General features: G+C 35.5%; 52 protein-coding genes, 8 tRNA genes, 1 other RNA gene, 1 pseudogene and 1 other annotated feature (2 of these 63 cut by a window edge). Of the genes and pseudogenes, 48 read left to right on the forward strand and 14 right to left on the reverse strand.

Features of this window, described 5'->3' with window-relative positions; translation table 11 throughout:
- From A5866_RS01480 to alsE, 14 genes are all read left to right on the forward strand, one after another.
- A tRNA-Phe gene (locus tag A5866_RS01480) sits at positions 1-51 on the forward strand (it extends 22 nt beyond the left edge of the window).
- Between the two features lie 3 nt (positions 52-54).
- A tRNA-Tyr gene (locus tag A5866_RS01485) sits at positions 55-135 on the forward strand.
- A gap of 9 nt (positions 136-144) precedes the next feature.
- Positions 145-215: transfer RNA gene (locus A5866_RS01490), tRNA-Trp, on the forward strand.
- A gap of 13 nt (positions 216-228) precedes the next feature.
- Positions 229-301 (forward strand) — tRNA-His (locus A5866_RS01495).
- A gap of 31 nt (positions 302-332) precedes the next feature.
- Positions 333-405: transfer RNA gene (locus A5866_RS01500), tRNA-His, on the forward strand.
- Positions 406-420: 15 nt separating this feature from the next.
- Positions 421-492: transfer RNA gene (locus tag A5866_RS01505), tRNA-Gln, on the forward strand.
- Positions 493-526: 34 nt separating this feature from the next.
- Positions 527-597: transfer RNA gene (locus A5866_RS01510), tRNA-Cys, on the forward strand.
- A gap of 16 nt (positions 598-613) precedes the next feature.
- Positions 614-697: transfer RNA gene (locus tag A5866_RS01515), tRNA-Leu, on the forward strand.
- A gap of 637 nt (positions 698-1,334) precedes the next feature.
- The gene (locus A5866_RS01520; RefSeq protein ID WP_086444586.1) at positions 1,335-2,816 is read left to right on the forward strand and encodes a BglG family transcription antiterminator; all 1,482 of its coding nucleotides are present in this window, start codon (positions 1,335-1,337) and stop codon (positions 2,814-2,816) included.
- Complete coding sequence (locus tag A5866_RS01525; RefSeq protein ID WP_086444585.1) at positions 2,806-3,258, forward strand: PTS sugar transporter subunit IIA; 453 nt, start codon at positions 2,806-2,808, stop codon at positions 3,256-3,258. The genes A5866_RS01520 and A5866_RS01525 overlap by 11 nt, the downstream gene beginning before the upstream one ends.
- Positions 3,258-3,572, forward strand: a complete 315-nt coding sequence (locus A5866_RS01530) for a PTS fructose transporter subunit IIB (protein ID WP_086444584.1) — start codon at positions 3,258-3,260, stop codon at positions 3,570-3,572. The genes A5866_RS01525 and A5866_RS01530 overlap by 1 nt, the downstream gene beginning before the upstream one ends.
- A gap of 23 nt (positions 3,573-3,595) precedes the next feature.
- The gene (locus A5866_RS01535) at positions 3,596-4,045 is read left to right on the forward strand and encodes a PTS sugar transporter subunit IIA (RefSeq protein ID WP_086444583.1); all 450 of its coding nucleotides are present in this window, start codon (positions 3,596-3,598) and stop codon (positions 4,043-4,045) included.
- A 105-nt stretch (positions 4,046-4,150) separates the two neighbouring features.
- Positions 4,151-5,251, forward strand: coding sequence for a PTS fructose transporter subunit IIC (locus A5866_RS01540; protein ID WP_086444582.1), 1,101 nt, complete (start codon positions 4,151-4,153; stop codon positions 5,249-5,251).
- Between the two features lie 85 nt (positions 5,252-5,336).
- On the forward strand, positions 5,337-6,026 hold the full coding sequence (gene alsE / locus A5866_RS01545) for a D-allulose 6-phosphate 3-epimerase (protein WP_086444581.1): 690 nt from the start codon (positions 5,337-5,339) through the stop codon (positions 6,024-6,026).
- Positions 6,027-6,484: 458 nt separating this feature from the next.
- Here alsE and A5866_RS01550 read toward each other — a convergent pair whose 3' ends face one another.
- Complete coding sequence (locus A5866_RS01550) at positions 6,485-8,902, reverse strand: BspA family leucine-rich repeat surface protein (RefSeq protein WP_086444580.1); 2,418 nt, start codon at positions 8,900-8,902, stop codon at positions 6,485-6,487.
- Between the two features lie 1,002 nt (positions 8,903-9,904).
- Between A5866_RS01550 and licT the strand changes: the two genes are divergently transcribed.
- The 9 genes from licT (at position 9,905) to A5866_RS01595 (ending at position 21,019) form a co-directional block, all read left to right on the forward strand.
- The gene (gene licT / locus A5866_RS01555) at positions 9,905-10,741 is read left to right on the forward strand and encodes a BglG family transcription antiterminator LicT (protein ID WP_086444579.1); all 837 of its coding nucleotides are present in this window, start codon (positions 9,905-9,907) and stop codon (positions 10,739-10,741) included.
- A 122-nt stretch (positions 10,742-10,863) separates the two neighbouring features.
- The gene (locus A5866_RS01560; protein WP_086444578.1) at positions 10,864-12,747 is read left to right on the forward strand and encodes a beta-glucoside-specific PTS transporter subunit IIABC; all 1,884 of its coding nucleotides are present in this window, start codon (positions 10,864-10,866) and stop codon (positions 12,745-12,747) included.
- Between the two features lie 40 nt (positions 12,748-12,787).
- Positions 12,788-14,221 carry a 6-phospho-beta-glucosidase gene (locus A5866_RS01565; RefSeq protein WP_086281928.1) on the forward strand — a complete coding sequence of 478 codons (1,434 nt, stop codon included), beginning with the start codon at positions 12,788-12,790 and terminating at the stop codon, positions 14,219-14,221.
- Between the two features lie 216 nt (positions 14,222-14,437).
- Entirely contained in the window at positions 14,438-15,463 is a 1,026-nt protein-coding gene (gene ptcA / locus A5866_RS01570; RefSeq protein WP_217871568.1) for a putrescine carbamoyltransferase, read from the forward strand.
- Between the two features lie 93 nt (positions 15,464-15,556).
- A complete protein-coding gene (locus A5866_RS01575) occupies positions 15,557-16,963 on the forward strand; it encodes an APC family permease (protein WP_086444576.1) in 1,407 nt (468 codons plus the stop codon).
- Positions 16,950-18,041, forward strand: coding sequence for an agmatine deiminase (gene aguA / locus A5866_RS01580; protein WP_086281926.1), 1,092 nt, complete (start codon positions 16,950-16,952; stop codon positions 18,039-18,041). The genes A5866_RS01575 and aguA (A5866_RS01580) overlap by 14 nt, the downstream gene beginning before the upstream one ends.
- Before the next feature lie 10 nt (positions 18,042-18,051).
- Positions 18,052-18,990 carry a carbamate kinase gene (gene arcC, locus A5866_RS01585; RefSeq protein WP_086444575.1) on the forward strand — a complete coding sequence of 313 codons (939 nt, stop codon included), beginning with the start codon at positions 18,052-18,054 and terminating at the stop codon, positions 18,988-18,990.
- A 122-nt stretch (positions 18,991-19,112) separates the two neighbouring features.
- Positions 19,113-20,210 (forward strand): agmatine deiminase, encoded by a 1,098-nt coding sequence (aguA, locus tag A5866_RS01590; protein ID WP_086444574.1) that lies wholly within the window; start codon positions 19,113-19,115, stop codon positions 20,208-20,210.
- A gap of 11 nt (positions 20,211-20,221) precedes the next feature.
- Entirely contained in the window at positions 20,222-21,019 is a 798-nt protein-coding gene (locus tag A5866_RS01595; RefSeq protein WP_086444573.1) for a MurR/RpiR family transcriptional regulator, read from the forward strand.
- A gap of 54 nt (positions 21,020-21,073) precedes the next feature.
- Here A5866_RS01595 and A5866_RS17035 read toward each other — a convergent pair.
- A pseudogene (locus A5866_RS17035) lies at positions 21,074-21,186 on the reverse strand (DUF3788 domain-containing protein); the annotation flags it as partial.
- 490 nt (positions 21,187-21,676) lie between these two features.
- Here A5866_RS17035 and A5866_RS01605 point away from each other — a divergent pair.
- The 4 genes from A5866_RS01605 (at position 21,677) to ssrA (ending at position 23,653) form a co-directional block, all read left to right on the forward strand.
- On the forward strand, positions 21,677-22,153 hold the full coding sequence (locus A5866_RS01605; protein ID WP_086444572.1) for a GAF domain-containing protein: 477 nt from the start codon (positions 21,677-21,679) through the stop codon (positions 22,151-22,153).
- Positions 22,154-22,222: 69 nt separating this feature from the next.
- Positions 22,223-22,654: a VOC family protein gene (locus A5866_RS01610; RefSeq protein WP_176332564.1), complete on the forward strand. Its 432-nt coding sequence runs from the start codon at positions 22,223-22,225 to the stop codon at positions 22,652-22,654.
- A gap of 168 nt (positions 22,655-22,822) precedes the next feature.
- A complete protein-coding gene (locus A5866_RS01615) occupies positions 22,823-23,146 on the forward strand; it encodes a DMT family transporter (RefSeq protein ID WP_086281939.1) in 324 nt (107 codons plus the stop codon).
- A 139-nt stretch (positions 23,147-23,285) separates the two neighbouring features.
- Positions 23,286-23,653: a transfer-messenger RNA gene (gene ssrA, locus A5866_RS01620) on the forward strand.
- Between the two features lie 349 nt (positions 23,654-24,002).
- Here ssrA and A5866_RS01625 read toward each other — a convergent pair.
- Positions 24,003-24,869, reverse strand: coding sequence for a LysR family transcriptional regulator (locus A5866_RS01625; protein ID WP_086444570.1), 867 nt, complete (start codon positions 24,867-24,869; stop codon positions 24,003-24,005).
- Between the two features lie 125 nt (positions 24,870-24,994).
- Here A5866_RS01625 and A5866_RS01630 point away from each other — a divergent pair, with 125 nt between their 5' ends.
- A complete protein-coding gene (locus tag A5866_RS01630; protein ID WP_086444569.1) occupies positions 24,995-25,585 on the forward strand; it encodes a DapH/DapD/GlmU-related protein in 591 nt (196 codons plus the stop codon).
- Positions 25,586-25,899: 314 nt separating this feature from the next.
- Here A5866_RS01630 and A5866_RS01635 read toward each other — a convergent pair whose 3' ends face one another.
- Positions 25,900-26,364 carry a hypothetical protein gene (locus tag A5866_RS01635; RefSeq protein ID WP_086444568.1) on the reverse strand — a complete coding sequence of 155 codons (465 nt, stop codon included), beginning with the start codon at positions 26,362-26,364 and terminating at the stop codon, positions 25,900-25,902.
- Between the two features lie 234 nt (positions 26,365-26,598).
- Here A5866_RS01635 and A5866_RS01640 point away from each other — a divergent pair, with 234 nt between their 5' ends.
- Positions 26,599-27,444 (forward strand): PhzF family phenazine biosynthesis protein, encoded by an 846-nt coding sequence (locus tag A5866_RS01640; protein ID WP_086444567.1) that lies wholly within the window; start codon positions 26,599-26,601, stop codon positions 27,442-27,444.
- Between the two features lie 172 nt (positions 27,445-27,616).
- On the opposite strand, the gene A5866_RS01645 is transcribed toward A5866_RS01640, so the two are convergent.
- The 4 genes from A5866_RS01645 to A5866_RS01660 all read right to left on the reverse strand — a co-directional run bounded on the left by A5866_RS01645 (position 27,617) and on the right by A5866_RS01660 (position 31,829).
- Positions 27,617-29,269, reverse strand: coding sequence for a YfhO family protein (locus tag A5866_RS01645; protein ID WP_339099740.1), 1,653 nt, complete (start codon positions 29,267-29,269; stop codon positions 27,617-27,619).
- A 174-nt stretch (positions 29,270-29,443) separates the two neighbouring features.
- Positions 29,444-29,785: a hypothetical protein gene (locus A5866_RS01650; protein WP_086444566.1), complete on the reverse strand. Its 342-nt coding sequence runs from the start codon at positions 29,783-29,785 to the stop codon at positions 29,444-29,446.
- A gap of 340 nt (positions 29,786-30,125) precedes the next feature.
- Positions 30,126-31,040: a helix-turn-helix transcriptional regulator gene (locus A5866_RS01655; protein WP_339099741.1), complete on the reverse strand. Its 915-nt coding sequence runs from the start codon at positions 31,038-31,040 to the stop codon at positions 30,126-30,128.
- Between the two features lie 447 nt (positions 31,041-31,487).
- Positions 31,488-31,829 (reverse strand): hypothetical protein, encoded by a 342-nt coding sequence (locus A5866_RS01660; protein ID WP_086444563.1) that lies wholly within the window; start codon positions 31,827-31,829, stop codon positions 31,488-31,490.
- 280 nt (positions 31,830-32,109) lie between these two features.
- Here A5866_RS01660 and A5866_RS01665 point away from each other — a divergent pair, with 280 nt between their 5' ends.
- From A5866_RS01665 to A5866_RS01710, 10 genes are all read left to right on the forward strand, one after another.
- A complete protein-coding gene (locus A5866_RS01665; RefSeq protein WP_086281913.1) occupies positions 32,110-32,427 on the forward strand; it encodes a hypothetical protein in 318 nt (105 codons plus the stop codon).
- A 224-nt stretch (positions 32,428-32,651) separates the two neighbouring features.
- Positions 32,652-32,699, forward strand: a sequence feature (sodium ion sensor (DUF1646 type); this cis-regulatory element may regulate processes involved in with the transportation of sodium ions).
- A 148-nt stretch (positions 32,700-32,847) separates the two neighbouring features.
- Entirely contained in the window at positions 32,848-33,183 is a 336-nt protein-coding gene (locus tag A5866_RS01670; protein ID WP_254907560.1) for a hypothetical protein, read from the forward strand.
- The gene (locus tag A5866_RS01675; RefSeq protein WP_086444562.1) at positions 33,170-35,152 is read left to right on the forward strand and encodes a V-type ATP synthase subunit I; all 1,983 of its coding nucleotides are present in this window, start codon (positions 33,170-33,172) and stop codon (positions 35,150-35,152) included. The genes A5866_RS01670 and A5866_RS01675 overlap by 14 nt, the downstream gene beginning before the upstream one ends.
- 23 nt (positions 35,153-35,175) lie before the next feature.
- Positions 35,176-35,649, forward strand: a complete 474-nt coding sequence (locus A5866_RS01680; protein ID WP_010760283.1) for a V-type ATP synthase subunit K — start codon at positions 35,176-35,178, stop codon at positions 35,647-35,649.
- A 135-nt stretch (positions 35,650-35,784) separates the two neighbouring features.
- Entirely contained in the window at positions 35,785-36,369 is a 585-nt protein-coding gene (locus A5866_RS01685; protein ID WP_086444561.1) for a hypothetical protein, read from the forward strand.
- Positions 36,370-36,659: 290 nt separating this feature from the next.
- A complete protein-coding gene (locus A5866_RS01690; RefSeq protein WP_086281908.1) occupies positions 36,660-37,661 on the forward strand; it encodes a V-type ATPase subunit in 1,002 nt (333 codons plus the stop codon).
- Positions 37,651-37,962 carry a V-type ATP synthase subunit F gene (locus A5866_RS01695; RefSeq protein WP_086444560.1) on the forward strand — a complete coding sequence of 104 codons (312 nt, stop codon included), beginning with the start codon at positions 37,651-37,653 and terminating at the stop codon, positions 37,960-37,962. Before A5866_RS01690 ends, A5866_RS01695 begins: the two co-directional genes overlap by 11 nt.
- Before the next feature lie 169 nt (positions 37,963-38,131).
- Complete coding sequence (locus A5866_RS01700) at positions 38,132-39,913, forward strand: V-type ATP synthase subunit A (RefSeq protein ID WP_176332563.1); 1,782 nt, start codon at positions 38,132-38,134, stop codon at positions 39,911-39,913.
- Positions 39,906-41,282 (forward strand): V-type ATP synthase subunit B, encoded by a 1,377-nt coding sequence (locus tag A5866_RS01705; protein ID WP_086444558.1) that lies wholly within the window; start codon positions 39,906-39,908, stop codon positions 41,280-41,282. The genes A5866_RS01700 and A5866_RS01705 overlap by 8 nt, the downstream gene beginning before the upstream one ends.
- 6 nt (positions 41,283-41,288) lie before the next feature.
- Complete coding sequence (locus A5866_RS01710) at positions 41,289-41,924, forward strand: V-type ATP synthase subunit D (protein ID WP_086444557.1); 636 nt, start codon at positions 41,289-41,291, stop codon at positions 41,922-41,924.
- A 45-nt stretch (positions 41,925-41,969) separates the two neighbouring features.
- On the opposite strand, the gene A5866_RS01715 is transcribed toward A5866_RS01710, so the two are convergent.
- Positions 41,970-42,926 (reverse strand): serine hydrolase, encoded by a 957-nt coding sequence (locus A5866_RS01715; RefSeq protein ID WP_254907559.1) that lies wholly within the window; start codon positions 42,924-42,926, stop codon positions 41,970-41,972.
- Between the two features lie 204 nt (positions 42,927-43,130).
- On the opposite strand from A5866_RS01715, the gene A5866_RS01720 reads away from it, so the two are divergent.
- Both A5866_RS01720 and A5866_RS01725 read left to right on the forward strand, forming a co-directional pair.
- The gene (locus A5866_RS01720; RefSeq protein ID WP_086444555.1) at positions 43,131-44,660 is read left to right on the forward strand and encodes an ABC transporter permease; all 1,530 of its coding nucleotides are present in this window, start codon (positions 43,131-43,133) and stop codon (positions 44,658-44,660) included.
- 15 nt (positions 44,661-44,675) lie between these two features.
- Positions 44,676-45,335, forward strand: a complete 660-nt coding sequence (locus tag A5866_RS01725) for an ABC transporter ATP-binding protein (protein ID WP_086444554.1) — start codon at positions 44,676-44,678, stop codon at positions 45,333-45,335.
- A gap of 34 nt (positions 45,336-45,369) precedes the next feature.
- Here the strand turns inward: A5866_RS01725 and A5866_RS01730 are convergent, their stop codons facing one another.
- From A5866_RS01730 to A5866_RS01740, 3 genes are read right to left on the reverse strand one after another with little or no spacing between them, the layout of a single operon-like run.
- Positions 45,370-47,280 (reverse strand): fructose-1,6-bisphosphatase, encoded by a 1,911-nt coding sequence (locus A5866_RS01730; protein ID WP_086444553.1) that lies wholly within the window; start codon positions 47,278-47,280, stop codon positions 45,370-45,372.
- A 15-nt stretch (positions 47,281-47,295) separates the two neighbouring features.
- Complete coding sequence (locus A5866_RS01735; protein WP_086281899.1) at positions 47,296-48,108, reverse strand: pyruvate, water dikinase regulatory protein; 813 nt, start codon at positions 48,106-48,108, stop codon at positions 47,296-47,298.
- Positions 48,109-48,149: 41 nt separating this feature from the next.
- Positions 48,150-48,785: a helix-turn-helix transcriptional regulator gene (locus A5866_RS01740; RefSeq protein WP_086281898.1), complete on the reverse strand. Its 636-nt coding sequence runs from the start codon at positions 48,783-48,785 to the stop codon at positions 48,150-48,152.
- Between the two features lie 175 nt (positions 48,786-48,960).
- Here A5866_RS01740 and ppdK point away from each other — a divergent pair, with 175 nt between their 5' ends.
- The 7 genes from ppdK (at position 48,961) to A5866_RS01775 (ending at position 57,014) form a co-directional block, all read left to right on the forward strand.
- A complete protein-coding gene (gene ppdK / locus A5866_RS01745; protein ID WP_086444552.1) occupies positions 48,961-51,570 on the forward strand; it encodes a pyruvate, phosphate dikinase in 2,610 nt (869 codons plus the stop codon).
- 182 nt (positions 51,571-51,752) lie between these two features.
- Positions 51,753-52,850, forward strand: coding sequence for a serine hydrolase domain-containing protein (locus A5866_RS01750; RefSeq protein ID WP_086444551.1), 1,098 nt, complete (start codon positions 51,753-51,755; stop codon positions 52,848-52,850).
- A gap of 111 nt (positions 52,851-52,961) precedes the next feature.
- Positions 52,962-54,263 (forward strand): diaminopimelate decarboxylase, encoded by a 1,302-nt coding sequence (gene lysA / locus A5866_RS01755; RefSeq protein ID WP_086444550.1) that lies wholly within the window; start codon positions 52,962-52,964, stop codon positions 54,261-54,263.
- 185 nt (positions 54,264-54,448) lie between these two features.
- The gene (locus A5866_RS01760) at positions 54,449-55,417 is read left to right on the forward strand and encodes an alpha/beta hydrolase (RefSeq protein WP_086281894.1); all 969 of its coding nucleotides are present in this window, start codon (positions 54,449-54,451) and stop codon (positions 55,415-55,417) included.
- A gap of 14 nt (positions 55,418-55,431) precedes the next feature.
- Positions 55,432-55,800, forward strand: a complete 369-nt coding sequence (locus tag A5866_RS01765) for an EamA family transporter (RefSeq protein WP_086281893.1) — start codon at positions 55,432-55,434, stop codon at positions 55,798-55,800.
- On the forward strand, positions 55,797-56,144 hold the full coding sequence (locus A5866_RS01770; protein ID WP_086444549.1) for an EamA family transporter: 348 nt from the start codon (positions 55,797-55,799) through the stop codon (positions 56,142-56,144). The genes A5866_RS01765 and A5866_RS01770 overlap by 4 nt, the downstream gene beginning before the upstream one ends.
- Positions 56,145-56,567: 423 nt before the next feature.
- Positions 56,568-57,014, forward strand: coding sequence for a hypothetical protein (locus tag A5866_RS01775; RefSeq protein WP_086444548.1), 447 nt, complete (start codon positions 56,568-56,570; stop codon positions 57,012-57,014).
- Positions 57,015-57,097: 83 nt separating this feature from the next.
- Here A5866_RS01775 and A5866_RS01780 read toward each other — a convergent pair whose 3' ends face one another.
- Entirely contained in the window at positions 57,098-57,439 is a 342-nt protein-coding gene (locus tag A5866_RS01780) for a metal-sulfur cluster assembly factor (protein ID WP_086281890.1), read from the reverse strand.
- A gap of 125 nt (positions 57,440-57,564) precedes the next feature.
- Positions 57,565-57,671: the 3' portion of a helix-turn-helix domain-containing protein gene (locus A5866_RS01785; protein ID WP_086444547.1), read on the reverse strand. Its footprint extends 460 nt past the window's final position; 107 of the gene's 567 nt are visible here — the last part of the coding sequence; its start codon lies off the right edge, out of view; its stop codon occupies positions 57,565-57,567.

Consider the following 57,671-nt stretch of genomic DNA (forward strand, 5'->3'; position numbering starts at 1 on the left):
AGCAACGGATTGAAGCTCCGTGTGTCGGCAGTTCGATTCTGTCTTGCGCCATTTGGAGGAATAGCGAAGTGGCTAAACGCGACGGACTGTAAATCCGTTCCTTAGGGTTCAGTGGTTCGAATCCACTTTCCTCCATTACATAGTAGGGATATAGTTAAACGGTATAACTACGGTCTCCAAAACCGTCATTGTGGGTTCGATTCCTACTATCCCTGTTAAAATTTTATGGCGATTGTGGTGAAGTGGTTAACACAGCGGATTGTGGTTCCGCCATGCGTGGGTTCGATCCCCATCAGTCGCCCTTAGTTTTAAATTTTATGATATGTTTTATGGCGATTGTGGTGAAGTGGTTAACACAGCGGATTGTGGTTCCGCCACGCGTGGGTTCGATTCCCATCAGTCGCCCTTAGCTTTAATTTTTGGGGTATAGCCAAGCGGTAAGGCAACAGGTTTTGATCCTGTCATGCGTTGGTTCGAATCCAGCTACCCCAGTTTCTCTATTAGAGAATGACTAAATTATTAATATGGCGGTATAGCCAAGTGGTAAGGCAGAGGTCTGCAAAACCTTCATCACCGGTTCAAATCCGGTTACCGCCTTGCAAAATTATTTCATGCCGGCGTGGCGGAATTGGCAGACGCGCTGGACTCAAAATCCAGTGCCCGCGAGGGCGTGCCGGTTCGACCCCGGCCGCCGGTATAAAAAAACTGTTAAATCGTTGATTTGACAGTTTTTTTGCGTTGTTGTGCGAATGTTAAATTTTAGAGGATACATAAGATAAAGGTATGATAATGATTATTTAAGAGTTGAAATTACTTATAATTTTGAGATAAGAAATGAACAAACTCAAATTTTTTATGCATTTTGTTTTGTCGCTACACATTTGTTTTTTTTTGATTTATCAAGGGTATGTTGCAAAAGAGGTTGTTCTCATCATTGGAAATATACTTGAGGAAATTAGAAAAACATATTATCATATATTTCGAGAATACGAAGTAAGAACTAGATAAAAACTTGGAATTTGATAAATTTATTATTTCAATATAATATTTAATCTAGAATTTAATAGCGTGAAGAGAGTACGAGTAAATTTATTATGTTTGAAATATTTAACAAAATTTTGTATCGAATTACTCATGTGGACTGTATACTTGTAACATTAACGTTTCTGACGAATCGTTGATGTTTTTTATATACATTTTACTTTGGCTATCATTTAGGGATGATTTATTTCAAAATTTTAATAACTCACAAAAATGACCAGTGTAATGGACAGAAATCAGGGGAGCGTTTTCTTATGGATGAGTTATGATGAATATATTAAGGAGGTGTTATTATGAGTTCAAAAAAAGAACGCAAACAAACGTTACTGTTGCTTCTCTCGAAAAAACAAGATTATATGACTGCAGGAGAATTAGCAAGTATGCTAAATGCTTCTCCTAAGACCATTTATCGTTTAATAAAAAAAATTAACGATGAAACCTTCGATGGTTCGCTCATACTATCTGAAAAAGGAAGGGGATACAAGCTAGACTACGAAATATATATGAAACATGATCGATATTCAGTCGGAAAAAAAAGTAATTTTTCACCAAAAGAAAGACGGAGTCGGATTTTGGAGGAGTTGTTGTTATCTTCTCCAAAAGCTAAAAATGTTTATGAACTATTTGAGGAATACTATGTCGGAGATTCAGTGATATTTAATGATGAGCAACTATTAGCCGAAGAATTAAAAAAATATGATTTAACGCTTCAACGTAAAAATCGTGCGTTAGCAATTGTCGGTGATGAAACGGCAATCAGGAAAGCTATATCCGATAGAATACAAATGTTAAATATAATTGATATTGAGGATCTTAGAAACAATAAAGAGCTTAATTTTAATAATTATGATGTGCTGTTTGTTTTAGATCAATTGAAAAGTATCGAAAAGAAGCTTGATATTGTTATTCCAAATCCTTATAACGTAAACATTTTTTCGCATCTTTACATCTTAATCAGTCGTTCGCGAAAAGTGGATCTTTCTAAAAAATATGAATTGTCCAATGAGGAAGAAATTGAGCTAGAGAGAGACTTTACACTCAAAGCGGTTGCACAGGCATCGATTCAAAAGATAGAAGCGTATTTGAATAAAAAACTTTCGAAAGTGGAAGTTTACTATTTGTATCAATACTTAGTTTCTTCAAGAATGCAAGGTTCATTGAGTAAAGCAACAACTTTTTCTCCCAAGGTTATGAAAATCACTCATTTTTATCTGGACGAGATGAGTGCACAATTGAAAATTTTGATCAATAACGACACGATTTTTCTGGAGTTGGCTAATCATATTAAACCTATGCTGAACCGTCTTGAAAATGGGATACGCGTGAAAAATAGTTTGTTGGATCAAATAAAAATGACTTATGAAGTAATTTTTAGGAAAATAACGCAAGTATCTGATGCGGTAAGTAAAAAATATCAATTACCTGCCATAAATGAAGATGAAAATGGGTTTATCACATTATATTTTGCCCGAATCATTGAAACCAATCAGGTTCCTATTCGGACGTTGATTATGTGTACGACTGGAGTTGGGACTTCAGAGCTGTTGAGAGTAAAAGTTGAGAAAAAATTCCCGGAATTAAAAATCGTTGAAGTAGTTGCTACTCGAAATGTAGCAGAATCTTTAAAAAACCATTCCGATATTGAATTGATTCTCACAACCATTCATTTACAAAATAGGATACCCATCCAGTCTTTATTAGTAAGCGCAATGTTTACAATGGATGATCAGCATAGACTTCAAAGAAAGATCGAGGAAATATATCATGAACGCTAGTCCTTTATATCAGATTTTTCTAGATCGAGAGTTAATTTCTAAGCAGCAAGTGTATCAATTTATTGCGGAAACGGCAGTACCTTTATTGACGACGAAAGAAAAAGGGCAGATCGTTGACTCTTTCATTGCTCGTGAAAAGATAGGAAATAACCAGATTGCAGATCAAGTTGTATTGCCACATTTAGAAAATTCATTATTGAAAAAAAGTGAGATATATCTTATTCGATTAAAAGAGGAAATGCAAGAGTGGACGAAAGATATTCAGAATATAAAATTAATTATTGTCATCTTACTAAAAGAAGATGAAATGTTTGAAGAAAAAAAGGAAATCAGCAATTTTACTAGAAAATTGGCAGATGAACAATTCTTAGAAAAGCTGTTGACCCTGAAAATGGAAGCGGATTTTTATAAAGAAATACAAAAAAATGAGGAGGAAAAATGATGAAGATAGTAGGCGTAGCAGCATGTACTGTAGGGATTGCCCACACATATATTGCACAAGAAAAATTGGAGAATGCTGCAAAAAATGCAGGATATGATATTCATGTGGAAACACAAGGAACCATTGGAATTGAAAATGAATTAACGGATGAACAAATTAAGGAAGCGGATATTGTCATTTTAGCGATTGATGTAAAAATTTCCGGAAGAGAGCGTTTTGATGGAAAAAGAATCATTCAAGTTCCGACAGAAGTCGCTGTAAAATCACCGAATAAACTAATTGAAAAAGCGCAAGAAGTTATTGCAAAAGGCTAAGTAAACTCTTAGGAGGGATTGTAATGGAAGTAAAAGATATGGTTGATTTAAAAACAGTAAAGACAAATATGAATGCAAAAACGAAAGATGAAGCATTGAAAGAATTAGCTAATCTTTTACATGAAAATGGATATATCTCAGAGGTAGATGGTTTTATAAAAAATATCTACGTTAGAGAAGCGCAAGGTCAAACTGGTATTGGAAACTATATAGCTATTCCACATGGAAAAAGTCCATATGTAAAAAATATCGGTGTGGCTATTGGTATCAACAATACTGAAATCCCTTGGGAATCTTTAGATGGAAATGGCGTAAAAGGAATCATTCTTTTTGCAGTTGGAAATGATAACGAAGGAGCAACTAAGCACCTTAAACTATTGTCATTATTTGCGAGAAAACTTGGAAATGATGAAGTAGTGGAGGAACTTATTCAATCCGAATCACCAGAAGATGTAGTGAGAGCATTCTCTTAATGAAGACACAAAAAAGATATGCTGTGGATAATTTCAATAGAGGAGATCATAACATGGGTTATTTAAAAAATAGAAAATAAAAGAGCATTGTTTAGGGGGATAAAAATGAAAAAGATAAAAGAGCTGAATCTTAAAGGTCATTTATTAACAGCAATCTCATATTTAATTCCAATTGTCTGTGGAGCTGGATTTTTAATAGCAATTGGCATGGGTTTTGGTGGAACAAGTCAAGGAGCATTGATACCAGGTGAATTTTCAATTTGGAATGCTTTAGCAACTATGGGTGGTGCTGGATTAGGATTACTTCCTGTTGTTATAGCTACTGGGATTTCTTTTTCAATCGCTGGAAAACCCGGAATTGCTCCAGGATTTATCATTGGATTGACTGCCAATGCAATCGGAGCAGGATTTGTCGGTGGTATCTTAGGTGGTTATTTAGCTGGATATCTTGTATTAGCCATTTTAAAACATGTGAAATTACCAAGCTGGGCTAAAGGGTTGATGCCTACATTGATCATACCATTTTTAACTTCAATCATTGGTGGATTGATCATGGTCTATATTATTGGTACACCAATAACGGCATTAACTTCGCTATTAACGAATTTCTTAGACAGTCTTGGCAATTCGTCGTTATTGATTTTTGGCGGTGTAATTGGACTATTAAGTGGTATTGATTATGGTGGACCGATCAATAAAACAGTGTTCGCATTTGTTTTAACGATGCAAACAGAAGGGTTAAATGGGCCGATTACAGCATTGCAATTAGTAAATACAGCAACACCAATTGGATTTGGACTAGCATTCTTCTTTGCTAAATTATTCAGAAAAAATATTTACACAAAACTAGAAGTCGAAACGTTAAAATCAGCCGTACCAATGGGTGTTATCAATATCGTTGAGGGTGTCATTCCTTTAGTGATGAATGATATTGTTCGAGGAGTCATTGCTACAGCAATTGGTGGCTTTGTTGGTGGAGCAACAACGATGATTTTAGGGGCAGATGCGACAGTGCCTTTTGGTGGGGTATTAATGATCCCGACAATGAGCAAACCAATGGCTGGTATTATCGCAATCGTGGTGAATGCAGTTGTTACCGGTTTAGTTTTAGCCATTATCAAGAAAGATGTATCTGAAAAAGATGCAGAAGCATTAGTAGAAAAAGAAGAAGATGACATTAGTTTAGACGATATCCAAGTTTTCTAAAATGAAAAGGATCAATCACAATTGATGAAAGATTGAGAATGCTTCAAAAATAACAAATAGTCAATAGAAAGAGTTGAGAGCTGAAATGAATAAAGTTGAATTTTCTCCATCATTGATGACGATGGACTTGGACAAATTTAAGCAACAAATCACTTTTTTAAATAATCATGTTGATTCGTATCATATAGATATAATGGACGGTCATTATGTGCCAAACATTACTTTATCTCCATGGTTTATTGAGGAGTTAAGGAAAATTTCAGAAATACCAATGTCTGCACATCTAATGGTCGCAGACCCAAGTTTTTGGGTACAACAACTTGTAGATATCAAATGTGAATGGATCTGTATGCATGCAGAAGTTTTAGACGGTTTAGCCTTTCGTTTAATTGATCAGATTCATGATGCAGGCCTTAAAGCAGGGATTGTCATTAACCCTGAAACGCCAATTGAATCAATCTTCCCTTATATTGAATTATTGGATAAAATCACAATTATGACAGTTGATCCGGGCTTTGCTGGTCAACGATTTATTGAAAGCACACTTGATAAAATTGTTGATTTACGTAAGTTGCGTGAAGAAAAAGGTTATCACTATGTGATTGAAATGGATGGCTCTTCAAATAGAAAATCATTTAAACAGATTGATGCTGCTGGACCAGATATTTATATTGTCGGAAGAAGTGGATTATTCGGATTGGATGAAGAGATTGAAAAAGCTTGGGAAATCATGAGTACTGATTACGAAGAAATGACTGGAAAAAAAATGCCATAAATATTTTGACGGAGATAAGTCCCGTTTAACCTATTGGAAACAGAGTATTTGATAAAATTGATGAATTAGGAGTCAATATACTTCGTATTTCAGTATCTAGACTATTCAATCAGGTAACTTAGGGGATCTTAAACTACTAATGCTTTCTGATGCAATGACATATCTATTACGGACAAAAGATTCAAAAAGTAAAACTGATGACGTTATTAAATTGGGTGAATCGGGACCGATTGAATTTAGATGTAATAACCTGTATAAAAAACTACAAAATAAATGAGACAGCATCAAATAAAGTTGTTACCTAAGAAAATAGTGAAAATGCTTGTCTCAAATTGAGCGTACTTTAAAGATTTTAAGTATAAGAAAAAACACTACCAAAAATAACGATGCCTTTTGGTAGTATTTTTTAGTTAGAGAACGAAGAGCTCTTCATTCTCTTGTTATTTGTGTTATGGTTACTAACGATGTTCTTTTCGTTGTCTTAAAATCCAAGAGAAAGTAGCAAGGATTACAAGTAAAAATCCAATAGATAGTAGTATAATACTTTGATTATCCCCTGTTTTAGGAAGAGTTGTCTTTTGATTAGAGCTTATGTTACCTGTAATTCTTTTTTCCATTTCGAATGAACCAGATGTCTCAGTCTTTGTAGGTTTCTTTGATGGGACAGATTGTTTAGCGTAAATAAAGATAATAGATTGCTCTTTATTTGTAAGGATACCTTCAGTAGGCGTAGCATCCTTGACTTCCTTGAAAGAGTACCCTTCAATGGCGATAGGCGTTACATTAAAAGGATCACCTATGTTACCAGAAATTGTTTTAGATTCTGCAATTTTATTACCATCAGAGTCTTGATAAAAAATGGTCAAGTCTTTCGCTTTGACAATCTTTTTAGTGTAGATAAAGACAATAGACTGTTCTTTATCTGTAAGGATACCTTCAGTAGTCGTAGCATCCTTGACTTCCTTGAAAGAGTACCCTTCAATGGTGATAGGCGCTTCATTAAAAGGATCACCTATGTTACCAGAAATTGTTTTAGGTTCTGCAATTTTATTACCATCAGAGTCTTGATAAAAGACAGTTAAATTTTTGGCTTTGACTGGTTTTTTAGTATAGATAAAAGAAATAATTTGCTCAGAAAAAGAAAATGTACCTGTCAGACTGCCATTGTTTTCTTTAAATTCATATCCTTCTATGAAAAGCTTATATTCATTGTTTGAAACATCATATGAATTTCCGATAGTACCAGAAATTTTCTTAGGTAAATTGATTTGATTCCCCTCAGTGTCTCGGTATTCAAGTATTAAGTCCCCGGCTATATCTCGCTTTTTTTGCCATATATATGTGTCTGCATCATTTTTTCCATTATATTTTTCCATGAAACCTAGAGATGTCCAAACATTTTTCCCTGTTGGGATATCGTGGCTCCCATTTCCGATGTTTTGCCAATTTCCAGTATATACATCTGTTTCTTCTAAATCTTCTAAACCTGCATTAGTATTCATAAAAAAATTGGGAGACATTTTAATTTCTTCAAGAAAAAAATTAGATGTAAACATGTCTCGGATTGAGGTATCATCATACTTAGTAGTAAAATTTGAAATATCTAATTTCCGAAGATATGCCATGAAGTAAAACATCGAATCCATATTCTTTACATTAGATGTATCAAAACTAGATACGTCTAATTCTGTAATATTCATGCAAGATTCGAACATATTTGCCATATTGGTAACCTTGGTAGTGTTAAAATTTGATAAATTTAGTTCTAATAAACTTTCATTATATGCGAACATTCCGGACATATTGGTGACATTGGACGTGTTGAAGTTAGAGACATCAATATGATTTATGTTACGACAGCCATAAAACATATCAGACATGTCAATGACTTTTGATGTGTCAAAAGTAGAAATACTTAAATTTTCAAGTGATAGGTTTCCACTAAACATTTCCGACATATTTATTACTTCACTAGTATTAAAATTAGATAGATTTAAATTTTTTAGTTCATGCATGTTATGAAACATTCGATTCATTGTTTGAGTATTAGCAGTATCGAAGCTTGATACATCAAGTGTTTCTAAAGAATGAGTTTCAGAAAACATTTCGGACATATTTGTAACCTGTGCTGTATTAAAATGTTTAATATCTAAATTCTTTAGATACCAAGCATTAAAAAACATATTAGACATATCCGTGACCCTAGAAGTATCAAATGTTGATAAATCTAAGGCTGATATTAAAGAAGTCCATGCAAACATACTTGACATATTTGTAGTTTTAGAAGTATCAATTTTAGAAGTTTCTAAGTCGGCTAAATTTGTCAAATTTGAAAATAATTTTGTACTATTTTCTGGAGTGAAGACTTTTTCCGAAAAAAAGATGTGCCAAATATTTAGTTGATCTAAAGTTCCATTCATCCAAGGAGAGGATTGGTAATCTCCAAGTGTGCCTTCGCTTGTGAAAGTTAATGATTTTGTATCCATGTCAAATTCCCATGTCACATCACCCCAAATACCAGTTGTATTAGATGAAGTTGTAGTTGGCTCGCTATAAACTATCCCGTCAGGCTGTTCCATATTTTCTATTGCCGGTTCTTCTGAAGAAGTATTTTGACTAAACTGTTCTTTACTCTCACTTGTGCTCTCTTTATTAGGTTCAGTAGACATCTGAGATTCTGATACATCTAATGAGTCAACATCAGATGTACTAAGTGTTTGTAAAGGTGTGTTTGAGTCTACTTTAGGGGTTGTTGTTTCCGCAAATACATTTATTTGAGGAAAAACAAGATTAAAAACAAGAATACTACATATAAACAGTCGTAAACCAACTCTCCACTTTCTTATTACTCGTTGTTTCTTCCTATTAAGATACATAATACTATTACCCTCCTAATTATCTAATTTAATTATAATTATTTTCTCATTATAAAAGTGTGTAGTCAAGGAGGAATTCAATAAATAAAATTAAATAGTTTATTTATTTTAATATTATTAACATTTTTTATATAATTACATGCTATGATACTTTCACAATGTGTGACTTCAAGTCGAATTGGTGCGGAAAAGGCGCAGATATTTGGATTTACGAAAACTTGCAATTCTAGTAAAATTTTTATTTCTGCTATTGATTGGTTTGCATCTGAATTTGTTCATGATCAATACTTTTGGACAGAAAAGGAGTTTTGGATCGAGAAAGTGTCCACTCTCACGCTTTATTAGCTTATTAAGAGCCTAAAAAATAACTCAAACATTTTTCAGTTTTTTCATGAGAGCGATCCATTTATAAAAAAATTGAATAGTGAGTAATTAGAAGCAACTAATCAAGATATACAAAAACTTTTAGAATAAGATGCGTTACCTATAATTTTTTACCGTCAAGGCTTTTAGAATCTTACAGATTGGACGGCGACTTTTTACTTAGACACTTTCTACATAGAGAGAAAGCCAATATATCAAGACTTTTTATTAACAGATAAAATGAATGAATCTAGAAATGCTAAACGAATGAACATCTGCCAAAATACATTGAAAAGAAAGTATTTTAGCTTTACTTGCGTCCCAACAGCAAACTAGGGCAGATTAACTTGATGGTGTCTATAAAACTGTGGAAGAACGTCATGACAGAAATAAGGATTTGTATAAATAGAACTAATTAAATATATTTAGTAAGAGTAATGAAAAAGTAATCAATATCTTAATGTAAAAAAAGTAGTTCTTCTCAAAGTTGATAGTATTTTTTACTATGTTGACAACGCTTTACTTTCATGTTTTAATAACAAGAGAAATCAAGATTGTTACTGAATTTTCAGGCTATACTTTATTTCTTTTTATCAACATTTAATTAGCTAGCTGATCTAATCTCATTGAGGAGATATTATGGAAGTCAAAAAAGTAATCAATAATAATATTGTAAAGTCTCTTAATGCTGACGGTCATGAAGTATTAGTGATGGGCAAAGGGATTGGGTTTAAAAAAAGTGTTGGGGATGCTATCGATGCTAAGCTTATTGAGAAAGTCTATACAAGCAATGCCGATTTAACAACAAATAAGCTAACGCAATTATTGTCAAATGTTCGTTTGGAGCATTTACAAGTTGCAAATGAAATCATTGGTTTTGCTAAAGTCTCTCTAGGTAAAAAGTTGAATGAAAATATCTACCTTACTCTAACCGATCATATTGATTATGCAATTGAACGGCATAACAATGGCTTACCTGTTAGAAATGCACTTTTGTGGGAAATTAAACGGTTTTACAATCATGAATATTTGATTGGAAAAGAAGCCTTGACCATTATTTCCAATCGTTTGGATATTGAACTGCCAGAGGATGAAGCTGGTTTTATCGCACTGCATATTGTGAATGCAGAACTAGATTTATCCCAAGTCAGTCAAGTGTCTGAAATGACAAAAGTCATTCAAAAAATCATCAATATTGTTAAATATCACTATAAAACAGATTTGGACGAATATACGTTAAATTATGAACGGTTCATTACTCATTTGAAATTTTTTGTGCAACGATTATTTAGTGGAATCGAGCTAGATAAAGACAAAGATGAAGGCTTCTTGTTTATGCTAAAAGAAAAATATCAAGAAGAATACCTTTGTGCATTGAAGATTCGTGATTATATTGGTAAAGAATTTGGTCGTGATTTAAAAGAAGACGAGATGATTTATCTCACTATCCATATCAGAAGAATAACCAACAATTAAAGGATTGTTACTGCGTAAAAGCAGGCTATACCTAAGAAAAATCTCTTTGAAATAAGAGGTTTCTTAGGTATTTTTTATGTTTAAAATTGAGCTAGGAAAAAAAGAAGTACGGAGGAAATTACATGAATTATCAAGATTTAGCACAAGAAATCATCGAGAATATCGGTGGGGATAAAAATGTGAGCGGATTAACACATTGTGCCACTAGATTGCGTTTTAATCTAAAAGATGAAGGGAAAGCTCAAACGGATGCTATCAAAAATACGGCTGGTGTAATGGGTGTTGTTTCAAAAGGTGGACAATATCAAGTAATTATCGGCAGTGATGTTGGTAGTGTATATAAGGAAATTTTAAAGAAGATACCAGCATTAGATGGCCAACAAATGGAATCAAATGAAGTAGATGACCGAGGTATGGCATCGAAAATTATCGATACGATCACAGGAATTTTTACACCGATTCTGCCAGCAATCACAGCAGCTGGGATGCTTAAAGCTGTTCTTTCGTTATTGGTTGTTTTCAATGCAATCGATAAAACGGGTCAAACCTATATCATTATTGATTTTATGGCAGACTCGGCATTTTATTTCTTACCAATTCTATTAGCGGCGTCGTCAGCACAAAAATTTAAAACCAATATGTATTTAGCAATGATGGTAGGTGGAATTTTACTTCATCCAAACTTTGTCGGAATGGTAAATGCAATCAAAGAAGCTGGTGAAGGCGGAATACATCTTTTTGGTATGCCAATTTCTGCGGTAACGTATGGTTCATCCGTTATTCCGATTATCTTATCTGTTTGGTTTATGTCTTATGTTGAACCGATTGCAGATAAAGTATCACCGAAAGTAATCAAGTTTTTCAGTAAACCTTTGATTACGATTGCTGTTGTCGGAACGATTTCTCTAGTTGTGATTGGTCCAATTGGCTACTTGATCAGTGATGGTATTTCAAATGGTATCAAAGCATTAGAAAACTTTAGTCCTTGGTTAGTACCAACGATTATTGGTGCATTCACGCCATTATTTGTCGCTACTGGCACGCATTATGGTCTTGTTCCGATTGGTATCAATAATCGCATGACAACGGGTTATGATACGGTGATTTATCCAGGGATGTTAGCGTCAAATCTTGGTCAAGGTGCTGCTTCATTAGCAGTTGGACTTAAAAGTAAAGATTCTTCAATCAAACAATTAGCCGCATCTGCTGGATTAACGGGTCTATTCGGTATTACTGAGCCAGCGTTATATGGTGTTAACTTAAGATTTAAAACACCTTTGTATGCGGCAATGATCGGAGGCGGACTTGGTGGTTTGTTTATGGGGATTAGCCGTGTCAAAAACTTTACTGGTGGTTCACCAGGTTTATTGACACTTCCAAGTTATATCGGTGACGATACGTTAAAGCATTTGTATCTGGCTTGTATTGGGGCAGCGATCAGTATCGTGATTTCATTTGTGATTTCATATATTTTATATAAAGAGCCTGTTACAGAGGGGACTCAAAAAGAAACTAAAAGTGATGTAGTAGTGAATGATACTGTTTCTGAAGATGTCGTGAATGTTATGACACCTGTCAAAGGCGAAATCGTTCCGTTGTCAGCAGTTGAAGATGGCATGTTCTCAGAAGAAATATTAGGCAAAGGCTTTGCAGTAAAACCTGTGGAAGGGATTGTTTATGCACCTCTTTCTGGAACTGTCACTGCTGTATTTGACTCCAAACATGCTATAGGCTTAACTAGTGAGACTGGTGTAGAATTATTGATCCATATCGGTATCGATACAGTTCAGCTAAATGCAGAGGGCTATCAATACTTTGTCACAAAAGGGCAAAAAATCCAAACAGGTGATAAGTTAATTGAATTTGACTTAGAAAAAATTACAGAAAAAGGCTATAATATTATTACACCCGTTGTTGTAACAAATTCAACAGATTTTGGCGATATTATTACGTTGACTAAATCGTTGTCTGAACCAGGTGAACAAGTAATGAAGGTTATTCGTTAAAAGAAAACCTTTTATACTAATAAATTGGAGGATGATTTGAATGGGATTTAGAAAAGACTTTTTATGGGGCGGCGCAACCGCAGCGAATCAATGTGAAGGGGGCTATAACGAAGGTGGTCGCGGCTTAGCGAACGTAGATTTAGCACCAGTCGGACCAGATCGTTTTCCAGTGATCACTGGCGAGAAAAAAATGTTTCATTTTGATGAAGAACATTTTTATCCAGCACAAAATGCGATCGATATGTACCACCGTTATCAAGAAGATATTGCCTTGTTTGGCGAAATGGGCTTTAAAACCTATCGTTTATCGATTGCGTGGAGTCGTATTTTCCCATTAGGTGATGAAACAGAGCCAAATGAAGAAGGCTTGAAATTCTATGAAGATTTGTTCAAAGAATGCCGCAAACATAACATTGAGCCTCTTGTAACGATCACTCACTTTGATTGTCCAATGCATTTAGTGGAAAAATATGGCGCATGGCGCAGTCGTGAGTTGGTTGGCTTTTACGAGAACCTATGTAACGTGATTTTCAATCGTTATAAAGGCTTGGTTAAATATTGGTTGACATTCAATGAAATCAATATGATCTTACACGCACCTTTTATGGGCGCAGGTCTTTATTTTGAAGAAGGCGAGAACAAAGAACAAGTGAAATATCAAGCGGCACATCATGAATTATTAGCAAGTGCGATCGCAACAAAAATTGCGCATGAAGTTGATCCTGAAAACCAAGTCGGCTGTATGTTAGCGGCAGGAACCAACTATGCATATACTTGTAAACCAGAAGACGTTTGGGCAGCGCGCAAAGCGGATCGCGAAAACTTCTTCTTTATCGATGTTCAGTCGCGTGGGGAATACCCTGCGTATGCGTTGAAAGAATTAGAACGTGAAGGTATCGAATTACCAATTGAAGACGGTGATTTAGAATTATTGAAAGAACACACAGTAGACTTTATTTCATTCTCATACTACTCATCACGTGTTCAATCAACTGATCCAGCAGTTAACGAACAAACAGCCGGTAATATCTTTGCCTCAGTGAAGAATCCTTATTTAGAAGCAAGTGAATGGGGCTGGCAGATTGATCCGCTAGGCTTACGGACAACGATGAACGACTTGTATGACCGTTACCAAAAACCATTGTTTATCGTGGAAAACGGCTTAGGTGCGGTGGATACACCAGACGAAAACGGCAACGTGATTGATGATTACCGGATCGAATATCTAGCGGCGCACATCCAAGCAATGAAAGACGCAGTAGAACTTGATGGCGTCGATTTACTAGGCTATACAACGTGGGGCTGTATCGATTTAGTGTCAGCTGGAACAGGGGAAATGAAAAAACGTTATGGTTTTATCTATGTGGATCGTGACAACGAAGGCAATGGCACTTTGAAACGTTCGAAGAAAAAATCATTTGACTGGTATAAAAAAGTTATTGCGACTAATGGAGAAGATTTAACGAACGCATAAATAAGATAAAAGGACAAAAACGAGAAAAAAACTCGTTTTTGTCCTTTTTTTGTAACCTGTTACGTAAAATGGAACAAAATACAAGCTGCTGTTCTTCTCATCAAGAGTTTGGAAACCGCTTTAAAAAGAGAGTGCTTCAAGGTATGCTTATCTCGTCAAAAGGAAAACTCGAGGATTCCGACAATAAAAATCAAAAATAGATTGGTGGAAGACATGATGAAAAAAAGAGACTTTGTCGATACAAATGATTTTACGAAAGCAGAAATCGATTTTATGATCCAATTGGCTTTAAAATTAAAAGAATCCATTAAAAATGGTTATTATCCTCCGCTCTTAAAAGATAAAACTCTTGGAATGATTTTTGAACAATCGTCAACTCGTACCAGAGTATCATTTGAAACCGCCATGACCCAGCTCGGCGGACATGCTCAATATTTAGCACCGGGTCAAATTCAATTAGGTGGGCATGAGTCTTTAGGAGATACAGCCAGAGTGTTATCTCGATTAGTTGATATTTTAATGGCTCGTGTTGAACGCCATCAAACAATCGTTGATTTAGCCAAAGACGCAACGATTCCAGTTATCAACGGCATGAGTGATTATAATCATCCAACACAAGAATTAGGCGACATTATTACCATGACAGAACATTTACCAGCAGGTAAAAAACTCAGTGATTGTAAAATTGTCTTTGTCGGTGATGCTACTCAAGTCTGTGTGTCTACAATGTTTATGGCAACAAAAATGGGGATGGATTTTGTTCAGTTCGGACCAAAAGGATTTCAAATCAAAGCAGAAACTCTTGCCATCGGCCAAAAGAATGCTGAACTTTCTGGCAGTAGTGTCTTAATCACAGAAAATGCTGAAGAAGCGATGAAAGATGCCGATTTTATTTATACAGATGTTTGGTACGGCTTATATGAAGCAGAACTATCAGAAGAAGAGCGGATGGCGACGTTCTATCCGAAATACCAAGTCAATAAATCATTGATCGATATGGCTGCACCTCACGTTAAATTTTTACATTGCTTACCTGCGACCAGAGGAGAAGAAGTCACCGATGAAGTCTTGGATGCTCCATACTCTGTTGTTTTAGATGAAGCTGAAAATCGCTTGACAGCCATGCGTTCATTATTAGTCTATTTCATGAATCCTTATTTAGATTATGCTAGTGCGGCTGTTGGTGAGCAGTATGATGCAGAATTTGAATTAATGTTAAGAAATGCTGTAGTTGCTAAGTGATTTTTAAAGAAATGATGAAATAGAAGCAGAGCCAATCGTCAATTGTTTGCTCCTTCTATTTCCATTTTCTTTAATGAAAGGTGCGTACAAAACATGAAAGAAAAAAAGAAATTTCGGTTGTTTGACGCAGTTCTAATGGCGGTTGTTGTCATCCTTGTTGTGGAATCTGCCGCTCCAGCCGCTGCTATTGGCTCCTCACAATTTTTCTGGTGGGGGATTTTACTTATTTTGTTCTTTTTACCATATGGTTTAATTTCAGCTGAACTAGGGACGACGTATACTGGAGATGGAGGAATTTATGATTGGGTAAAAATGGCCTTCGGTCGTCGCTGGGGTGCTCGAGTAGCTTGGTTTTATTGGATCAATTTCCCAATTTGGATGGCAAGTTTAGCTGTTTTATTTACAGAGGTCATGACTCAAATTTTCGGATTAGAACTGGGAACGCATGTTTTGATCTTGGGACAGTTAGTCTTTATTTGGGCCGTTACGTTTATTAGTTGTTTTCCAGTTAGTGATAGTAAATGGATCTTAAATCTAGCAGCATTTGCTAAAGTAGCCATCATGGTTTGTTTAGGTGTTTTAGGAATTTATCACGCTGTGACCAAAGGGATGGCAAACGATTTTTCTGGTAGAGCTTTACTGCCAAGTTTTGATTTGGAAAGTTTAAGTTTTATTTCAGTGATATTATTTAACTTTTTAGGGTTTGAAGTGGTCACAACACTTGCTAGTGATATGGAGAATCCTAAAAAACAAATTCCTCAAGCCATTATTTTCGGTGGTATTTTAATTGCCTTCTTCTATCTATTTGCTGCATTTGGGATGGGTGCGGCAGTTTCAGCAGATCAATTGTCGACGTCTGGTGGCTTGATCGATAGCTTTATCTTATTGGTTGGAGGAATCAATCCATTTGTCATCATTATTGGGTTGTTGTTTATGTATACGTTAGCTGCAAATCTGATTTCTTGGGCTTTAGGAGTCAACTACGTTGCTTTTTACGCTGCTAAAAACCACGATATGCCAAAAGTATTTGTAAAAGAAAATCCTAAAAATGAAATGCCGGTAGGCGCATCTATCGTCAATGGAATCGTGGCTTCAGTCTTAGTAATAGCTGCACCATTTATTCCAAATGAAAATATTTTTTGGGCCTTCTTCGCTTTAAATGTGGTGGCATTGCTAATTTCATATATTATGATGTTCCCTGCTTTCTTAAAATTACGTAAAATCGATCCTGATCAAGAACGACCGTTTAAAGTACCGGGAGGACCTACTCTACTAAAAATAATTGCCTATGTACCATTTATTTTATTAGTTATTACCTTATTTTTCTCAGTTGTACCATTATCCAGTACAGAATTTAGTGAGAAAATCCCGATTTTAATTGGAACAGTTGTTGCCACGATCATAGGTGAAATTTGTATTCGTCTAGGCGATAAAGAGTATGCAAAAAAACAAGTAGAAAAAAATCAAGATAAAAGGAGTGTCGAACATGAAAACAATTGATAGTTCACCAAAAAAAGATGGGTTTCGCATGCCAGGAGAATTTGAACCTCACCAAGGAGTTTATATTTTATGGCCAGAACGTCCAGATAACTGGCGAAATGGTGGTAAGCCAGCTCAAAAAACATTTGTAGCGATAGCCGTTGCAATCAGCGAATTTGAACCTGTGACAGTTGGTGTATCTGCTGAACAATATGATAATGCTCGTCATATGTTGCCTGAAAGTGTTCGTGTTGTTGAAATTGCTAACGATGATGCCTGGGTTCGAGATTGTGGCCCAACTTTTGTTAAAAATGATGAAGGTGAAATCCGTGGTGTGGATTGGACGTTTAATTCATGGGGTGGCTTAGTCGACGGTCTTTATTTCCCTTGGGACAAAGATGATCAAGTAGCACAAAAAATTTGTGAAGTAGAGTGGAAAGATCGTTATCGCTTAAATGATTTTGTCTTAGAAGGCGGCTCAATTCATGTGGATGGTGAAGGGACGTTAATCACGACGGAAGAGTGCTTACTTTCAGAAGGTCGAAATGCTCAACTTTCAAAAGAGCAAATCGAACAAGTCTTAAAAGAATATCTTTCATTAGAAAAGATTATTTGGCTAAAACGCGGTATTTATTTAGACGAAACGAATGGTCACGTAGATAATATCGTTAATTTTGTAAAACCAGGTGAAGTCGTTTTGGCTTGGACCGATGATCAAAATGATCCACAATATGAAATTTCCAAAGAGTGCTTAGCTATTTTAGAAAATGAAACAGATGCTAAAGGTCGTAAGCTGGTTATTCATAAATTATTTGTACCAAAACCTATTTTGATCACCGAAGAAGAAAGTTTCGGTGTCGATGCAGTAGCAGGTACATTACCGCGAGAAGAAGGGGACCGTTTAGCTGCCAGTTATGCAAATTACTATACAGCCAATGGCGGTATCGTTTTACCGTTGTTTGATGATCCGAATGATGAAAAAGCAATAAGTTTATTGCAAAAATTATATCCTGATAGAAAAGTTGTTGGTGTACCTGCAAGAGAAATTCTTTTAGGCGGTGGCAACATTCACTGTATTACCCAGCAAGTACCCAAATGAGGTGGAACCTATGACAAAACGTATTGTAGTAGCTTTAGGAGGAAATGCGATCCTGACAACTGATCCTAGTGCTAAAGGCCAACAAAAGGCTTTAGCACATACGGCGTATTATTTAGCTGATTTTATTGAGGCCGGACATGAATTGATTATCACGCATGGCAATGGTCCACAAGTTGGTAACTTATTATTGCAGCAGCAATTAGGAGCAACAAAGAAAAATCCAGCTATGCCAGTCGACACAGCTGTTGCTATGACTCAAGGCAGTATTGGCTATTGGTTAGAAAATGCATTAGTAGCTGAATTGAAAAAAAGAAATCTCTCTAAAAATACCGCCACGATCCTAACACAAGTCGTTGTTAGTGAAACTGATCCAGCGTTTCAAGCACCAAGTAAACCGATTGGTCCTTTTTTAAGTAAAGAAGAAATGGAAGCCGAAAAACAACAGACATCTGCCGTTTTTGTCCAGGATTCAGGTCGAGGTTTTCGTAAAGTAGTTCCTTCACCAAAGCCAATCGATATTGTTGAATATCCTGTGATCCAACAAATGGTAGAAAACGGGATTATCACGATTGCTGGAGGCGGAGGTGGTATTCCTGTAGTGATCAAAGAGGGGATTTATCAAGGAGTTGAAGCTGTCATCGATAAAGACTTTGCTTCTGAAAAAATTGCAGCTTTAGTCCATGCGGATATGTTGGTTATTTTAACAGGCGTAGATCATGTTAGTATCAATTTTAATCAACCAAACCAAGCGGATTTGACTAAAGTTAGTGTTGCTGAAATTGAAAAGTATATTGAAGACAATCAGTTTGCACCTGGCAGTATGTTACCTAAAGTTCAAGCGGCCATAACCTTTATTAAAGAAAATGCTAAAGGTAAAGCGGTGATTACCTCCTTAGAAAATATTAAAAATTTATTAGAAGAAGAAACCGGCACAATCATTACTGCTTAGTTTTAATAAAAAGAGTAGGGCAAAAACTAGTTTCTACTCTTTTTTTCTGATATATTAAAAATATATCGCTTACATACAGAAATAATAGAGAGTGACCGATAAAGTAAAGGAGTGCAGCTCGTATGAAATTAACAATTAGCAATCCTAAAGAGGATGGTTTTTTTGCACCAGGAGAATTTGATCCACATGAAGAAACATATCTGATTTGGCCGGAGCGAGCTGATAATTGGCGTAATGGTGGGAAACCTGCTCAAATAGCCTATGCGGCAGTAGCCGAAACAATTGCATTGTTTGAACCAGTCACTATGTTGGTTTCTGCTAAACAATACAAAAATGCCCGCCAATCCTTACCAGAAACAATTAGAGTGCTGGAAATGAGCAATAATGATGCTTGGATCAAAGATTATGGTCCAATTTATGTAACGAACGAAAAAGGGGAAGTTCGTGGAGTTGATTGGCGATTTAATGCTTGGGGCGGCTTATTAGATGGACTATATTTTCCTTGGGATCAAGATGATTTGATTGCTGAAAAATTGTGCGAGTTCAATCGCATCGATTATTATTCTTTGAAGGAATTTATTTTAGAGGGGTGTTCTATTCATTTAGATGGAGATGGAACATTGTATACAACTGAGGAAGTGTTACTTTCAGAAGGTAGAAATGGTAAACTCTCTAAAGAGGAAATCGAAACGATCTTAAAAAACTACTGTAATGTAGAAAAAATCATTTGGCTAAAACAAGGCTTCTTTTTAGATGAGACGAACGGTGATATCGATAATATGCTCAATGTGGTACGACCAGGTGAGCTTGTTTTGACGTGGACAGAAGATCCAGAAGATCCTCAATATGAGATTTCTAAAGCTGCATATGAACAATTAAAAAATGAAACGGATGCTAAAGGTCGAAAACTGACTATTCACAAAATGTTGATGCCTGAACCCATGTATATTACAACCGAAGAAAGTCAGGGAGTAGACCCGGTCAATGGCATGTTGCCAAGATTTCCTGGAGATCGACTGACTGCTAGCTATGTTAGTTATTATACGGCGAATGGCGGTATTATCTATCCCTTATTTAATGATAAAAATGATCAGGCAGCTGGATCACTATTGGAAACATTATACCCAGACCGCAAAATTATCGGCGTTCCTGCTCGGGAAATTTTATTAGGCGGCGGAAATATTCATTGTATTGCACAAAGTATTCCTAAAATTAGGTAGGAGGGAAATAGATGGACTTTTTTGAAGTGGTAAACCCTCATGTTTCAGAGTTAACAAAAAATGAGCACCTATTATTTGACTATGTTGTGAAAAATTTGAATGAAATTAAAAATAAAAGTATTCGAGAAGTAGCTGATGATTGTTTTGTTTCAACAACGACTTTTTTGCGATTTGTTAGAAAAATTGGGTTTTCTGGTTATAGTGAATTTACAACTGTAATCAAATATACTCTTTTAAACCAGAAAAAAGAAGAGAAAGTCAGTCCCTTTGTTGTGTCGCAAAAAGATTATCGAGAAGAGTATTTAAAGAATATCAATGAATCAGTTCGCGTAATCGACAAAAATAGTTTGCTCAAAGTCGGCGAATTTTTGAAGAAAAAGCCGATTATTTATTTATTTGCTAAAGGCATGAATAAACAGCTCATGCAATACGTAAAGTATCTATTTGTCGCAGCTGGATTTTTAGTCGTATTTCCTGAAGATCAGTCGATGCGGGCGGTTGTGCAACGGCAGATCAAATCAGAGGATATGGTATTTATTTTAACGTATCAAGGAAAAGATGAAGAATGGATTCAGTTGATGCAATACTTAAAAAATGCGGCACATCCACTACTTGTTTCGATCACAGGAGCTGATAATAATGTGATTCAAAATATGAGCGACATTAATTTTTATGTATTTACAGATGAACTTTTTTTAAATAAGATGGAAATTACGTCACATATTTCAATGTTGGCGATCATGGAATTGATTTTATATCAATATTTGGATAATGCTGAAGAAGGGGAGTATCATTTAGTCTTTAAATAACTAGCTCTCATTTATATTTGTGAAATGATTATCAAAAATAACAGAAAAAAGTTGAGAGCGAATAAACGGCGAGAAAAAAGCTGCTCCTTCGGAAATAAGCTGAAATTCACAAAAATTTGAAGAGCAATTTTCGTGAATTTCTTCTTATTTCTTGGAGCTAAACACTTTTATCTCGACCTCAACTTTTTGACTATAGTTTGCCATAATCATGTTGATGTTTTGGTGTATGCTTCAACAATGAATAGGCAGCCAGTGTGATCGCAGATAATGTTGCTCCTGTAACTAAAATTTTTTTCATAAACATCATTCCTTTCTATAAAAGCGTCTATCTATACTTAAGTGCAAAAACTGCACATACGTGGACGGTAGGATTCGAACCTACACCTCATCAGGTCGAGAATAAACATCCGTTAGTCCTCAAAGAGTTTTAACACCACGTTCATCCACAAAGTTATGGGTTGTTTACTATGATTAAACTATAACCTTAATAGATTAAATCAAACATAAAAAAGCTTGAAAAAAGTATGAATTCATTTGAATTTGTTATGAAGAGTATGAATATCTTTGCGAATAAAAAAACAAACGAATTAGAAAGGGAATGGGGCACTTTGTGCTATAATAAAAAATAAATGACTAGAAAAGAGCGTGACAGGAATAATGTGGAAAACAACTGAAGAGAAAACAGCAGCCTACCAATTGCTAGTACAGCAACAAGCGGCAATCATTGAAATTGAGCATGATAAAATCGCTAATCTTTCAAATTCTTCTGCCTTATTAGCTGATGTCTTACCTCATACTGTTTTTGCAGGTTACTATTTATTTGATGGGGAAGAATTAGTTTTGGGGCCATTTCAAGGAAAAGTTTCTTGTACACGAATCGCAATAGGAAAAGGGGTTTGTGGGGAATCAGCTGCAAAGCGTGAAACGTTAATCGTTGAAGATGTTAAAAATCATAAAAACTATATCTCTTGTGATTCAGCTGCTCGTTCTGAGATTGTTGTGCCCATGGTTAAGGATGGGAAGCTCTTAGGCGTGTTAGATTTGGATAGTTCGATCACTCACAGCTATGATGAGCTGGATCAAACGTACCTGGAACAATTTGTTGAAGCCCTGTTAAATAATACTGATTTCTAGTTTAAGTTGAGCGTTCTTTTCGCGTAATCTATTTTGCCATGAGATAATCATTAAAAATAGAGCGAGAGGATGATTAACATGTTAGAAGTGTACTTGAATTTTAAGAATGGGGCAAAGGCTGCGATCGCTTTTTATGAAACGGTGTTTGATGTGAAAAATGAAGGCATTATGACATTTGCAGATGCACCGGCAGATCCTGAACACCCAACGCCGGAAGTTTGGAAAGACTTGGTCATCAACTCTTCGATAACAATCGAAGGTGTACCTGTTATGATATCAGATGTGCCAGATGGTATGGGCTTGACGTTTATTGAAGGCAATAATGTTTCTCTAGTGATCAACACAAATGATGAGGCAAAAATCGATCGGATTTTTAATCGTTTAGCAGAGGGTGGTAAAATATCGATGCCGCTTGGGGAAACATTTTGGGCTAAAAAATATGGTATGGTCGTTGATAAATTTGGGATCAATTGGATGCTTAATTACTCTGATGAGGCTTGATTTCAAATTTTAACACAATATACTTAATGGAAGATCACCAAGTTAGCATAAGCTGCTGAGTCTATTGGTGGTCTTTTTCTGTTAGTATCAAATACTCAAGATCATTGTTCCATTTCGGTTGATTTCTGCTATAATGATTGAGGAAATAGTGAGGAGTGAACGAGTTTGATTGGATACTTATATCTTTTTGTAGCTATAATAAGTGAGGTCATCGCCACAAATTTATTAAAAGCAACGGATGGTTTCAGTAAATTAGTTCCATCTGTAGAATGCTTGATTGCTTATGTGGTCTGTTTTTACAGTTTATCAAAAGCAATAAAATATATGCCATTAAATGTAGCATATGCATTATGGGGAGCAGTAGGCATCATCTTGATTACTGTTTTTTCTGTTGTCTATTGGAAAGAACAAATCAATACACCCACGATTATCGGACTTGGCTTTATCGTGATTGGAACGGTTTTAGTGAATGTTTTTGGAACAGGTCATTGATGTTTAGAGTCAACGTTATATCAGAAAAGCATGTTATCTTGTTTAGTTAAAAGGTGGAAGATGCAACGTTTGATCCTTTAAATGTTTAAAAAAATATGTTATACTAACAAAAGCGTATAGTATGCTATTTAATCTTAACGGGGACGTTACGGATTCGACAGGCATAGTTGAGCTTGAATCGCGTTTCGTAGGTTACGTCTACGTAAAAACGTTACAGTTAAATATAACTGCTAAAAACACAAACAATACTTTCGCTCTAGCTGCGTAAAAACAGCGGGTGAAGATCCTCTCGGCATCGCCCATGTGCTCGAGTAAGGGTCTCAAATTAAGTGGGATACGCTAAATTTTTCCGTCTGTAAAATTTAGAAGAGATCATCAGACTAGCGAGAGTTTGGGCCTGTTATGCGGCATAAGCTTCAGCGAAACCTTAAAATAGCATGACTATGAACGTAGAAGTTTAAGTGACAATGTGTTTGGACGCGGGTTCGACTCCCGCCGTCTCCATTCAATTTGTGGAGACAGACAGTAGAAACGTTGATGTACAACGTTTCTACTGTCTATTTTTTTGTTGAAGTACCTTTTAATAGTGTTAATCTAGAGGTCAACATAGTTAGCAAATAAGCTAGCTGTTTGATTTTTCTTTTTTTTAAACATGCGTATTTATGGTTCATATTTGTAAAAGTTAATAGAATGCTGATGTGTGAACACAACTCTTTTTGCATTTATTTTACATTCTCATTTAGTCTAAATCATTGTTATCATAAATTTTTAGGAATTTGATTAGTCTCAAGTAAACTCGATATTTTTTTGAAAGAGTGTATAAGATATCAGCCTAATATTACAAAAATGACGAAAACTAAACCAACTTCAATAGGCGTAAAAATTCTTTTGAAGCACTTGAAAAGATTTGGCCTTTTTTCCAAACAATGCTGATGTTTGCGGTTAATGGTGGTGAAAAGGGAATAAAGATTAGGGTTGTATTCGTCGTATTCACAATCCCATCAATACAAAGAACACTGGCAATGTTTTCCTTTGCCAACAGTGAGGCATTGTAAAGTAAGTTATATGTGCCAATAACATTCAGGTGCTCTATATTTCCTCCAAACCATTCAGACAGCTGATTATCCACGAATGACTGATTTGAAATGAGTAAAGGCATACGTTGAATATCTTTTGGTTGAACTGTCTTTTTTTTAGCTAGAGGATGTGAGTTATTGACCAAAATCCCCCAGGAATCAATTAAAGGCAGTCGAATATATTCGTATTTCTGTTTTTCAACGGGATCAATAACAAGTCCAAAATCTAAAAGTCCTTTATCAATTTTTTCTAATACATCATCGGCGTTTCCACTATAAAGGTGTATATTAATTTCTGGATAGTTATCTCTAAGTTCGTACAGAATATGACTGAGAAACTCAAACGCTTGTGTTTCACCTCCACCAATTGTTATTTGCCCACTAATAACTTCATTTTTAGTAAGGTTCGTCATTGTTGAATCAACCAAAGATAGAATTTCTTTTCCTCTATTCATTAAATAGATACCATCTTCTGTTAAGGTGATAAATCGATTCCCTCTAGTAAATAATGTAACGCCTAGTTCTTCTTCAAGCTCTTTTAATTGTTTTGAAAGAGTTGGCTGAGACAGATGTAAGACTTCAGCAGCTTTACTAATTGTTTTTTCTCTTGCAACAGTTAAAAAGTAAGTTAACACACGAAGTTCCATTTGTTATTTCCTCCTATAGTTAAAAAGAATAGTTATATATGTTTTATTGGTATTAGTTAAGTATAACTGATTCTTGTATGATTGGGATAGTGAAAATATAATGAATGTCTAAGGAGGGAAATAAAATGTCAAACATAGGTTTACAACAGAGAATTGTAGGGAAAGAGATAGTAAAAGATTCACCCTTGTTTGAAGAAATCCATTTAATAAAGCAAAATAATGAGCGATTGATAATGTTATTGAATGCACAATACTATCCTAATGAAGAGGTATTACACTATTTAGAGAAAATTACAGGACAAATAATTGATTCATCAGTAAAAATTTCACAGCCTTTTTATAGTGATTTCGGTAAACATATTAAATTTGGAAAAGATATTTTTATTAATCAAAGTGTGATGTTTGTCGACTTGGGTGGGATAACGATTGAAGATCAAGTGTTGATTGGTCCAGGATCTAGATTAATTACAGTGAACCATTTGATGTCTCCTAAAAAAAGACGTGGAATTAAAGTGGAGCCGATTTGTATTAAGAAAAATGCGTGGCTTGGGGCAAATGTGACTGTTTTACCTGGAATTACAATTGGAGAAAATTCGATTGTTGCTGCGGATTCAACAGTAACAAAGGATGTTCCAGATAATGTAGTTGTAGTAGGAAGTCCAGCCAAAGTGGTTCGAGAGATTGAAGAAGAGGATGAAAGAACTGGTAAAGATTAAAGGATTATAGATTGAGTTGCTAAATTGGTACAACTAAAATAAATCATATTTAAACAGCAGTGGGAGCCGCAGAATTCAAATTAAATCAGGCAGATGTTCTTTATTTTAGAAGAACTTTACATTCCGCATAAAGTAAAAGGGGACGTAAAAAATGCCATAAAAACGAATAAACGGCGGAAGCAGAAACAATCCTTTAGGAAATAAGCTGAAATTGCTGTAAAACACAACAAGTAATGAGTTGATGTTGCACAGTACCTACTTGGTTACAAAAAATAAATGAAATAGGAATAAAAAAAGATAACCATAAAGGCTATCTAAAATGGATTTCCTGTTGCATCAGTCATAGAGACATCACCTTGAGGCGTTACACGGAAAAATCCTAGAGTACCTGATCCACCTTGACTAGAAATACTTTTACTATACGCTTTGAACAAAAAGTCAGTATCGATCATTTGCCAGAAAATTAAGCTAGTATCTTCGTTATTTGTATCAGGATACGTCTCTAATATGTGTTGTAAAGCTTGTTCTTGTGACATATCAGGAATAGGAACACTACTTTGCGGCTCTTCGGATAGTGCAACGGTCTGTTCCTCAGAGGATACAGAACTTGAAATTATTTTAGTTTCTGAAGCTGATGTAGAGTCAGATGTTTTTAATATAGATGACGTAGTTGTGTTAGCAGCTGAGCTACTGTCCGAAGCAGATTGTTCATTTTTTGAATTACAAGCAGCAAGCAATAGTAATGACGACAGTAATAAAGTAAAAGTTGTCTTTTTCATGATATTTACCTCCATAAAAATTATAACACGAGTACTACAAAATTGAAGGATTGATAGACGAATTAGTAGCTGAGTACCGAAGTATTGATGATAAATAGGTGCCAAACCCTAATATGAATTACCATTATCTGAAACTATTTACTTGCTTCATTTACAGCAACTTTAGCCAATAACTTGTTTATCTGTAGCGTTTTCTATGCTACAATTCACTATAAAATGAGGGGGCAGGTATCTATGGAAATAACCGCTTATGTTGCAAGTGCATTTAGTAAGGATCAAAAAGGTGGCAATAAAGCTGGTGTCGTATTGTTTGAAGATACATTAACTACCATTCAAAAGATGACAATAGCTAAACAACTAGGCTATGCAGAAACTGCATTTATATCAGAATCTGTTATTGCTGATTACAAATTTGAATATTATACACCAAAAGAAGAAGTTGATTTATGTGGTCATGCCACAATAGGTTCTTTCGTGATACTAATGCATTTGAATAAACTTTCCAAGAATTACTATACAATTGAAACCAATAGCGGTGTTCTTAGCATCACCATAAAAGATGACGTCATTTTCATGGAACAAAAAAAACCGACATTTTATGATATCCTATCTCCAAACGAGTTAAGCGACTGTTTTGACATTCAAGTGATAGACAAGGAATTCCCGATTCAAATTGTCTCTACGGGTTTAAAAGATATTTTAGTTCCTATAAAAAGTGAAGCACAATTACAGGCACTGGACCCTGATTATAAAAAAATTAAAGAAATAAGCAAGCACTATAATGTTATCGGAGCACATTTATATACTTTTAATGACGATCGAATTATATGTAGAAATTTTGCACCACTATACGATATTGATGAAGAAGCCGCAACTGGAACTTCAAATGGTGCATTAGCTTGCTTCCTTTACAAACAGAGTAATTTACAAAAAGAAAGTTATGTATTCGAGCAAGGTTATTCTTTACACTCGCCTTCTGAAATAGTAGTAAAATTAACAGCCAACAGTGAGAATAAAATAGGAAAAGTTTATGTTGGTGGCAAAGGTTATTATTGTGAAACAAAGTGTTTAACTATCTAAAATAGTGAGTTAAATAAAAAATGTCGAATAAAAAGGTTGATAAGATAGTTTCTTAACCTAAAAAGTGTAAACAACGTCCGAGCATTTAGGAAGTTGTCTACACTTTTTTGCATAAGCTAAACGTGGCATGAATTTAATTTATTTGTTGTGATTATATAGTGAATTAACGCTATTATTTAGAGGTTATTGATCTGCTATTTTTTCTAATTCTATTATATAAAATCATGGTTCCCGCTATCAAAAGGGAGCAAATAACTGAAATTTTCTGGATCATAGTTTTTTTATACGAAATATTGATCGAATGAAAACCGGGACCAAGCTTAACCGTAACTAAACCATTTTTGTTATAATAGTCAACTGCTGTTTGATTCACTTTTACCTCATATCCTTTATAATAAAATTTTGGTAATTGGACCTCTTGATCTCCCTCGATCCGTACAGTATAACTACTATGATTGTAGTCGTTTTTTAGTTGACTAGGAGAAGCAGTATAGGGTACACCATCGATGATCAGACCAGGAGTAGCAAAATATTTTTTATAGTCAGTATCTTTTACTAAGTATTCTTTACCATGTCCAATTTCTGATTCATAAAAATTAGCAAAATTTTCATTTGTCACGGTTATGTTATTTTGAGCAGTACTTTGTATCAAGTTATTGACATTAAATCCTATAGCTAGAAAGCTGGAAATGGCGATCAAAATTAGACTATTTTTAGTGGATACTAAATGAAATTGTTCGATCAAACTAACAGCAAGCAAACTAGCAAAAAATGAAGCAAATAGTAATAATCTCCAGGGAAACTGGATAGTCGCTAGAGGCGACAGTTTAAAAAGACCCCAAGGGAAAAGATTTGTTGCTAGAACCATCATTAAGATGGTAACCAATGTCAGGTACTTATTGATAGTTGTTAATTTTCGATAATAAATTCCAGCAATCAGTACAACAACCAAGAGAAGCAGACCGATGTTTGGTTTCAAATCAGTAAAGGGAGCACTTATATTGGCAAGACTATTTTCAATTAGATTGGCCAAACTAAAATTCAAACCACTGGGCCATAACGTTGTTTTATTGAAATTAAAGGTTAAGTGATTGGTTTGCTCTAAATATGGAAACAAAAACCATGCGGACAAACCAACGGTTAACAGACCAGCTTGGATTAAGTTTGTGATTTGAGTTTTTTTACATTTCTTCCAATTCATTAAAATAAAAACAAGTAGAAAAACAAAAGAATAGAATGCGGTGATCAAGTGGCTGTCAATCAATAAACTCATGCCAACGGCCAATAACTGCCAACGCTGCTTAGCGGTATAAAAAATTGAGTATATGCCAAGAACAAATAAAGGAAGAAACGCAAACGCCAATGATTCTCCAAGTGCAGCTCGAACAGATTGATCGATTAAACGATAACTAGAAAGCGTGTAAAAACAAGAAAATAATAGTGCTAGTTTTTCTGATTTTTTTATCGAAAAAAGAAAATAGTAAGCAGTCCCAGCAGTAACAAAACTGATTAGGAGTTGATCTAAGTAATAGGAAGGAACAAAAGCGAGTCCTATGATCCTAAAAAGTGCAAATGGTAATAATAAGATAGAAGGATAAAATAGGTCAGCCGCATAACCAAAATTGAGTCCCATAGCAGGAAAAACTCGTGGGAAAAAGTCTAAATGTTTAATCGCTTGAGTATAATTTTCTAATCTTGTGCGATGAAACAAAAGATCATCCTGACTGAAAATATAATGGTTGAAAAAATAAGGAAAAATAGAGAGGATGCTGATCCAGAATAAAAGCATTAAAATGATAGCTCTTTTTTTATAGATTACATTCAAATAAATACGCCTTCTTTGTGTAATTTTTCTTTATTCTAACAGAAAAAGAAGGAATTATATAAAAATATCATTTATAGCAAGAGAGGAGGGGGGATTTAATTTATAACTAAAGACGGATTAGAAAATCAGGGAGACGGTTTTTCAGAGGAAAAAGTAGGACGTAAGTAGACGCTATTAATGCCCAAAATGATGATAGTCATTTATGGAAAAATCTTTCACTAAATCAGTATAATATAGAACTTCTTTTTTCATGGATCGAGCAAATTCAATTTCATATTTTGTGCTAGTACCTATGTAATTATTGACATTGATAACGACTATTGCATCTGATAATTTTATTTTTTCAATATGCATACGACCAAGGATCGCCAATTCTTCTTCAGTGAAAGTAGCCGTCTCCTCGTTTGCTGGAAAAATTGGAAGTAACACAGCATTTCCAGCCAATTCCAGTTGCATACCAATTTTCATCATTTCATCTTTAAATTTTAAACTACCACAAACGGTCATTACTTTCATTTTCAAATCGATCCTTTCTTGAAGAGAATTGTAGTATTTACTAAATTAATTTTTCAATATGTTGCTTTAGCAAAGATGACTATTCAGCCAAACTAAAAAAATATTCTATGTACGGTGTGAGAACTGTGCACTTTTATGTTCTAAATTTTTGTTCGATTTCAAAATATGAGAAATATTTTGAAAAATAAACGCATAATTCTACTTGTAGGTTGATATTATTTACACTTTGTAGTATTATAAATATACCCTAACAGTATTTTCATTTTACTCAATCCGAGTAATACTCCTTATCCCACCTTGAAATAGGTGGGATATTTTTGAAGGACGCAAATATTGTAAACTAAGATTCTTTCAATAAGCCAACAGCATAGCTATTCAACATTTTTTCGCTATCTCTTTCATGAATAAGCATCTTGACTTCTTTTTTTACTTGTTCAGCCTGCAAAGTATCACCAGTATTCTCCAATAGATGGATAAAATCATAAACACGTTCCATATAAACGGGCTCACCTTCAAGAATATAGTTAAGGAGATTAGTTAAGTACTGAAGGTTTAATTTAAAACTATAGTTTTCATTTTGCTTATCTTGTTTTTTTGCAAGTTTTATATATTTTTCAGCGCTGTCATAATCTTTAGCATATAAACGCATTGAAATTAAGTTAATAAGTATATTATGAGCAAACTTTTTAGTGGTAAAGTCTCGTTGCTCTTCATATTTTATAGGAAACATCCTTGAAAGTAACAGGTCTGCTTGTTTCGCACTAAAAAAACGAATTAGATTAGCTGTAATAATATAATCGTATTGAATGTAAAACGATTTACTCATTAGTTCTTCAAATATAGCTATTATTTCTTCTGATGTTACTGGATCAACTTCTTCCCAGTGAGCATTGAAAAAATTTTTGATACCAATATAATTTGATAATTCTCGTAAGGACTTTCTTTCTTTATCTTTTACCAAAAAATAATAGTTGAGTAATTTTTGTTTTGTACTCTTATTTTCTAAATGAGCGCCACAATAATAAAAGTTCTCTCTAAAATCTTGTTGTTGTTTGTCAAAAGTGGTAAAGCTAAAAAACTCATCAACGTTAATAGATGTTTGATTTAATATTTCTTCTAGTTCATTTACTTTTAAAGACCGTTTACCACTTTCAATTTTTGAATAGGTAGAGGGATCAGTATATGCAGACATCATTTCCTTTTGAGTTAACTTTAATTTAAGTCGAAAAAAACGTAAAGTTTCTATGATATTCAAGAGTTTCTCTCCCTTCTTATGCGATTATAGCATAAAATGAATAAAAAAATCTTAATTTTCACAAAAAACTAAATAATTTATCTGAATTTTATGCCAATTTCGCACTTTTTGATTTTCCTACTTTATTTTTTTGAGCTTGTTTGTTATTCTTTACCTAAGGAAAATTATTTGTTTGCAAACGTTGATTTCTAAAAATGATAGATGGAGGTGTGTTGATGATTTCATTTATAGCTGTTGTAGCAAGTGTTATTTCTGTATATGTAGTTACAGGCGGAGTCTAAAACGTATTTAAGTTATCAAAAACCAATTTTGCAAACAGAAAATTTAACTAAAAAAAAACTAAATGTATAAGTAAAAAGTGCGTAACAAAAAAAGTGCAAAATAATAGCTTCTGATTTACTTTTCCTGTTGAATGAAGTAAATCAGAGGCTGTTATTTGTTTTGTCTTCAATTATCAGTCGCCAGCTCATCAGCAGCCGTCGTTGATACAACATAGCGCGCTAAGTGGTATTTTTCCGCAAGTGATTTTGAATAAGCTTTTTCTTGTACTTCTTTCATATACAGAAAAAATTCAATTTCACTTTCAGTTGGTTTTTCTCTAGCTAGGATTTCTTTTTCGTAAGTTAAAGCAATGGCTTCGGCAAGATAATAAGAATCGTTCTTACTGATGGAGAGTCGTAATGTATCTCCAAATAAAATGTTATTTCGTTTAGAAAAGGAATCTACTTGCTCATTGATCAACCAAGTATTGTGAAAGGTTGTCGTTATTTTGATTAGTTTTTGTTCCATGACTTAGTCTCCAATCGCTAAAAATAATGAATATTCATCTATATTATACCAAATAGTCTTTCATTTTGTACGTAAAGATTAATAAAAATTTATTTATAGTTATTTTTTAAGCTTAAAACCTGATGTTTTTATTCATATAGGGATAAAAAGCAATTATACTGTTTTTGTTCGATCAAGATTGTTTCTAATTGAATTCTTTGATATGATAAATCTGCCTAGAGCATATATTATTATTTCAATGGACAAATCTAACTATAAATCATCAAAGGAGTCAGTTGATATGAAGAAAATCTCAACGAAGACATTCATCACATTACTAGAAAATAAAGAAGAGCACTTTGCAGTCATCATCAATCATTGGTTTTATTACATAGAAAAAGGACGTATTTATCGATTTCAACAACATAGTAATGCGAAAATTTTGACGACATTAGGATTATTTTATGAAGGAGAGATCGATAATGAGCAGATGATTACAGAGTTGAAAAAAAGCATCATCAATCAAATTCAATATGACTGGTTTACAGATGTTTGGAAAGAAACGATTATTGAACGGATCAGTCGTTCACCGTATGACTTGGAAACATTCTTTTTTTAGAAAAAGTAATTGGCATGCATATCATTTGTAAAAGTAAAAATAGGAGAGTAAGATAATTATATCCTAACAATAAACTTTTTTTATTTACTCTCATGAGTAAAACTCCTTTCCCGTCTTTTTAAAGATGGGATTTTTGTTGTAATCACGAGTCAGATAAAGTAGACACACAAAGCAGTTGTAATTTTGTTTTTTTTTTGCTAAGATACAATCATATGAATAAAAATGGTTGGGCGCAAGCTTCAAGGATCAGGTTCTTCAAGGGGTGAGAAGAATGGTTTTTTGAACTTACGCCCTTTTTTTATTTTTTAGGGAATAAGTTGTGCATCTTATTAACAAAGCACAGGTTATTTCCTTTTTGTTTGTAATAAAAAAAGATACGTTCAATTGTAAGATTGAGCAAAGCAGAGGCAAATGATAGGGGTGAAAAAATTGGTTTTAGAAGCGTTGGATAAGATTCGTGAAGCAGAGGCACATGTAGAAAAAATGCGGCAAGCGACTAAAGCAGAAATTAGTACCTATGAACAAACGCAAGCAGAGAAATTTAAACAAAAACAAGTGGAAAGTCAAGAAAAAGTAACAGAATTGCTGCAAACAATAGAGTCTCAACAAAACGAACAATTAGAAAAACAAAAGACTATCTTGTTGAGTGAAGCAAAAAAACAAACACAAGAGTTCAAAGAAAAATACGGAAAAAACAAAGACTCTATCATTGATTATGTAATAGAAAGGGTGAAAAAAATCTATGGCAGTCAATAAGATGGAAAAAATGACGATTATCGCAGCCGCTGAGCAGGAAGAATTGATTCTTCAAGCAATCCAAGGCTTACAGACAATCGAAATCAAAGATTTTTTTCATTCAAATGTAGATAGCTCTTACATCAAAAACCATTTTGCTTCAACGTTGTTAGAAAGCGATGAAGGTCAAAAAAAGCAATTCCAAACGATGCTAACGGAAATTCAAGAAGCGTTGACGTTCATCGAAAGATTTGCTGAAAATCCTTCAAAAAAGAAACCCATTAAAAGACAAGTTTGCACTTTACAATCTCTGGAAGAAGGATTCAATGAAGAAAAAATAAGTCGCTATTTAAAGGAAATCAATGCACTAAAAATCAGTTTAACGGTGCTTGAAAATACGAGAAAAGAACTTTTAGCGAAAGAAAAATGGTTGGCTCGTTGGCAGTATTTAGATGTTATTCCCCAAAAAAATCCTATGGAACATGCTGAACTTATACTCGGTTCGGTTAATTCAGCAAATCAATCCCTGTTTTTGGCAGACTTAAAAAAGTTCGATTCTACTTCTATAGAGGAAATCTATCATAGTGAACATCATGTTTATTATAGTTTAGTCTATTTAAAGAGTCAGAGTGCTGAGCTGGCTGAGGTTACGGCAAAATATAGTTTTAATGAATTTATTTACCCATATGATATTTTGCCCAAAGAAGCGTATCAACAAAATAAAGAAGAATTGGCCAAGCTCGTGAAAGAAGAAAAAGAGTTGAAGGTAAAATTGTCTTCTTATCGAGATCATTTAGAAGAATTGTATTTAGCGGAAGAAATGACGTTTGCTTATATCCATCGAGAAGAAGCAAAAAAACATTTACTGAATACTTCTTATTTCTTCATCTTACAAGGGTGGATTCCAATTGATGAAAAGCAGTCTTTACAAGCTGTATTGTCAAAAAATGAAGTATTTATTGCTTTTGATCAGCCGACAGACAAAGAAATACAACTGGATATCCCAGTCAAACTGAAAAATAATTCTGTTGTGGCACCTTTTGAAATGCTTACAGAAATGTATAGTCTACCAAAATATGATGAAATTGATCCAACACCGATCATGACGCCTTTTTATATGGTATTTTTCGGAATGATGGTGGCAGATATTGGTTATGGGCTATTGATGTTATTGGGTGCCTTGCTGGCACTTAAATTAATGGTGCTACCTAGAGGAATGAAGCGATTTGCTAAATTCTTTCTGATTTTATCATTTCCAACAATCATTTGGGGTTTTATTTGTGGATCATTTTTCGGAGCTGCACTACCAAAAGTATTATTTGGTATTCAGCTACCGTTTCCGATTTTATCGACGACTGAAGATGTCAATACGATTTTGATTTTATCCGTTGTGTTTGGTTTTATCCAATTGTTAACTGGGCTGATGGTCAACGGGATTGAATTAACGAAACGCAAACGTTACTTGGATAGTATTAGTGAAAGCTTTGCGTGGCAAGGTCTCTTGGCCGGAATACTGATCATTGTTATAGGGATGTTGCTACTTAGTAATGATGGCTTGGTTACAACAGGGATCGTTGTGTCAGTTATTTCAGCATTGTCAATTGTAATCGTACCAATCATTCAAACAAAGTCAAAAGTTAAAGGATTGGCAAAAGGCTTGTATGGCTTGTATGGTCTGACTAGTTATATTGGTGATTTGGTCAGTTATACGCGGTTGATGGCCTTGGGGATTTCAGGTGGAAGTATTGCTGCGGCGTTCAATATGCTAGTCGCCTTTATGCCGCCTGCAGCAAGATTTACGGTAGGGATCGTCCTAATTATTGCGTTACATGCCTTAAATCTATTTTTAAGTTTATTAAGTGCCTATGTTCATGGTGCACGGTTGCAGTATGTTGAATTTTTCGGAAAGTTTTATACTGGCGGTGGACGTGCTTTTAAACCTTTAAAAACAGAAGAGAAGTATATGAATATTGAAAAAAACAAAAAGTAAAAGAATAGTGGAGGAATAATCAGATGATAGATTACTTAATTAATAATAATGGTGGTATTTTATTTGCAGTGTTGGGTATGGCAATGGCAACGATTTTAGCAGGAATTGGATCGGCTAAAGGTGTTGGATTTACTGGGGAAGCAGCAGCAGCGTTGACAACAGAGCAACCTGAAAAATTTGGACAAGCCTTGATTTTACAATTACTACCCGGAACACAAGGGTTATACGGATTTGTTATTGCGTTTTTGATTTTTATCAACTTAAACAATGATATGACAATGGTTCAAGGATTAGATTATTTTGTTGCTTCATTACCGATCGCATTTGCTGGATTATTTTCAGGGATTGCTCAAGGACGTGTTGCAGCAGCAGGGATTCAAATTTTAGCCAAAAAACCTGAGCACGCAACTAAAGGAATCATCTACGCTGCTATGGTTGAAACCTATGCCATTCTTGGCTTTGTTATCTCATTCTTACTTGTCTTAAATGTAAAATAATAATCTAGCTACACGTACTAGTCTCTAAGAAAAAAGATAAAATCTCCCTGTGACAAAAAGCGTCACAAACATATTTTCCTATTTTTCTACGAGACTGAACGAGCCCGCTACGCTTTTATATTTAGGAGGGAAAAAATGGATGCTATCGAAAAAATTGTCGAGCAAATTCTAGAAAAAGGTCAAATAGAAGTTTCAACATATAAAAAAGCGGAAATAGATCGGATCGATCAAGAGTATCAAGAACAAGAAGAGGCCTTAGTTTTACAAGAAAGTAAGCTGATTGAAAAGAATCAAGAACAAACAAATAAAGCCTTTAAACAAAAGGAAAATCGACAACAGTTAGAAATCAAACAAGCTATTTTGAATCAAAAACAAGAATATCTAGAACAGCTTTTTTTAAAATCAGTTGAACGAATGAATCAATGGACACAAGCTGAGTTTCAACAATTTGCAGAACAAATCATCACTCAACTGCCAATTGAAGGAGAAGCTAGCTTAATAGTAGGAGAACATTCTAACGGAAAATTATCAAACCAATGGCTCTTAGAACATTCAACTGAGAAATTGAAACTAAGATTGGAAAACAAGTTAGTACCAGGATCAGGTGGATTTATTGTTGCGAAAGAGGGCGTTGAATATAATTTTCTATTTTCAAGTCTCGTTCAGGAAGTTAAGAAAACAGAAAGCTTTAATGTGCTGGAAAGTTATTTCAGTAACTAGTATTTTATTTAAAGCGGAACGTTGTTACCATCTATTATCTAGCTGTACAAATCAATCCTTAGGAAAATAGATAAATTGTCAGTGAAATAAAGAGCATTTCAATGTCAATTTCCTAATTTTCTACAGGATTAACTGATTTGTTCCGCTTTTATTGTTATCTAGCTGCACGGGCTAGCCTTTCGGGAAAAAGATAAAAATGGAGTGAGACAAAAAGCGTCTCAATCAATTTTTCCTATTTTCCTGTCAAGGCTGAACGAGCCCGCTACGCTTTTAAAATAAGGAGGAACAGGATGAAAGAGACTGTGTATAATCAAATCAACCCCTTGATTCGTCTTAAAGAAACTGAACTTTTGAGTACTGCTCAATATGAACAGTTGTTAAATGCAAACAACACGAATGAACTCAAAGAAATTTTGGAAAATACAGTTTACGGCACATATATGACGTCAGATTTTGCCGAACAATTTGAATATATTTATTCAAAAGAAAAAGGGAAATTATATGAATGGCTATATAAAATGGCTCCTGAGCCAGAAGTCATCACAATTTACACATCAAGAATGACCTTTCACAATTTAAAGGTCTTGACAAAAGCTGAACTAACGGGAAAAAATTTAGACCATTTGTTTATCGATGATGGACGTTATTCGATTGAAACATTAAAAAGTGCAATTCGAACAGGAATTTCCACTGAACTACCTGAAGCATTAATGAATGCTATTTTGGAAGTTCTAGATTATTTTCAAGAATCGTCTACCTTACAAGCAATCGATATTATTTATGATCGTAATTTTCTAACGTTTCAGAAACAATTGGCAGAAAAATTGAATAATCAGGATATCATCACTGAAGTTACGGCTTTTATCGATCTAACTAATATTTCCACGATGGCGAGAGGGATCATTCAAGGACAGCACGAAAATTTTTTATCAACAGTGCTATCTAGTTCCGGCAGCATTGCAAAAGGGCGCTTTTTGGACTATGCAGAACAGATATTAGCTAGCTTTACTGATTTTGTATCAAATACAAAATATGGTGGTCTAATATCATCGATTATTTCGACTGAAACAAAAGAGTTAGATTTAGTTGCGTTTGAAAAAGTCAAAGATGATTATTTAACAAGTTTTTATGACAAAGCAAAGATCATGGCTTTTGGTCCACTACCGTTATTAGCATTTTTAAATGCGAAGGAAGTGGAGTGGAAAAATTTACGTTTGATTTTAGTCAGTAAAAGAAGCAATTTCCCAGTGGAAGTAGTAAGAGAAAGGATGCGAATGACAGATGACATATAAGATCGGTGTGATCGGCGATAGGGATTCTGTCATGCCTTTCAAACTATTTGGCTTTGAGGTTGTTTATGCAGTCTCGGCCAAACAGGTTAGAGAAACGATTGAATCAATGGCAAAAAATGCGTTTGGGGTTATTTTTATTACTGAAGATGCTTCTGAGTTAGCCGTTGAAACGATTGAACGTTACAAAAGTGATGTTACGCCAGCAATTATCTTGATTCCTAGTCATAACGGAACCAAAGGGATTGGGTTGAAGGCGATTCAAGATAATGTGGAACGGGCGGTCGGACAGAATATTTTGTAGAATGTTGAAATGTTTTGAAGTGGTATTGGCTAATGTTAGCTTCACAGACTAGCACTTCGAAAAAAAAGATAAAATAAGAATGAGGCCAAAAGCGCCTCAATCGTGTTTTTCTATTTTTCAGTCGGAGCTAAACGAGCCTGCTCAGCTTTTCTGAATAGGAGGAATGATTTTGCAAATTGGTCGAATTATTAAAGTATCTGGTCCTTTAGTTATGGCTGAGAATATGTCTGATGCGAGTATTCAGGATATTTGTCATGTAGGGGAACTGGGTGTTATTGGAGAAATTATTGAGATGCGGGGAGATGTTGCATCGATTCAAGTATACGAAGAAACAACAGGAATAGGACCTGGTGAGCCTGTAGTAACAACCGGTGAAGCTTTGTCGGTGGAATTGGCGCCAGGATTGATTTCAGAGATGTTTGATGGTATCCAGCGTCCATTAGATACCTTTGCTGAGGTAACAGAAAGTAACTTTTTAAGCAGAGGAGTTCAGATTCCTGCCTTAGATAGAACAAAAAAATGGCTGTTTGAACCAACTGTTTCTGTAGGCGATGAAGTGTCACCGGGAGATATTATCGGTTTGGTTCAAGAAACTAAAGTGATCCCGCATAAAATTATGGTTCCTTTTGGTATTAATGGAACGGTAAAAGAAGTAAAACAAGGTGAATTTACAATTGAACAGACAGTCTATGTCATTGAAACAGCAACGGGAGAAAAAGAATTTACGATGATGCAAAAATGGCCCGTTCGCCGTAGTCGTCCAATTTTAGAAAAATTAAATCCAGATGTCCCATTATTAACGGGGCAACGAGTGATTGATACCTTCTTTCCGGTAACCAAAGGAGGAGCCGCAGCCGTGCCAGGGCCTTTTGGTGCAGGGAAAACTGTGGTACAGCATCAAATTGCGAAATGGGCAGATGTTGATTTAGTAGTTTACGTCGGTTGTGGTGAGCGTGGAAATGAAATGACCGATGTATTGAATGAATTCCCTGAATTAATTGATCCAAATACTGGAAAATCTGTTATGGAGCGAACTGTTTTGATTGCAAATACGTCTAATATGCCCGTAGCAGCACGTGAAGCATCAATCTATACAGGAATCACAATAGCAGAATACTTCCGGGATATGGGTTATTCTGTAGCGATCATGGCAGATTCAACTTCTCGTTGGGCGGAAGCACTACGTGAGATGAGTGGACGCTTAGAAGAAATGCCTGGAGATGAAGGGTATCCTGCCTATCTAGGAAGTCGTTTAGCTGAATATTATGAACGAGCTGGACAAGTTGTGGCATTAGGGAAAGATCATCGTGAAGGAAGTATTACAGCAATCAGTGCGGTTTCTCCATCAGGTGGAGATATTTCAGAACCCGTTACTCAAAATACATTACGAGTAGTGAAAGTTTTCTGGGGGCTAGATGCAACATTAGCGCAAAAACGTCATTTTCCATCAATCAACTGGCTACAAAGTTATTCTTTGTATGATTCAGAAGTCGGTAAATACTTAGATCAGCAGCTGCAAGTCGAGTGGTCTGAGATGGTGAGAGAAGGGATGCGGATTTTACAAGAAGAGTCACAATTAGAAGAAATTGTTCGACTCGTCGGAATTGATTCCTTATCTGATAAAGACTGTTTAACATTAGAAGTAGCTAAATCCATTCGTGAAGATTACTTACAGCAAAACGCCTTTGATGAGGTTGATACGTTTACCTCAAGAGAAAAACAGTACAAAATGCTACGCTTGATTTTAACATTCTATCAAGAAGGCCGAACAGCTTTAACTTTAGGGGCTTATTTATCTGAGATCATGACTGGAACAGTTGGCTTAAGAGATCAAATCGCTAGAAGCAAATATTTGCCAGAAGAACAGATCGATTGCTTAGATGGCTTAGTAGACGAAATAAAAGGAACCTTAAAACAAATTGTGGCAGAGGGAGGGATCACTAATGATTAAAGAATATCGTACGATCAATGAAGTTGTTGGTCCCTTGATGATCGTTGAAAAAGTCGAAGGGGTCAAATATGAAGAACTGATCGAAGTACGGATGCAAAATGGGGAAATTCGTCGTGGCCAAGTGTTGGAAATCAATGGCGATAAAGCGATGGTTCAGATTTTTGAAGGAACTAGTGGTATCAATCTTCGAGATTCAAAAGTTCGTTTTTTAGGACATCCTTTGGAATTAGGTGTTTCCGAAGATATAGTTGGACGTATATTCGATGGTTTAGGTCGACCAAAAGATAATGGACTAGAAATTTTACCTGAAAAAATGGTTGATATTAATGGGGAAGTCATCAATCCTGTTGCAAGAGATTACCCGGATGAGTTTATCCAAACAGGAATATCTGCCATTGATCATTTGAATACGTTGGTCCGTGGCCAAAAGTTACCAGTATTTTCTGGCTCAGGTTTACCTCATAAAGAATTAGCTGCTCAAATCGCTCGTCAAGCAAATGTTTTAAATAGTGATGAAGAATTTGCTGTTGTATTTGCTGCGATTGGGATTACGTTTGAAGAAGCAGAATTTTTCATGGAAGATTTCAGACAGACAGGAGCTATTGATCGTTCGGTGATGTTTATGAACCTAGCGAATGATCCGGCCATCGAGCGAATTGCAACGCCAAGAATGGCGCTGACAGCAGCTGAATATTTAGCTTATGAAAAAGGAATGCATGTCTTGGTAATCATGACCGATATGACCAATTATTGCGAAGCGTTGCGTGAAATTTCAGCAGCACGCCGAGAAGTACCAGGGCGTCGTGGCTATCCAGGTTATCTTTATACGAATTTGGCTACGTTATATGAACGTGCTGGGCGTATTCGTGGGTTAAAAGGATCTGTAACTCAAATTCCGATTTTGACCATGCCAGAAGACGATAAAACACATCCGATTCCCGATTTGACTGGTTATATTACTGAAGGTCAAATCATACTATCTAGAGAACTATATAAAAGCAGCATTCAACCACCGATTGATGTTTTGCCTTCTTTGTCCCGCTTAAAAGATAAAGGAACTGGAGAAGGAAAAACAAGAATCGATCATGCTCCAACTATGAATCAATTATTTGCGGCTTATGCGCAAGGAAAACAAGCGAAAGAGTTGGCTGTCGTACTGGGTGAATCAGCGTTATCTGATGTTGACAAAATCTATGCGAAATTTGCAGATCGATTTGAAAAGGAATATGTCAATCAAGGATTTTACACGAATCGCTCGATCAATGAAACGTTGGACCTAGGTTGGGAGTTATTATCAATGCTGCCAAGAACAGAATTAAAACGAATCAAAGATGATATGCTAGACGAATACTTGACTGAAGGAGAGTGATCGTAAATGGCACGTTTAAATGTGAATCCTACTCGAATGGAACTCTCTCGTTTAAAGAAGCAGTTGGGTACCGCAACTAGAGGGCATAAACTATTAAAAGACAAACAAGATGAATTGATGCGTCGCTTTATTTTACTGGTCAAAAAAAATAATCAGCTCAGAATCGATGTAGAACATGAAGTGACAACAGCACTCTCTAGCTTTGTTTTAGCGAATGCAACCTTGAACGAAGCATTTATTGAGGAATTAGTAGCTGTTCCAGCGAATGATGTTTCACTTGACGTAATCGAAAAAAATATCATGAGTGTGACAGTTCCAATCATGAATTTTCTTTATAATGAGAGCATCGTAAATGCGCCATTAAATTATGGTTACCTTAATTCAAACGCTGAATTAGATGGTGCATTTGATAAAATTTCAACCATTTTACCGAAGTTACTGGAATTAGCAGAAGTCGAAAAGACTTGTCAGTTGATGTCAGAAGAAATTGAGAAAACCCGTCGACGAGTTAACGCCTTAGAGTATATGACGATTCCTCAATTAGAAGAAACAAGTTATTATATTCAAATGAAATTGGAAGAAAATGAGCGAAGTGAAATCACTCGCTTGATCAAGATAAAAAATATGAGCAGTAATACTTGATCAAACTAAAAATAGAGAGGCCGAGACAAAAGTGTCCCAACCTCTCTATTTTTTTGGATACTCATTACTTTGAACAGCCCACAATTGATCCGTAAGTGTTGAAATAAAAGGGATACCGGCATCTGTTTCTCCGTTTGTAAAGATGGTTAAAATAAAAGGATGTTCTGTTTCTAAGATCCCGATATCATGTAGAAAACCTGCGTAAGAGCCGATTTTATGTGCCACTTTACCTGAAGTAGTAGGTGTTTCCATCCGCTCATGGAACACTGTGTTTTTCATATAGTTATAAATAGTCTGATATTCGGAGTTTGAAGACTTTTCTTCAAACAAGATTTTAAGGATTTTAGCAGCATCTTCAGAAGTGAATTTTGCGTCATCCCAATCAGTTTCCTTTTGTAGAAAATGAGCATATAGTGCTTTTTTAGCTGCAACATCGCCACCAAATGTATCATATAACATATTTTTGGCGATATTATCTGAATAGGTAATACTATATTCCTGTAAAGTTCTTAAGGAATAGCTGGGTTGAATATTATTTATAATGATCCCAGTGCCATCTTCATAATCTTCTTTTTCATTAAAAGTCAGCTGATCATCCCATTTTAAACTACCGGCCTGGACTTTATCCGCAACCATCATAGCTAAAGGCACTTTGATCGTACTTGCACTGTAAAATTCTTTTGTCCCATTGACGGAAAGCTGCTTGCCTGTTGTCAAATCTACATAAGTTACGCCGACATCACCGTTGAAGCTTTTTATAGTATCTGTCATTGTTTGCTCGATTTTATGATAAAAAGCCGTAAGTTCTGGGCTTTCTTTTTCACTTGGTTCCATATCCTTAACAGGAGCGGAAGCTATTTTTTTAACTGGTACATTGGTTTTTCCGCTTGTCTCTGTTTCGTTTGCGTAGTCTACTGTATGAGTAGAAAAAAAGAACGATACGATCAAAAAGAAACAAATCGAGAAAATCATCCCGTAAAGCGTCATTTTCTGTTTTTCCAACGAATGCTCGATCCTTTCTTAAAAAATCAAATAATCTAATCATATTACACGTTAAAAAAAATACGACCACAACCATTTAATCATTTTTTTATTAGATTTGCAAGGTTTGGAAAAAAGCGAAGAATGAGTAGGATTTAAGGTTTGTTTAAGGTAAGTGAACTAAAGTGATAGATGTTATCGAGCTGTTAAATAAGGAGGATTTATATGGATTTTATGAAACGGGCTTTACTTAGTATGAAAGCTAAAAAAGGAAGGACTTTATTGCTGTGCGCTGTTTTTTCAGCTATTTTGATTTTTGTTTTAGCAGGTTTAACGATTCAAAGTGCCGCGTTGAGCGCAACAGAGAATGCTAAAAAAAGTGTTGGCGCAACGGTTACACTTTCAGCAAATCGAGAAGCTGCGATGAAAAAAAGTGAAGGGGATGGTAGTAAAGAAAAACCTGATCCAAGTAGTTTTAGTTTAACACCTGTTTCATTGGCTGATGCACAAAAAATCGCAGAGTTAAAGAACGTTAAATCGTATTCCTTTTTATCGTCCTCATCTGCTGGAGCAGGTGAGGGGATCACCCCTATTTCAAACGAAGCAGAAGATGAAACAATAACTGATGGTACGAATGCTGATCAGGCAGATGCTGGAATAGGAGAAAAAACTCAAGAAGATGGCCGAATGGGAGGCGGTCCAATGGAGAATATGAGCCAAAGTGACTTTCAAGTTAGAGGAGTCATGAATTTATCGATGTTAAGTGATTTTTCTGAGGGGGTAGCTGAGCTAATAGATGGTGAAACGATTAGTGAAACGGATGAAGAAACGAACAATGTTGTTATCGAACAGAGTTTAGCTGAGGCAAACGAGTTAAAAGTGGGCAGCACCTTTAAAATCACAGATCCACAAGAAAGTACGAAAACGTATGAATTAAAAGTCAAAGGGATCTATAAAACTTCTGAAAACGGCGATAGTATGGGAATGATGTTTAATTTTTTAAATCCAGCTAATACATTATATACCTCTTATACATTGGCCAACACATTAAAAGGTGACGATGCCAAGGACACAATTGATTCTGCATCTTATACCCTGAACGATCCAAAGCAAATGGACGCGTTTACCGAATCTGCCGAAAAATTGATTGACACAGAAAGCTTTAGCTTACAAACAAATGATCAAGCCTACCAACAAATGTTACAACCGTTAAACAATGTGTCCAGTTTTGCCAAAAATATTGTGATCCTAGTTGCAATTGCAGGAATCATTATTTTAACATTGATCGTGATGATGACGATCAGAGAACGACGGTATGAAATTGGTGTATTATTATCACTTGGAGAGTCTCGTTTTAAAGTTATTTTACAATTTTTTAGCGAAATTATTTTCTGTATGTTTTTTGCATTAGTGATTGCAACATTTAGCGGAAATATTGTTGGTAATGTCGTAGGGGAGCAGTTGATTAGTCAGCAGACAGAAGATGTTCAACAACCTAGTAATGAGCAGGGGCAGCCAACTAAAATGGGTGCCGGAGAGAATCAAGGTCCAGGAAGACCAGATCAAGGTGGTATAAATGGAATTGGAGCCAGCTCAAAAGAATCAGCTGAAGCAATCAAGGAGCTTAATATCTCAGTTCAGCCAAAAGAAATTGCTCTGTTAACTGTATTAGGACTATTGATCAGTTTCTTTTCAATTGTGCTATCATCAGTTGGAATTTTATGGTTGCAACCTAAAAAAATATTAACCACATAGAAAAGAGGAAATTGGATGTTACAAACACAGGACGTTGGATATTGGTATAAAAATGAACAGGAATCTCTTTATAAAAATGTTAATTTGGAATTTAAGCGAGGCAATATGTATGCCATTTTAGGAGCAAGCGGTTCGGGTAAAACAACATTTCTCTCGTTGATTGCAGGTTTAGATGTTCCTAAAGCAGGAGCTGTTTTGTATAACGGTGAATCTTTGGCTAAAATTGGACTCAGAAATTATCGTAAAAATGATGTATCGATCATTTTCCAAGCATATAACTTATTACCCTACATGTCTGCGCTGGATAATGTACTGACAGCTATGGCAATTTCAAGTTCAAAACAAGCAGATAAAAAGGCGTTTGCATTAGAAAGCTTAGCAAATGTAGGAATCGATGAAACACTAGCAAATAAAAACGTAACACAGCTTTCTGGTGGACAGCAGCAACGTGTTGCTATTGTCAGAGCGCTATGTTGTGATCATGAATTGATTGTAGCAGATGAACCCACAGGAAATTTAGATGAAAAAAACTCGAAGGATATTGTTCAACTATTTCAAAAAGTAGCTCATGAGCAGAAAAAATGTATTATTATCGTGACCCATGAACAAGGGATAGCTAAAGTATGTGATAAAGTTTATGAATTGAAAAATCAAGCATTTGCATTAATCACGTGAACAAAAAAACTAAGATGCTTAAAAAGCTAGCATCTTAGTTTTTTTGTTGCTTACTATCAGAAAATTGGTCTAAATACTCTAGCTGTTGTTTTAATTGTCTAGTTTCATTCAGTAAAGAAAGACCAATCGTTGTATCTTTAACTTGTAGTCTTTTTACTTGGCGATCAACAATTTGTCGAGTAGAAATAATATCATCATTGTTTTTGATGGCTGTTTCTTTATCTGAAAATGATTTGTGAGCAGCTAGTTGCATACCGAAAGAATTGTACAAAAGAGTATAGCCAGCTATACCTGTTACTTTCTGATAAGCACGAGAAAAGCCGCCATCGATCACAATCATTTTGCCATCAGCCTTGATTGGGGACTCGCCTTTGATCAATTTGACTGGTGTATGTCCATTGATGATATGGCCATCTAGCTGATCAAGCTCAAAAGATTTTAAAATTTTCTGGCAAATTTCAGCGTTGTTCCTCAATTTATAATACGCATTTTTAGTTTCTACGTGGGCATTACTTTCTTCAATAAAGTAGCGTTCAAATGTTTTCATAGCATTTTTACCAAAAAGAGAGGAACTTTCGCCACACCAAAGATACCAAACAACGTCGGTTGAAAAATCATCTGTTTGCCAGGGTTGATCAAAGGCTTTTCTAATGTTCATTTCAAAAAAATCGAATAACTCTTTGCCTGAGTAGTTTTTGCCGTTAAATGTCACAGACTGAAATGAGCCATCTTCATTAAGAGGAACACAACCATGAATCAATAAATTGTGATTATAAGAAAGATAGAGAGAGCCTTTTTCTAATAAGAACTCCATATGTTGCTTCAATTTTGATGAATGTTGAAATTGCGTCATCAAATCATCTATAACAAACTGTTCTTCTTCGGTTAGTCGATAAGGAGTGAGTGGGTCAATCAGCTGAAAGCATGAATTGATCAGTTGATAGGATTGACCACTAATCACAATTTGATTCCCTTGAATTTTTTCTAGTAATAATCTTGGCTGCATGTTAAATTCCGGTCGTCTGCTTATGATTTGGCCTTCTAGTTTTTCTTGAATGATCGCCATCGCTTGTTGAATTTTCATTGCATCTATCTTTTCAGTCGTTGTAAGTTGCCGATAAGGATTTTGCTTTGGCTTAAAATGCATATTTTCTTGATACGTTTTGCGACTGAAGGATTTTAAGCGATGCAAATCAATTTCGTAGGCTTCTTCCAAGAGATCAAGGTTCCCATAACGAGCGCAAATTCGCAGGACATTTGCCAAACAAGCTTTTGAACCACTGACCGCTCCTAACCAAATAATGTCGTGATTTCCCCATTGGATGTCAAGCGAATGATACGTCATCAAAGAATCCATGATTTTATCAGGATGAGGTCCACGATCATAAATATCACCAATTACATGAAGATGATCGATCACAAAACGTTGCGTTAAATAGGCTAAATCAGCGATAAACCGTTCCGCTTCGTTCAGTTCGATAATTTTTTTGATGATTTGCCGATAATAGGCTTTTTTATTGGTTGTTTCATCATATTGATAAATCAATTCCTCTAATATATAGGCATATGTTTTAGGTAAGGCTTTACGAACTTTAGAGCGAGTATATTTGCTTGATGAAAAGCGGACAATCACCAATAAATGTTCGATTGTTTCATACCACCACTGTTGCGTTAATTCTTGCTGTCGTTTTAAAGAGTGAATTTTTTCTTCAGGGTAATAAATCAAAAAGCATAGTTCATCCATTTGTTCAGCAGAAAGTTCTTGGTTAAAAAGAGTATGAACTTTATCACGGATACTTCCTGAACCATTTCGTAAAATATGATTAAACGCATCAAACTCACCGTGAAGATCACTGATAAAATGTTCAGTTCCTTTTGGTAAATTTAAAATCGCTTCTAAATTAATTATTTCGGCAATCAACTCATTCGATTGTCTGTTACTCATCTAGAGGACTCCTGACTATTGGTTTTGGGCTAAATCTTCAATAATAGTTGTTGTTTCTTCAATGGATTTTTTATCAACGTTGATTACTAGTGCATTGTATTTTTCAAAAACACTATTGGCATAATCTAATTCTTCTTGAATGCGATCGGCATTTGTATAAGCAGAATCTTCTTTTAAACCTAATGAATGCAGTCGTGATTTACGAATGTCCATCAAACTGTCAATACTAGTGGTCAAACCAATAATTTTTTTCGGGTCGATTTGATCTAATTCGGCAGGTAAAGAAACCTCAGGAATCAACGGTAAGTTGGCGACTTTATGATTGCGATTAGCCATATACATACTTAAAGGGGTCTTTGAAGTACGGGAAACGCCTAATAACACATAATCAGCTTCTAAAAAGCCTTTCGAATCTTTTCCGTCATCGTATCTTACAGCAAATTCAATTGCAGAAACACGACTGAAATATTGTTCATTTAACTTGTGGATGGCACCTGGTTCTTGTAATGGTTGAACACCAAACGTTCCTTCAACGATTTCACTTAAGGGGCTCATGTAGTCGACATATTGTAAGCCAGTTCTATTGGCAAAGTCTTTCACTAAGTTTACTAGTTTCTTATTCACTAACGTTGTAACAACAACAGCTTTATCATGTAAAGCATCTCTCAAAATTGGTTGCAGTAATTCTTCGTCTGTAATAAATGGGAAGCGCTGGATATCACTCATATCAATACTTGGGTATTGAGCTGAGACGGCTGAAATGATTTTTTGAGCGGTTTCACCGACTGAATCTGATACTAAATAAATTTTGATTTTGTCTTTTTGCATGATACACTCTCCTAATTTTTAAAGGTTTATTTTTTTGAAGATCAATAATTCTCTTTTTCAATATCATTACCGGCATTTATAAAATAAGACATGATCCTAGTCTTAGTTACTTTCCCAATCACTTTTTTCGGCTGATCGTTCTCAACGACAGGTATTGTGTCAATACTATGCTGCATCAATAATCCACCTGCCTCTAAAATGGTGCGGTCGCGCGTAATCGTGATGATGTTGGGCATCCGACTCATGATCATAGCAACAGGCGTTTTTTCTGTATTTGGGTTACTGATTGCTGCTCGTAATAAGTCTTTTCGTGATAAGACACCATTTAATTCATCATTATCATCTTTTACATAGAGTGAACCGACATCATACATAAATAAATTAGTAACGGCATCATAAACCGTTGTACTTTGATGAATCAGAATAGGTGGGAGCATGATATCTTCGACTGTTTTTTTATACAGTTTTTCGTAGAGCAATGGTTCAATGGTTTGGCCTGTATAAAAATAGCCGACTTTTGGTCTTGCATCAAGCAAACCAGTCATCGTCAAAATAGCTAAATCGCTGCGCAAGGTTGCCCGACTTAACCCTAATGTTTTAGCGATACTATCACCGCTGATTGGTTCATTTTCCTTGACGATTTTGATGATCTCTAATTGTCTTGAGGTAAGTTTCATTTTATCGACCTACTTTCTAAATGTGACACACTATTTATTATATATTTCTTATAAAAATAAAGCAACACTAAAAAAAAGTTACACTAATTCTTCTTGACATACAATGTGATACACAATATAATCGTAAATAAGTTAATGTGATACACTATTTAAAAACAAGAAGGAGAGTTTGCTCGTGAACTATGTGATTGATTTTTCTGAAGGAAGTAAAGAACAAAGTGATTTATTAGGTGGTAAAGGGAGCAATTTAGCGGAGATGACAAAGCTGAAGCTGCCAGTACCAACAGGTTTTACAATCACAACAGAGGCCTGTTTGGATTACTTAAAACAGAAAGAACAGATGTCAGATGAACTAAATTTAGAAATTCGACAACACATTGAGAGTATGGAAAAAAGAACGAAGAAGCGCTTAGGTGATGCTGTTGATCCATTATTGGTTTCAGTTCGAAGTGGTTCAAAATTTTCAATGCCGGGTATGATGGATACGATATTAAATCTTGGCTTGAATGACGAAACCGTTCTTGGCTTGACACAAAAAACTGGGGATGCTCGTTTTTCTTATGATTGTTATAGACGGCTTTTACAAATGTTTGGGGATGTTGTTTGCGGTATTGACAAAAATCGATTTGAAGAGCAGTTGGATTTTTATAAATCAAAGAAAGGTTACCAATCAGATATAGAGGTGCAAGCTGAAGATTGGCAGGAATTGGTAGCGGTTTATAAAAACATTTTTCTTGAAGTAACTCATCAAGCTTTTCCTCAAGATCCCTATGAGCAGTTACAATTAGCGGTCGAGGCAGTCTTTCGTTCGTGGAATAATCGTCGAGCAATCACTTACCGCCGTTTGCACGATATCAGTGATTCTTTAGGAACCGCAGTTAATATTCAAGAAATGGTTTTTGGTAATTTTGGCTTGGATAGTGGAACAGGGGTAGCGTTCACTAGAAATCCGGCGACAGGTGAAAAGGGGATTTTTGGAGAATTTTTATTAAATGCTCAAGGAGAAGACGTTGTAGCAGGTATCCGAACACCGCAACCCATCAGTAAACTAGAATCATTGATGCCAGAAGTCTATCAGGAATTTTTAACGTTGAGTCATTTATTAGAGCGTCATTACAAAGATATGCAAGATATTGAATTTACGATTGAAAATCGTCAGCTGTATCTTTTACAAACTAGAAATGGAAAGAGAACCGCTAAATCAGCTTTCAAAGTGTGTATTCAGTTAGTTGAAGAGGGGATTATTTCTAAAGCGGAGGCAATTCAACGCATTAATCCAACGATGGTCACTCAATTACTCCATCCTGTATTTGAACCTGATCAATTAAAGAATGCGGAAGTTTTTGCCACAGGATTACCAGCAAGTCCAGGGGCTGCGAGTGGAAACATCTACTTCACGGCAGAACGTGCAAAACAAGCAAGTGAACAGGGAGAAAAAGTTATTTTGATTCGACAAGAAACATCGCCAGAAGATATTGAGGGGATGGTGGTCAGTGAGGCAATCGTGACCTCTAGAGGCGGTATGACCTCTCATGCGGCGGTAGTGGCTCGCGGAATGGGTGTGTGTTGTGTTGCAGGTTGTGAAGAGATTTATGTAGATGAATTTTTAGAACAGGCCACAGCAGGAGGTGTTACCTTAAATCAAGGAGACGTTATTTCTGTAGATGGGACAACAGGGACGATTTACAGAGGTGATATCCCTTATGTTGAAGGCGATGAGTGGCAACTGCTAGAAACAATCACAAACTGGGCCAAAGAAGAAGCGACTATCGGCGTCAAAGCCAATGCTGAAACACCTGCTGACATCAAAACTGCTTTGAAATTAGGGGCAGAAGGAATTGGTTTGGCACGGACAGAACATATGTTTTTCGGTGAAGAGCGAATCTTTGAAATGCGTAAAATGATTCTTGCTGAAAGTGAGGGTGCTTTAATGGCGCCTTTGAATCAGCTAAAAGAATTCCAAAAAGAAGATTTTAGAACAATGTTTACGTTATTGAATGGAAAAGCTTGTACGATTCGTTTACTGGATCCGCCTCTGCATGAGTTTTTACCGCAAACAGAAGCTGAAATAACCCATTTAGCGAATGCGACGCAACGAACTGTAGGGGAAATAAAGCACCGCATAGACGAGCTTCATGAACAAAATCCAATGCTAGGACATCGAGGCTGTCGTTTAGCTGTTACGACCCCTCAGATTTACGAAATGCAAGTAGCCGCCATTATAGAAAGTGCATTAGAGGTTGCTCAAAAAGAAAAAAGCCTCACGATCATACCAGAAATCATGATTCCTCTCATTGGTAGTCAAGAGGAAATGGGCTGGTTACGAGAGCGTTTAGATCAAACGATTCAAACTATTTTTTTAGAAAAAAATCAAGTGATTTCATATAAAATCGGGACAATGTTAGAGATTCCTAGAGCTTGTTTAACTGCTGAAAAAATCGCTGAAGTTGCTGACTTTTTCAGTTTTGGTACGAATGATTTAACTCAGTTGACTTATGGTTTTTCACGTGATGACTCGGGCAAATTTATTGGTGCTTATCAACAAAAACAATTGTTAAAAGAAGATCCATTTCAGCATATCGATGAAGAAGGAGTTGGGGCTTTGATGAAGATCGCGGTAGATAAAATCAAGCATTTTGATCCGACGATTAAAATCGGCGTGTGCGGTGAAGTTGGCGGCGATCCTCAATCGATTCGTTTTCTGAAAAAAATTGGTGTGGATTATATTTCATGCTCTCCTTATCGAGTTCCGGCAGCGATTTTAACGATTGCGCAAGAAAAATAAAATCAAACATTAGACTAGAATAAGAGGTTGGGATAGAAGCGTTTGACTCCGAGAAGTAAGAAGGAGTTGCTTCTGTTCCAACCTTTTTTAGGATTCTAAGTGCCTTTTTGTTTTATTAGTCTGCTTTTTTTCCGGCAAATGGTATAATTTAGTAGAAGTTATTTGGGAAAGAAGTGAAGTAGATGAATTTGCGCTGGAAATGGCTCGTTTCATTTGGGCTGCTTGTTTTATGTTTAATGTTGATTGGTCATTTGTTTATTAAACAGGAAAATGGCTTTTTTGTAGAACATTCGTCAAAAAAACAAGCGTTTACTAGTTCAGAATCAAAATGCAAAGAGACGATTAATCAATTGATCGAAGACGCTCATTTTCAAGGAACAGCGCTGATTATCCATCAAGGACAGATTTTTTATCAACAAAGTTACGGATATGCTGTTGCCCAAACCAAAGTTCCCAATAAAAATGATAGCCTTTATCCAATTGCTTCTTTGCAAAAGATCATTACGGGGTCACTTATTCTAGAATTAGTGAGAGAGGACCAACTTACACTGGAGACCACATTAGATCACTTCTATCCTGAAATCGATCTTAGCGAGACGATCACGATCCAACAGTTACTTAATCATAACTCTGGCATTTTGATGGAAGAAAAAGAGCCAGAACAACTTTTGGCAGATCAAGATCGCCAATTGAGAAATGCGTTGAATACCTTATCTACAACATCGAATAAGGAATTTTTGTATACAAATGGAAATTACACTTTATTGGCAGGAATTATTTCTAAACTTACTGGACAAACCTATGAAGAGGTTGTCCAAAAAAGAGTGATCAATAAATTAGCATTGAGACACACTTATTTTTGGGACCAAGTACCCAAAGATGAACCACTACCAAAGCCCTATTTTTATATGGGACAGGACTATCAGGCTGATCCATTTCCAGCAAGTGAGAAACTTTTTTCAAGTTTGTTAGGAGCTGGGAATTTATATATGTCAACGGAAGATTTCTGGGTGTTTATTCAAAGTTTGGCTAATGGTCAACTTTTTGAGCAAAAGGAATACGCGCAACTTGCAAGTGTTGAGCAAAATGGATACCAAGCTGGGCTATTTTATTTTGATGATTTAAAATACTCTGAAGGGAATTTAGGTGGGTATGATACCGTGATCTATGGCGATCAAAAAAATCAAAATCTGGCAATTCTTTTTGCAAATCAACCAGCATATAATGGGATGAACGAATTAAGTGAAACAATATACCAGACGCTATTGGACTTTAGCTAAACAAGCTTGTCACAGTTACTGTAAAATATTGTGAAAATCATGAAAAATAGATAGGAAGTTTTTCATTTTTGTGCTATTATTTTTAATAAATCAATCGAAGAAGGTGAAGAGATGCCACTATTATTTGGAACAGCAACATTTAATGAACAAGATCATTTAACGATCGGAGGCTGTGACGTTGTAGGTCTAACCGAGAAATACGGAACTCCTTTATTTGTTTATGACGTTGCGCATATCCGAGAGCGTGCTCGAGGATTTAAACAAACATTCAACTCTTTAGGAGTAAGAAATAAGGTTATCTATGCAAGCAAGGCATTTTGTTGTTTAGCTATGTATCAGCTTTTAGAAGAGGAAGAACTTGGCTGCGATGTTGTTTCTGCTGGAGAAATCTATACAGCGATCAAAGGCGGTATGTCCCCTGAAAATATTGAGTTTCATGGTAATAATAAGACGAAAGAAGAATTGTTATACGCTGTAGAGCAAGGTGTAGGAACGATCATTATTGATAATTTTTACGAAATCGACTTATTGAGTACCATTTTGAAAGAAACTGGGAAGCAGCAAAATGTGATGTTCCGAATCACACCAGGTGTTGATGCAGAAACCCATGAGTACATTTTAACCGGGCAAGTAGATTCAAAATTTGGGTTCGATGTCAACAGTGGTCAAGCGACAGAGGCGTTAGTAAAAATCTTAGCGGATGAGCATTTGATTTTAAAAGGTGCCCACTGTCATATTGGTTCACAGATTTTTTCAGCTGAAGGCTTTTTAGCTGCTGTAGAAAAAATGATGCTAATTTTAAATCAATGGAAGCAAAAATTTGATTATACTGTAGAGATTTTAAATATGGGTGGCGGTTTTGGTGTGCAATATACTGAAGCAGATGATCCATTAGAACCAGAAGCGTTTGTCAAAGCGATTGTGAATGCAGTAAAAGGGCAATGTGAATTATTGAATTACTCATTTCCAGAAATCTGGATTGAACCAGGCCGTAGTATTATTGCCGAAGCAGGTACAACGGTTTACACAGTTGGTTCGCAAAAAGTGATTCCTGATGTACGTCATTATGTGTCAGTTGATGGCGGAATGGGAGATAATATTCGTCCTGCTTTATACGATGCGCTTTATGATGGTTTTTTAGCCAATCGAATTAGTACGGAAACACCAGAAACGGTAAGAGTGGTTGGGAAATATTGTGAGTCCGGTGATATCTTGATCAAAGAAATCGAATTACCGCCGATGGCAGCCGAAGATTTATTTGCTATGACTAGCACAGGTGCCTATGGTTATTCAATGGCAAACAATTATAACCGTAATTTAAAGCCAGCTGTTATTTTTGTTGAAAATGGACAGGACAAGTTGGTTATTCGCCGCGAAACATATGAAGATTTAATTTCTCTGGATTGTGAATAGAAAAATGGTTGGGGCGGAAGAGGTTACTTTTGTTTCTACCATTTATTAAGATTGCAGGCGGCTGGGTTGTAACTCGCAGAGTTATGGCCCAGTCTTTTTTGTATTTGAGTGCATTCGTACTTTTTTTCTGAAATAAGAGTATAATGAGAGTAGATAAAAAATTTGTTAGAATTGAGGTGTCGTGTTTGAAGTGGGTTCTGTTCGTTTTGGTTATTATAGTGATTTTGGTTATTGTAATTTCGGTCTATGCGGCTAATTTTTTCTTGAATGTCGCACTTTTTAGAAACAATAAATGGTATGACGAGACAGGTCATAAAATGATGAATCCAGATAATTTTAATAAAGGGAAGTCACAGTATGATCTGATCGAGGAGCAACAAATTCAACAAGGTGATGCGTTTTGGCAATTAGCATTTGCGCAAGATCATTGGCTTAAAACAGGAGGAGAAAAATTATATAGTCGTTTGATCATCCCGCATCCTGAAAGTAAAAAATGGGTAATTTGTGTTCATGGCTATCGCTCGTTTGGCAAGCGTGATATGGCATTTGTCGCTTCAAAATTTTCTGAACAAGGATACAATATCCTCGTGCCTGATTTGAAGGCGCATGGAAAAAGTACTGGAAATGTGATTGGAATGGGCTGGCTGGATCGTTTGGATTTATTAAAATGGATCCAAGAGGTCCTCGTGATTGAACCCGCAGCAGAAATTATTTTGTTTGGCGGTTCAATGGGCGCGGCGACGGTGATGATGACAAGTGGAGAAAACTTACCGGAAAACATTAAAGGATTTGTTGTAGATTGCGGTTATTCCTCTGTTTACAATGAATTTGGGGCTATGCTGCGTTCAGCATTTAAGTTGCCAGCCTTTCCGATTTTGACGATTGCGAATGCTTTAGCTAAAAAGAAAGTGGGCTATTCGTTGAAAGATGCGTCTTCAGTTCGTCAATTAGAAAAAAATGAGTTGCCAACTTTATTCATCCATGGGACAGGGGACAAATTTGTGCCGCACCAAATGCTATACGAAAATATGGAAGCGACGAATGGTGTTAAAGAAAGTTTGATTGTTGAAAAAGCCCCGCATTTGTCTTCATTTATTTATGAACCAGAACATTATTTTGAGACTGTTTTTGAATTCATTCATCGCTATTGTTAGGAAGGGGAAATTGTATGGACGCAAAAAATAAACAACAGAAATTAAGCTTGGGAATTTTATTGATTTTAATTGCTGCAGCACTCAGTAGTTTAGGTCAGCTAGCTTGGAAATTTGGGGCAGATGGCACAGGCAGTTATGCTATTTTACTTTATCTTATTGGGTTTATAGCGGCAGGAGCTGGGATGTTTTTCATGATGGCAGCTTTTCGTTATGGGGAAGTGTCGATTTTACAACCAATGATGAGTTTGGGTTTTGCATTATCGATTGTTTTGGGGGCATTGTTTTTAGATGAAAGTATTACTTGGTATAAGTTAATAGGAACAGGCTTCATTATTGCAGGTTCGATTCTTTTGGGGATTGAAGGAAATGAGGAAAGCGTATGATCAATTATGCTGCGATCTTAACGATCCTGATTATTACGACTTTTTCGGGCAGTGCAGGAGCATTGGCTTTGAAAAAAGGAATGAATGATCTACCTCAACTAACCTTAAAACGAGTCGTGACGAATGGTTGGATTTACTTAGGTTCCTTTTTATATATTTTAAGTGCTGTAACGAATATCACATTATTAAAATTTTTGGACTATTCGATTGCCTTTCCTATGACATCTTTGACTTATGTTTGGACAGTTATTATCAGTTATTTTATTTTTAAGGAAAAGCTGACTTTTCGCAAAGTACTAGCCGTTATTTTGATCATCGTTGGTGTGTTTATTATTAGTCAGTAAGAGCTGTTTGGTGGTAAGCTAAACCATTTAGTTGTGAGATGAAACTATAAACAACAGGAGGTGTTACTATGTCTACTAAAAGCAAAGGAATCGATAAAATCAAATTACTACAGGCGGTAACAACGATCGTGACAGGAATCATTATGTTGAATGCAGTTTTGAAAGCAGCCAAAAAATAAAAAGATATATGGAAAGCTTTACTGTGATTGTTCTTTGAAGAGCAATTGCAGTAAAGCTTTTTTTCGTAATAAAGTTGGGAGAATATTGAAGGTTTGTCTTAGCTAGAATCTTATATACTTAAAAAAATAGTGAAGATAAAGGAGGGGAAATAATGAGTAAAAAACTTAGGGTGGCACTATTTTTTGTTGTGATGGTGGTGCTATTGTCAGGATGCGTGATTGTGCGAATGTAGGGAGGGAAAAGATGAAAAAAATGTTGGTACTATCGGTTTTGCTCTTATTTCTATTATCAGGTTGCAAGATTGAAAATAAAAGTCCTCAAAGTGCTCGAGATGATAATTACGGAGTGAATCAAGGTAGCAATTATAGCTGCGAAAGTAGCGGTGATGCTCAAACTATCGGGACTTCATTGGCAAGAACGGGTAATGGCGACGATGTAATTACTAATTTAGCTTTTAAAAAAGGACCTGTAGTCATTACGCTAACTTATAATGGAACGGCAAAATTCACCGTTAAATTATTGGATAGTGATGGAGAAATCATAGCAATATTGGTTGATAGAACTGGCAGTTACACAGGGAAGGTGGTTGTTCAAATTCCTAAGGATGCTGATAACTATATCGTATCAGTTATTTCAGAAGGAGCGTGGCAAGTAGCAACTACAAAAGCAGATAAGAAGTGGGATAATTAGCATAAAAGCTTTCAGATTACTATCACAATGATAGCAACCTGAAAGCTTTCTAACTGTTCGTAATCAAAATAGTAAATAAAAAACTAGCGAATACCCAAAGCAATCCGAGCGTAACGAGACATTTTATCCGTTGTCCAAGCTGGATACCAGACCAGTTTTACTTCTGGATTTTTTACTTCTGGGATTTCTTTCAGCGCTTCATGGATTTGATCCGTTAAAATGTCAGCTAGTGGGCAACCCATAGTTGTTAGTGTCATTTTGATAACCGTATCACCATTTTGCGCGAAGTCTACTTCATAAATCAATCCTAAATTCACAATATCGATTCCAAGCTCAGGGTCAATTACTGTCTCCAGAGCAGTTAGAATCTCTTCTTTGATATCTTCAATCTCTTCAGCAGACCATTCTTGATTTGTTTCAGTCATTGTATCTACTCCTTTATAGTTCGTTCTTCCCATATAATACCTTTTTTTAAATGCTTTGTAAATGAGAATCTTTTTCAATTAAATGCGATTAGCACACGAATTACTCAGTGAAAAGAAAGCCAGAACTAAAATTGCAAAGTAAAGAGCATCAACTCGTTTTCAGTAGCATTTATAATGTTATGTTGAGTGAACGCTTCTAAAAATATTGCGTCTCCTTCGTGTAAGATAAGCA

Source organism: Enterococcus sp. 12C11_DIV0727 (genome assembly GCF_002148425.2).
Lineage (GTDB): Bacteria > Bacillota > Bacilli > Lactobacillales > Enterococcaceae > Enterococcus_L > Enterococcus_L lemimoniae.

Coding starts and splice junctions, on each gene's coding strand:
- aguA (WP_086444574.1), top strand. CDS start 19,113: ATGAAATTAACAATTAGCAATCCTAAAGAGGATGGTTTTTTTGCACCA.
- lysA (WP_086444550.1), top strand. CDS start 52,962: ATGCCACTATTATTTGGAACAGCAACATTTAATGAACAAGATCATTTA.
- A5866_RS01650 (WP_086444566.1), bottom strand. CDS start 29,785: ATGAAAGTAATGACCGTTTGTGGTAGTTTAAAATTTAAAGATGAAATG.
- A5866_RS01530 (WP_086444584.1), top strand. CDS start 3,258: ATGAAGATAGTAGGCGTAGCAGCATGTACTGTAGGGATTGCCCACACA.
- ptcA (WP_217871568.1), top strand. CDS start 14,438: ATGAAAAAAAGAGACTTTGTCGATACAAATGATTTTACGAAAGCAGAA.
- A5866_RS01750 (WP_086444551.1), top strand. CDS start 51,753: ATGAATTTGCGCTGGAAATGGCTCGTTTCATTTGGGCTGCTTGTTTTA.
- A5866_RS01680 (WP_010760283.1), top strand. CDS start 35,176: ATGATAGATTACTTAATTAATAATAATGGTGGTATTTTATTTGCAGTG.
- A5866_RS01665 (WP_086281913.1), top strand. CDS start 32,110: ATGAAGAAAATCTCAACGAAGACATTCATCACATTACTAGAAAATAAA.
- A5866_RS01780 (WP_086281890.1), bottom strand. CDS start 57,439: ATGACTGAAACAAATCAAGAATGGTCTGCTGAAGAGATTGAAGATATC.
- arcC (WP_086444575.1), top strand. CDS start 18,052: ATGACAAAACGTATTGTAGTAGCTTTAGGAGGAAATGCGATCCTGACA.
- alsE (WP_086444581.1), top strand. CDS start 5,337: ATGAATAAAGTTGAATTTTCTCCATCATTGATGACGATGGACTTGGAC.
- A5866_RS01575 (WP_086444576.1), top strand. CDS start 15,557: ATGAAAGAAAAAAAGAAATTTCGGTTGTTTGACGCAGTTCTAATGGCG.
- licT (WP_086444579.1), top strand. CDS start 9,905: ATGGAAGTCAAAAAAGTAATCAATAATAATATTGTAAAGTCTCTTAAT.
- A5866_RS01550 (WP_086444580.1), bottom strand. CDS start 8,902: ATGTATCTTAATAGGAAGAAACAACGAGTAATAAGAAAGTGGAGAGTT.
- A5866_RS01765 (WP_086281893.1), top strand. CDS start 55,432: ATGGACGCAAAAAATAAACAACAGAAATTAAGCTTGGGAATTTTATTG.
- A5866_RS01595 (WP_086444573.1), top strand. CDS start 20,222: ATGGACTTTTTTGAAGTGGTAAACCCTCATGTTTCAGAGTTAACAAAA.
- A5866_RS01720 (WP_086444555.1), top strand. CDS start 43,131: ATGGATTTTATGAAACGGGCTTTACTTAGTATGAAAGCTAAAAAAGGA.
- A5866_RS01705 (WP_086444558.1), top strand. CDS start 39,906: ATGATTAAAGAATATCGTACGATCAATGAAGTTGTTGGTCCCTTGATG.
- A5866_RS01690 (WP_086281908.1), top strand. CDS start 36,660: ATGAAAGAGACTGTGTATAATCAAATCAACCCCTTGATTCGTCTTAAA.
- aguA (WP_086281926.1), top strand. CDS start 16,950: ATGAAAACAATTGATAGTTCACCAAAAAAAGATGGGTTTCGCATGCCA.
- A5866_RS01605 (WP_086444572.1), top strand. CDS start 21,677: ATGTGGAAAACAACTGAAGAGAAAACAGCAGCCTACCAATTGCTAGTA.
- A5866_RS01520 (WP_086444586.1), top strand. CDS start 1,335: ATGAGTTCAAAAAAAGAACGCAAACAAACGTTACTGTTGCTTCTCTCG.
- A5866_RS01730 (WP_086444553.1), bottom strand. CDS start 47,280: ATGAGTAACAGACAATCGAATGAGTTGATTGCCGAAATAATTAATTTA.
- A5866_RS01695 (WP_086444560.1), top strand. CDS start 37,651: ATGACATATAAGATCGGTGTGATCGGCGATAGGGATTCTGTCATGCCT.
- A5866_RS01525 (WP_086444585.1), top strand. CDS start 2,806: ATGAACGCTAGTCCTTTATATCAGATTTTTCTAGATCGAGAGTTAATT.
- A5866_RS01540 (WP_086444582.1), top strand. CDS start 4,151: ATGAAAAAGATAAAAGAGCTGAATCTTAAAGGTCATTTATTAACAGCA.
- A5866_RS01735 (WP_086281899.1), bottom strand. CDS start 48,108: ATGCAAAAAGACAAAATCAAAATTTATTTAGTATCAGATTCAGTCGGT.
- A5866_RS01770 (WP_086444549.1), top strand. CDS start 55,797: ATGATCAATTATGCTGCGATCTTAACGATCCTGATTATTACGACTTTT.
- A5866_RS01610 (WP_176332564.1), top strand. CDS start 22,223: ATGATTAACATGTTAGAAGTGTACTTGAATTTTAAGAATGGGGCAAAG.
- A5866_RS01635 (WP_086444568.1), bottom strand. CDS start 26,364: ATGAAAAAGACAACTTTTACTTTATTACTGTCGTCATTACTATTGCTT.
- A5866_RS01565 (WP_086281928.1), top strand. CDS start 12,788: ATGGGATTTAGAAAAGACTTTTTATGGGGCGGCGCAACCGCAGCGAAT.
- A5866_RS01560 (WP_086444578.1), top strand. CDS start 10,864: ATGAATTATCAAGATTTAGCACAAGAAATCATCGAGAATATCGGTGGG.
- A5866_RS01625 (WP_086444570.1), bottom strand. CDS start 24,869: ATGGAACTTCGTGTGTTAACTTACTTTTTAACTGTTGCAAGAGAAAAA.
- A5866_RS01630 (WP_086444569.1), top strand. CDS start 24,995: ATGTCAAACATAGGTTTACAACAGAGAATTGTAGGGAAAGAGATAGTA.
- A5866_RS01725 (WP_086444554.1), top strand. CDS start 44,676: ATGTTACAAACACAGGACGTTGGATATTGGTATAAAAATGAACAGGAA.
- A5866_RS01535 (WP_086444583.1), top strand. CDS start 3,596: ATGGAAGTAAAAGATATGGTTGATTTAAAAACAGTAAAGACAAATATG.
- A5866_RS01775 (WP_086444548.1), top strand. CDS start 56,568: ATGAAAAAAATGTTGGTACTATCGGTTTTGCTCTTATTTCTATTATCA.
- A5866_RS01640 (WP_086444567.1), top strand. CDS start 26,599: ATGGAAATAACCGCTTATGTTGCAAGTGCATTTAGTAAGGATCAAAAA.
- A5866_RS01740 (WP_086281898.1), bottom strand. CDS start 48,785: ATGAAACTTACCTCAAGACAATTAGAGATCATCAAAATCGTCAAGGAA.
- A5866_RS01685 (WP_086444561.1), top strand. CDS start 35,785: ATGGATGCTATCGAAAAAATTGTCGAGCAAATTCTAGAAAAAGGTCAA.
- A5866_RS01660 (WP_086444563.1), bottom strand. CDS start 31,829: ATGGAACAAAAACTAATCAAAATAACGACAACCTTTCACAATACTTGG.
- A5866_RS01710 (WP_086444557.1), top strand. CDS start 41,289: ATGGCACGTTTAAATGTGAATCCTACTCGAATGGAACTCTCTCGTTTA.
- A5866_RS01675 (WP_086444562.1), top strand. CDS start 33,170: ATGGCAGTCAATAAGATGGAAAAAATGACGATTATCGCAGCCGCTGAG.